50 protein-coding genes and 2 pseudogenes (2 of these 52 cut by a window edge) are annotated in these 56,673 nt (G+C 72.5%); 27 read left to right on the forward strand and 25 right to left on the reverse strand.

From position 1 onward, the window contains the following. The 6 genes from ACIA77_RS32210 to ACIA77_RS32235 all read left to right on the forward strand — a co-directional run. A protein-coding gene (locus ACIA77_RS32210) for an STAS domain-containing protein (protein WP_395889787.1) crosses the window boundary here: on the forward strand, positions 1 to 85 show its end. 347 nt of this gene lie to the left of the window's left edge; the window shows 85 of its 432 coding nt (coding positions 348–432); its start codon lies beyond the left edge, outside the window; its stop codon occupies positions 83 to 85. Positions 86 to 190: 105 nt separating this feature from the next. After that, on the forward strand, positions 191 to 1,213 hold the full coding sequence (locus ACIA77_RS32215) for a chemotaxis protein CheB (protein ID WP_395889788.1): 1,023 nt from the start codon (positions 191 to 193) through the stop codon (positions 1,211 to 1,213). Then, a complete protein-coding gene (locus ACIA77_RS32220; RefSeq protein WP_395889789.1) occupies positions 1,210 to 1,956 on the forward strand; it encodes an ATP-binding protein in 747 nt (248 codons plus the stop codon). The genes ACIA77_RS32215 and ACIA77_RS32220 overlap by 4 nt, the downstream gene beginning before the upstream one ends. 27 nt (positions 1,957 to 1,983) lie before the next feature. Continuing rightward, positions 1,984 to 3,846 (forward strand): CheR family methyltransferase, encoded by a 1,863-nt coding sequence (locus ACIA77_RS32225; protein WP_395889790.1) that lies wholly within the window; start codon positions 1,984 to 1,986, stop codon positions 3,844 to 3,846. A gap of 96 nt (positions 3,847 to 3,942) precedes the next feature. Beyond that, positions 3,943 to 4,404, forward strand: coding sequence for an SRPBCC domain-containing protein (locus ACIA77_RS32230; protein WP_395889791.1), 462 nt, complete (start codon positions 3,943 to 3,945; stop codon positions 4,402 to 4,404). After that, positions 4,401 to 4,751 (forward strand): ArsR/SmtB family transcription factor, encoded by a 351-nt coding sequence (locus ACIA77_RS32235; RefSeq protein ID WP_395889792.1) that lies wholly within the window; start codon positions 4,401 to 4,403, stop codon positions 4,749 to 4,751. The genes ACIA77_RS32230 and ACIA77_RS32235 overlap by 4 nt, the downstream gene beginning before the upstream one ends. Here the strand turns inward: ACIA77_RS32235 and sigJ are convergent, their stop codons facing one another. Continuing rightward, a complete protein-coding gene (sigJ, locus tag ACIA77_RS32240; protein WP_395889793.1) occupies positions 4,752 to 5,621 on the reverse strand; it encodes an RNA polymerase sigma factor SigJ in 870 nt (289 codons plus the stop codon). It abuts the gene before it with no gap. Between the two features lie 93 nt (positions 5,622 to 5,714). Here sigJ and ACIA77_RS32245 point away from each other — a divergent pair, with 93 nt between their 5' ends. The 3 genes and pseudogenes from ACIA77_RS32245 to ACIA77_RS32255 all read left to right on the forward strand — a co-directional run bounded on the left by ACIA77_RS32245 (position 5,715) and on the right by ACIA77_RS32255 (position 9,190). Then, positions 5,715 to 6,206 (forward strand): carboxymuconolactone decarboxylase family protein, encoded by a 492-nt coding sequence (locus ACIA77_RS32245; protein ID WP_395889794.1) that lies wholly within the window; start codon positions 5,715 to 5,717, stop codon positions 6,204 to 6,206. 147 nt (positions 6,207 to 6,353) lie between these two features. Further along, a pseudogene (locus ACIA77_RS32250) lies at positions 6,354 to 6,797 on the forward strand (MSMEG_6728 family protein); the annotation flags it as partial. A 449-nt stretch (positions 6,798 to 7,246) separates the two neighbouring features. Next, entirely contained in the window at positions 7,247 to 9,190 is a 1,944-nt protein-coding gene (locus tag ACIA77_RS32255) for a potassium transporter Kup (protein WP_395889795.1), read from the forward strand. 432 nt (positions 9,191 to 9,622) lie between these two features. On the opposite strand, the gene ACIA77_RS32260 is transcribed toward ACIA77_RS32255, so the two are convergent. Next, positions 9,623 to 9,928, reverse strand: coding sequence for an antibiotic biosynthesis monooxygenase family protein (locus ACIA77_RS32260; protein WP_395889796.1), 306 nt, complete (start codon positions 9,926 to 9,928; stop codon positions 9,623 to 9,625). Positions 9,929 to 10,141: 213 nt separating this feature from the next. Here ACIA77_RS32260 and ACIA77_RS32265 point away from each other — a divergent pair, with 213 nt between their 5' ends. Further along, entirely contained in the window at positions 10,142 to 11,017 is an 876-nt protein-coding gene (locus ACIA77_RS32265; RefSeq protein ID WP_395889797.1) for a DMT family transporter, read from the forward strand. Here the strand turns inward: ACIA77_RS32265 and ACIA77_RS32270 are convergent. Continuing rightward, a complete protein-coding gene (locus ACIA77_RS32270) occupies positions 11,007 to 11,351 on the reverse strand; it encodes a hypothetical protein (protein ID WP_395889798.1) in 345 nt (114 codons plus the stop codon). The genes ACIA77_RS32265 and ACIA77_RS32270 overlap by 11 nt on opposite strands. 260 nt (positions 11,352 to 11,611) lie before the next feature. Between ACIA77_RS32270 and ACIA77_RS32275 the strand changes: the two genes are divergently transcribed. Next, positions 11,612 to 13,360: a chloride channel protein gene (locus ACIA77_RS32275; protein ID WP_395889799.1), complete on the forward strand. Its 1,749-nt coding sequence runs from the start codon at positions 11,612 to 11,614 to the stop codon at positions 13,358 to 13,360. 8 nt (positions 13,361 to 13,368) lie between these two features. Here ACIA77_RS32275 and ACIA77_RS32280 read toward each other — a convergent pair whose 3' ends face one another. Further along, positions 13,369 to 13,857 (reverse strand): MarR family winged helix-turn-helix transcriptional regulator, encoded by a 489-nt coding sequence (locus ACIA77_RS32280; protein ID WP_395889800.1) that lies wholly within the window; start codon positions 13,855 to 13,857, stop codon positions 13,369 to 13,371. A 510-nt stretch (positions 13,858 to 14,367) separates the two neighbouring features. On the opposite strand from ACIA77_RS32280, the gene ACIA77_RS32285 reads away from it, so the two are divergent. Further along, the gene (locus ACIA77_RS32285) at positions 14,368 to 15,744 is read left to right on the forward strand and encodes an MFS transporter (protein ID WP_395889801.1); all 1,377 of its coding nucleotides are present in this window, start codon (positions 14,368 to 14,370) and stop codon (positions 15,742 to 15,744) included. Positions 15,745 to 15,788: 44 nt separating this feature from the next. Here ACIA77_RS32285 and ACIA77_RS32290 read toward each other — a convergent pair whose 3' ends face one another. Then, on the reverse strand, positions 15,789 to 18,905 hold the full coding sequence (locus tag ACIA77_RS32290; protein ID WP_395889802.1) for an NACHT domain-containing protein: 3,117 nt from the start codon (positions 18,903 to 18,905) through the stop codon (positions 15,789 to 15,791). Positions 18,906 to 18,972: 67 nt separating this feature from the next. On the opposite strand from ACIA77_RS32290, the gene ACIA77_RS32295 reads away from it, so the two are divergent. Then, positions 18,973 to 19,995 (forward strand): LLM class flavin-dependent oxidoreductase, encoded by a 1,023-nt coding sequence (locus tag ACIA77_RS32295; RefSeq protein WP_395889803.1) that lies wholly within the window; start codon positions 18,973 to 18,975, stop codon positions 19,993 to 19,995. A gap of 74 nt (positions 19,996 to 20,069) precedes the next feature. Here the strand turns inward: ACIA77_RS32295 and ACIA77_RS32300 are convergent. Continuing rightward, a pseudogene (locus ACIA77_RS32300) lies at positions 20,070 to 20,487 on the reverse strand (VIT1/CCC1 transporter family protein); the annotation flags it as partial. A gap of 244 nt (positions 20,488 to 20,731) precedes the next feature. Next, positions 20,732 to 21,265: a helix-turn-helix domain-containing protein gene (locus tag ACIA77_RS32305; protein WP_395889804.1), complete on the reverse strand. Its 534-nt coding sequence runs from the start codon at positions 21,263 to 21,265 to the stop codon at positions 20,732 to 20,734. Positions 21,266 to 21,321: 56 nt separating this feature from the next. On the opposite strand from ACIA77_RS32305, the gene ACIA77_RS32310 reads away from it, so the two are divergent. Together ACIA77_RS32310 and ACIA77_RS32315 are read left to right on the forward strand one after the other, a co-directional pair. Then, a complete protein-coding gene (locus ACIA77_RS32310) occupies positions 21,322 to 22,506 on the forward strand; it encodes a serine aminopeptidase domain-containing protein (protein WP_395889805.1) in 1,185 nt (394 codons plus the stop codon). A gap of 91 nt (positions 22,507 to 22,597) precedes the next feature. Beyond that, positions 22,598 to 22,912: a hypothetical protein gene (locus tag ACIA77_RS32315; RefSeq protein WP_395889806.1), complete on the forward strand. Its 315-nt coding sequence runs from the start codon at positions 22,598 to 22,600 to the stop codon at positions 22,910 to 22,912. A 478-nt stretch (positions 22,913 to 23,390) separates the two neighbouring features. Here ACIA77_RS32315 and ACIA77_RS32320 read toward each other — a convergent pair whose 3' ends face one another. The 4 genes from ACIA77_RS32320 to ACIA77_RS32335 all read right to left on the reverse strand — a co-directional run bounded on the left by ACIA77_RS32320 (position 23,391) and on the right by ACIA77_RS32335 (position 27,671). Continuing rightward, on the reverse strand, positions 23,391 to 23,972 hold the full coding sequence (locus tag ACIA77_RS32320) for a cadmium resistance transporter (protein WP_395889807.1): 582 nt from the start codon (positions 23,970 to 23,972) through the stop codon (positions 23,391 to 23,393). Between the two features lie 114 nt (positions 23,973 to 24,086). Then, positions 24,087 to 26,261: a xanthine dehydrogenase family protein molybdopterin-binding subunit gene (locus ACIA77_RS32325; RefSeq protein ID WP_395889808.1), complete on the reverse strand. Its 2,175-nt coding sequence runs from the start codon at positions 26,259 to 26,261 to the stop codon at positions 24,087 to 24,089. Beyond that, positions 26,258 to 27,220, reverse strand: a complete 963-nt coding sequence (locus ACIA77_RS32330; protein ID WP_395889809.1) for an FAD binding domain-containing protein — start codon at positions 27,218 to 27,220, stop codon at positions 26,258 to 26,260. Before ACIA77_RS32330 ends, ACIA77_RS32325 begins: the two co-directional genes overlap by 4 nt. Next, entirely contained in the window at positions 27,207 to 27,671 is a 465-nt protein-coding gene (locus ACIA77_RS32335; protein WP_395889810.1) for a (2Fe-2S)-binding protein, read from the reverse strand. Before ACIA77_RS32335 ends, ACIA77_RS32330 begins: the two co-directional genes overlap by 14 nt. Before the next feature lie 212 nt (positions 27,672 to 27,883). Here ACIA77_RS32335 and ACIA77_RS32340 point away from each other — a divergent pair, with 212 nt between their 5' ends. After that, on the forward strand, positions 27,884 to 28,450 hold the full coding sequence (locus tag ACIA77_RS32340) for a TetR/AcrR family transcriptional regulator (protein WP_395889812.1): 567 nt from the start codon (positions 27,884 to 27,886) through the stop codon (positions 28,448 to 28,450). Positions 28,451 to 28,502: 52 nt separating this feature from the next. Here ACIA77_RS32340 and ACIA77_RS32345 read toward each other — a convergent pair whose 3' ends face one another. The 5 genes from ACIA77_RS32345 to ACIA77_RS32365 are packed head-to-tail and all read right to left on the reverse strand — an operon-like array spanning position 28,503 to position 36,607. Continuing rightward, entirely contained in the window at positions 28,503 to 30,110 is a 1,608-nt protein-coding gene (locus ACIA77_RS32345) for an allophanate hydrolase (RefSeq protein WP_395889813.1), read from the reverse strand. After that, the gene (gene uca / locus ACIA77_RS32350) at positions 30,107 to 33,652 is read right to left on the reverse strand and encodes an urea carboxylase (RefSeq protein ID WP_395889815.1); all 3,546 of its coding nucleotides are present in this window, start codon (positions 33,650 to 33,652) and stop codon (positions 30,107 to 30,109) included. Before uca ends, ACIA77_RS32345 begins: the two co-directional genes overlap by 4 nt. Further along, a complete protein-coding gene (locus tag ACIA77_RS32355) occupies positions 33,649 to 34,269 on the reverse strand; it encodes an urea amidolyase associated protein UAAP2 (protein ID WP_395889816.1) in 621 nt (206 codons plus the stop codon). Before ACIA77_RS32355 ends, uca begins: the two co-directional genes overlap by 4 nt. Continuing rightward, positions 34,266 to 35,096 (reverse strand): urea amidolyase associated protein UAAP1, encoded by an 831-nt coding sequence (locus ACIA77_RS32360; RefSeq protein ID WP_395889817.1) that lies wholly within the window; start codon positions 35,094 to 35,096, stop codon positions 34,266 to 34,268. The genes ACIA77_RS32355 and ACIA77_RS32360 overlap by 4 nt, the downstream gene beginning before the upstream one ends. A gap of 11 nt (positions 35,097 to 35,107) precedes the next feature. Beyond that, entirely contained in the window at positions 35,108 to 36,607 is a 1,500-nt protein-coding gene (locus ACIA77_RS32365; RefSeq protein ID WP_395889818.1) for an amino acid permease, read from the reverse strand. A gap of 169 nt (positions 36,608 to 36,776) precedes the next feature. Between ACIA77_RS32365 and ACIA77_RS32370 the strand changes: the two genes are divergently transcribed. Beyond that, a complete protein-coding gene (locus tag ACIA77_RS32370; protein ID WP_395889819.1) occupies positions 36,777 to 37,424 on the forward strand; it encodes a TetR/AcrR family transcriptional regulator in 648 nt (215 codons plus the stop codon). 293 nt (positions 37,425 to 37,717) lie between these two features. On the opposite strand, the gene ACIA77_RS32375 is transcribed toward ACIA77_RS32370, so the two are convergent. Then, a complete protein-coding gene (locus ACIA77_RS32375) occupies positions 37,718 to 38,140 on the reverse strand; it encodes a very short patch repair endonuclease (RefSeq protein WP_395889903.1) in 423 nt (140 codons plus the stop codon). Between the two features lie 175 nt (positions 38,141 to 38,315). On the opposite strand from ACIA77_RS32375, the gene ACIA77_RS32380 reads away from it, so the two are divergent. Next, complete coding sequence (locus ACIA77_RS32380; protein WP_395889820.1) at positions 38,316 to 38,726, forward strand: hypothetical protein; 411 nt, start codon at positions 38,316 to 38,318, stop codon at positions 38,724 to 38,726. Positions 38,727 to 38,778: 52 nt separating this feature from the next. On the opposite strand, the gene ACIA77_RS32385 is transcribed toward ACIA77_RS32380, so the two are convergent. Beyond that, entirely contained in the window at positions 38,779 to 40,539 is a 1,761-nt protein-coding gene (locus tag ACIA77_RS32385) for a 2-isopropylmalate synthase (protein ID WP_395889821.1), read from the reverse strand. Between the two features lie 171 nt (positions 40,540 to 40,710). Here ACIA77_RS32385 and ACIA77_RS32390 point away from each other — a divergent pair, with 171 nt between their 5' ends. Further along, positions 40,711 to 41,379: a FadR/GntR family transcriptional regulator gene (locus ACIA77_RS32390; RefSeq protein WP_395889822.1), complete on the forward strand. Its 669-nt coding sequence runs from the start codon at positions 40,711 to 40,713 to the stop codon at positions 41,377 to 41,379. A 342-nt stretch (positions 41,380 to 41,721) separates the two neighbouring features. On the opposite strand, the gene ACIA77_RS32395 is transcribed toward ACIA77_RS32390, so the two are convergent. The 4 genes from ACIA77_RS32395 to ACIA77_RS32410 all read right to left on the reverse strand — a co-directional run bounded on the left by ACIA77_RS32395 (position 41,722) and on the right by ACIA77_RS32410 (position 45,056). After that, a complete protein-coding gene (locus ACIA77_RS32395; RefSeq protein ID WP_395889823.1) occupies positions 41,722 to 42,255 on the reverse strand; it encodes a hypothetical protein in 534 nt (177 codons plus the stop codon). Positions 42,256 to 42,379: 124 nt separating this feature from the next. Continuing rightward, the gene (locus tag ACIA77_RS32400; protein WP_395889824.1) at positions 42,380 to 43,741 is read right to left on the reverse strand and encodes a dihydrolipoyl dehydrogenase family protein; all 1,362 of its coding nucleotides are present in this window, start codon (positions 43,739 to 43,741) and stop codon (positions 42,380 to 42,382) included. Next, a complete protein-coding gene (locus ACIA77_RS32405; RefSeq protein WP_395889825.1) occupies positions 43,738 to 44,181 on the reverse strand; it encodes a glyoxalase in 444 nt (147 codons plus the stop codon). Before ACIA77_RS32405 ends, ACIA77_RS32400 begins: the two co-directional genes overlap by 4 nt. 83 nt (positions 44,182 to 44,264) lie before the next feature. Then, a complete protein-coding gene (locus tag ACIA77_RS32410; RefSeq protein WP_395889826.1) occupies positions 44,265 to 45,056 on the reverse strand; it encodes a nuclear transport factor 2 family protein in 792 nt (263 codons plus the stop codon). Between the two features lie 190 nt (positions 45,057 to 45,246). Here ACIA77_RS32410 and ACIA77_RS32415 point away from each other — a divergent pair, with 190 nt between their 5' ends. Together ACIA77_RS32415 and ACIA77_RS32420 are read left to right on the forward strand one after the other, a co-directional pair. Further along, positions 45,247 to 46,347 (forward strand): STAS domain-containing protein, encoded by a 1,101-nt coding sequence (locus tag ACIA77_RS32415; protein ID WP_395889827.1) that lies wholly within the window; start codon positions 45,247 to 45,249, stop codon positions 46,345 to 46,347. Positions 46,348 to 46,389: 42 nt separating this feature from the next. Next, a complete protein-coding gene (locus ACIA77_RS32420; protein ID WP_395889828.1) occupies positions 46,390 to 48,384 on the forward strand; it encodes a SpoIIE family protein phosphatase in 1,995 nt (664 codons plus the stop codon). Between the two features lie 15 nt (positions 48,385 to 48,399). On the opposite strand, the gene ACIA77_RS32425 is transcribed toward ACIA77_RS32420, so the two are convergent. Then, the gene (locus tag ACIA77_RS32425) at positions 48,400 to 49,827 is read right to left on the reverse strand and encodes a GAF domain-containing protein (protein WP_395889829.1); all 1,428 of its coding nucleotides are present in this window, start codon (positions 49,825 to 49,827) and stop codon (positions 48,400 to 48,402) included. A gap of 177 nt (positions 49,828 to 50,004) precedes the next feature. Between ACIA77_RS32425 and ACIA77_RS32430 the strand changes: the two genes are divergently transcribed. The 6 genes from ACIA77_RS32430 to ACIA77_RS32455 all read left to right on the forward strand — a co-directional run bounded on the left by ACIA77_RS32430 (position 50,005) and on the right by ACIA77_RS32455 (position 54,966). Further along, complete coding sequence (locus ACIA77_RS32430) at positions 50,005 to 51,030, forward strand: amidohydrolase family protein (protein ID WP_395889830.1); 1,026 nt, start codon at positions 50,005 to 50,007, stop codon at positions 51,028 to 51,030. After that, positions 51,030 to 51,782, forward strand: a complete 753-nt coding sequence (locus ACIA77_RS32435) for an iron-sulfur cluster assembly protein (RefSeq protein WP_395889831.1) — start codon at positions 51,030 to 51,032, stop codon at positions 51,780 to 51,782. The genes ACIA77_RS32430 and ACIA77_RS32435 overlap by 1 nt, the downstream gene beginning before the upstream one ends. Then, on the forward strand, positions 51,779 to 52,804 hold the full coding sequence (locus ACIA77_RS32440; protein ID WP_395889832.1) for an NAD(P)-dependent alcohol dehydrogenase: 1,026 nt from the start codon (positions 51,779 to 51,781) through the stop codon (positions 52,802 to 52,804). The genes ACIA77_RS32435 and ACIA77_RS32440 overlap by 4 nt, the downstream gene beginning before the upstream one ends. A gap of 70 nt (positions 52,805 to 52,874) precedes the next feature. Continuing rightward, on the forward strand, positions 52,875 to 53,198 hold the full coding sequence (locus tag ACIA77_RS32445) for a putative quinol monooxygenase (protein ID WP_395889833.1): 324 nt from the start codon (positions 52,875 to 52,877) through the stop codon (positions 53,196 to 53,198). A gap of 109 nt (positions 53,199 to 53,307) precedes the next feature. Next, a complete protein-coding gene (locus ACIA77_RS32450) occupies positions 53,308 to 54,267 on the forward strand; it encodes an LLM class flavin-dependent oxidoreductase (RefSeq protein ID WP_395889834.1) in 960 nt (319 codons plus the stop codon). 54 nt (positions 54,268 to 54,321) lie between these two features. After that, complete coding sequence (locus tag ACIA77_RS32455; RefSeq protein WP_395889835.1) at positions 54,322 to 54,966, forward strand: cyclase family protein; 645 nt, start codon at positions 54,322 to 54,324, stop codon at positions 54,964 to 54,966. A gap of 74 nt (positions 54,967 to 55,040) precedes the next feature. On the opposite strand, the gene ACIA77_RS32460 is transcribed toward ACIA77_RS32455, so the two are convergent. Continuing rightward, positions 55,041 to 56,027, reverse strand: coding sequence for an AraC family transcriptional regulator (locus ACIA77_RS32460; protein ID WP_395889836.1), 987 nt, complete (start codon positions 56,025 to 56,027; stop codon positions 55,041 to 55,043). A gap of 21 nt (positions 56,028 to 56,048) precedes the next feature. Further along, on the reverse strand, positions 56,049 to 56,673 hold the 3' portion of the coding sequence (locus tag ACIA77_RS32465; protein ID WP_395889837.1) for an LLM class flavin-dependent oxidoreductase. 479 nt of this gene lie beyond the right edge of the window; 625 of the gene's 1,104 nt are visible here — the last part of the coding sequence; the start codon falls outside the window, past its right edge — the gene reads right to left on this strand; it ends in the stop codon at positions 56,049 to 56,051.

A 56,673-nucleotide genomic window follows, 5' to 3' on the forward strand; every position in this document is an offset into this window, starting at 1 on the left:
GCCGCTCGGGTGCGAACGCCCGGGCATCGCGGCCGCTCTGACGACGCTGACGGTGCCGGAGCAGCGCGACCGCCGAGTCCGCTGAGGGCCGCGCCGGCCGGCCGGAGAGCCGGGAGGTTTGGCCGCCGGTTCGCGGGGAACCTTAAAGGTCAGCAAGTACCGTGAAGGCGGAGGCGAGGAGGTGCGCGCCGTGTCGCCCGTCCGGCGGGACCTGGTGGTCATCGGCGCATCGGCCGGTGGCATCGTAGCGCTGCGCTCGCTGGTCGCGAACCTGCCCGAGGAGTTCCCCGCGGCTGTGCTCGTGACCGTGCACCTGGGCATCGGAGCGCGTAGCGCGCTGCCCCTGATCCTCGATCGCGCCGGCCCGCTGCCGGCGAAGACGGCCGAGCACGGGGCGGACCTCGCGCCCGGCACGATCCACGTCGCGCCGCCCGACCGGCACCTCCTGACGGACGACGGGAAGATCGTCCTCAGCCGCGGGCTCACGGAGAGCGGCCACCGCCCCGCCGTCAACGCGACGTTCCGGTCCGCTGCGCTCACGGCCGGGCCTCGTGCGATCGGGGTGGTCCTGTCCGGCATGCTCGATGACGGAGCGGCCGGCTTGCGCGCGATCGTGGACCGGGGCGGGGTCGCCGTGGTCCAGGAGCCTGCCGAAGCGTTGTTCGCGGACATGCCGGCGAACGCTCTCGGCGAAGTGGCGACGGAGTACGTGCTGACCGCCGCGGAGATCGGGCTGACGCTCGGCAAGCTCGTGCGCCAGCCGGTCGACGAGCCGGTCGTCCCGCCGCCGCCGGCGGCGCTGCTGGTCGAGGACCGGATCGCGAGGGACAGCGTGGCCTTCGTCTCGGTTCGGCCGGGGGAGAACGCGCCGCCCAGCGGCTACACGTGCCCCGATTGCCAGTGCGCGCTGATCGCGATCGACGACCCGCGGGAGCGGTTCCGGTGCCGGCTCGGGCACGCCTGGTCGGCCGGGGCGTTGCTCGGCGCCCACGACAGCCAATTCGAGCACGCCGTCTCGACGGCGCTGCGGTCCCTCGACGAGAAGGCCGCGTTCGCGCGCAAGCTGGAGCGCCGCTCACGGGATCGGGGACAGCAGTCGCTCGGGCACTTCTACGCGCGATCCGGCGGTGAGGCCGCCGACGCGGCGGACACCTTGCGCCGCTTCCTCGTCGAATCCCTGCGAGGCGATACCGAGGAGGCCGCTGCGCAGTGACTGACCGACCGCTCGCGCTGTCGCGGCTCCGCCGGCACGGCTCGACGGTGGTGACCGCCGGCGGTGACCTCACCCTCGGTGCTTATCCCGAATTGCGGGACTACCTGCTGAAGTCGGCGGCCGAAGACCCGGACGGCCTTATCGCGGACATCAGCGGGCTCGCCATCCACGATCCGGCACTGGTGAGCGTGTTCACGCTGGTGGCCATGCGGATCGGGGAGTGGCCCGCGATCCCGTTCGCCGTCGTGTCCGCCCGCGCGGAACATCGGAACCTGCTGCGGCGGCGCGCCGTCGACCGGTTCGCCGCGGTTCACTCCGACGCGGGCGCCGCGGAGGCGGGGCTCGATCGGCCGGTGCGGCTCAGGGCGCGGCGGGAGTTCGCCCGCTCGCCGCACGCGGCCGCGCGGGCTCGGCAGTTCGTCACGGAGACGTGTGCTGAATGGACAGTGCCCCACGTGCGTGACGACGCGTGCGTGGTTGTGAGCGAACTGGTGGAGAACGCGATCGAACACACGACGTCGGCGCCCCGCGTGCGGCTGGACGTCCGGCGCGCGATGTTCACCGTCGCGGTCGCCGACGACAGCTCGGTGCCGGCCCGCCTGCACGAGGGCCTGGATCTTGCGGAACGGGGTCTGGGGCTGAAGGCCGTCGCGCAGCTCACGCGCGCGTGGGGGTGCAGCAGCACGTGGCCGGGCGGCAAGATCGTCTGGGCCGTACTCGCCGCACCCGCGAGACCACGATGACCTGCTCCGGCGAGTAGCGTTCAGAGCGTGACGGAACCGAAGTACGAGCCGAACGGCGAATTCGAGTCGGTCCTCGCTTACTTGAAGGAGTCGCGGGGATTCGACTTCACGGGCTACAAACGCAGCAGCTTGATTCGGCGGGTGCGGCGGCGCATGGCGCAGATCGGGATCGACACCTACAGCGACTACATCGACCAGCTGCAGGTGAACTCCGACGAGTTCGTCGCTCTGTTCAACACCATCCTGATCAACGTCACGGGGTTCTTCCGCGACCCCGAAGCCTGGGACTACCTGCGTGAGCACGTGGTGCCCGCGATCCTCGCCGAGCGCAGCCCCGAAGAGCCGATCCGCGTGTGGAGCGCGGGCTGCGCAGGCGGCCAGGAGGCCTACAGCCTCGCGATGGTCTTCGCCGACGCGATCGGCGTGGACGCGTTCCGCCAGCGGGTGAAAATCTACGCCACCGATGTCGACGACGAGGCGCTGGCGCAGGCCCGGCACGCGGCCTACACCCCGGCCGAGGCCGAGGGCCTCACCGAAGGTCAGCTGGAGGCCTACTTCGAACTGCAGGGCAACCGTTACTCGTTCCGGAAGGACCTGCGCCGCTCGGTGATCTTCGGCCGCAACGACCTCGTGCAGGACGCGCCGATCTCCCGCATCGACCTGCTCGTCTGCCGCAACACCCTGATGTACTTCAACGCCGAGACGCAGACGAAGGTCCTCGAGCGCTTCCACTTCGCCCTGGCCCGGCGCGGTCTGCTCTTCCTCGGCAAGGCGGAGATGCTCCTGTCGCACGCCCGGATCTTCGAGCCCCTCGATCTCAAGCGACGGGTGTTCCGCAAGGCCGCGAACGCCCCCGTCAGCTACAACCACTTCGTCACGCAGGGTTTCTCGCAACGGCGGGCCTGTGACCTCTCCGGCTTGGAAGAGTTGCGGGAGCACGCGTTCTCCGCGAGCCCGGTCGCGCAGATCGTGGTGACGTCGGAGGAGCTGACCGCGCTCGTGAACCAACAGGCCGAAGTCGCGTTCGGACTGTCCGAACGCGACATCGGACGGCCGCTGCGGGACCTGGACGTCTCGTACCGCCCGGTCGCGCTGCGCGCGTACGTGGAGCAGGCGCGGCTCGAGCGCCGCTCGCTGCGGATCAAGGACGTCGAATGGCACCGCGGTGGCGAGACCGTGTGGTACGAGGTGCACGTGAACCCGTTGCTGAGCAAGGAGAGGAACCTGCTCGGTGTTTCCGTCGTGTTCCACGACGTGAGCTGGGCGCGGCAGCTGCTCACGGAGCTCGAGCACACGAACCGGCAGCTGGAGTCGGCCTACGAGGAGCTCCAGTCGACCAACGAAGAGCTCGAGACGACGAACGAGGAGCTCCAGTCGACCGTCGAGGAGCTGGAGACCACCAACGAGGAACTGCAGTCCACGAACGAAGAGCTCGAGACCATGAACGAGGAGCTGCAGTCCACCAACGACGAGCTCCAGACGATCAACGACGCCCTGCGTGAACGCAGCGTCGACCTCGACGAGGTCAACGAGTTCCTGGAATCGATCCTCACGTCCATCCGGGCCGGCATCGTCGTGATCGACACCGAGATGCAGATCAAGGCGTGGAGCCGCGGTGCCCAGGACCTGTGGGGCCTGCGGCGGGAAGAGGCCGAGGGCGCGCACCTGCTGAACATCGACATCGGTCTCCCGCTGGCCGACTTGCGTCCGGCCGTGCGCGAGGCGCTGACCGACCCGGGCTTCCACACCGAGGTGACGCTGGACGCCGTCAACCGCCGCGGCCGCAAAGCCGTGGTGCGGCTGCTGTGCAGCGCGCTGCGCGGCTCGGAGGGGCAGAGCCAGGGCGCGCTGCTGGTGATGGAGGAAGTGGAGCAGGCCCCGGCGGCGTGAGCTCCGCGTCTCTCGCGGTACGTGCAACCGATGGTTGCGCACTGGGGTACGGTCGCCTAATCTGCAACCATCGGTTGCGAATTGAGGGAGAGACCCATGGAGTACGGCACCATCGAACGCGAGATCCACATCGACGCCACCCCCGAGGTCGTCTACGAGGTCATCACGAAACCGGAGTACATCGCCGCCTGGTGGGGTTTCGATCTGCAGGTCGCGGCGTCGGCGGGAGCGACCGGGCGGATGACCCGGACCCGGCGCGACGGGAGCGGCACACTGGTCGTCCCGCTGTCGGTCGTCGAAGCGGAGGCGCCGCGGCGGTTCGCGTTCCGCTGGGCGCACCCGGACGGGCAGCCGGCGACGCCGGACAACTCGTTCCTGGTCACGTTCCACCTGGCGCCCTCGGGCGAAGGCACGGTGCTGCGCCTCACCGAAGCCGGTTTCCGCGAGGTGGGCTGGGAGGCTGCGCGGCTCGAGGCCTACCACCGCGACCACAGCGCGGGCTGGGACGAGCACCTGGGCGCGCTCGGGGCGTACGCCGCCGGCCTGGTGCGGGCGTGACCACGCCGGTCGACGACGAGCTGTGGGCGGCCCTCGGCGACCCCACCCGGCGGCGGCTGCTGGACGTGCTGCTGGCCGAAGGCTGGGGCACGGCGACGGGACTGAGCGGTCGCCTGCCGGTGACGCGCCAGGCGGTCGCGAAACACCTCGGCGTGCTGGAACGCGCGGAGCTGGTCGTGCCGCGCAAGGACGGGCGCGAGGTGCGCTACGCCGTCAACGAGCCGCGGTTCGCCCGCGCGGTCGAGCAGCTGACCTCGGTCGGCGCCGCCTGGGACGCGCGGCTGCGCCGGATCAAGACGATCGCCGAGTCGATCGAAGCGGCGCGCTCGCCGGAGTCCGGTGGGTGATCAGCTCCTCGTCCACGGCTTGAGCTTCTCCGGGTTGCGCACTGCCCAGATGTGCGCGATCCGGTCGCCCGCGACGTCGAACGCCAGCACGCTCACCGTCTCGCCGTCCTGGAGCACGACGAGGCCGGGCTCGCCGTTGACGGGGCGTTCGAGGATCGTCAGCGCGGGCAGCCGGGCGGAGAGGTCGACGAGGTAGCGCACGATCCGGCGGGCGCCCTCGACCGGGCGCAGCACGGCCCGGGCGAGGCCGCCGCCGTCGGCGATGACCGATGCGGCCGGGTCGAGCAGGCCGACCAGCGCGTCGATGTCCTGCGCTTCCCAGGCCCGTTTGAAGGCGCGGACGACGTCGGCGCGCCGCGCGGGTGACGTCGCCTGCGCCTGCGTGGCGCGGATCCGCTTGCGGGCCGAGGACGCGAGCTGGCGGCAGGCGGCGGGCGTCCGGCCCACGACGGCGGCGACCTCGGCGAACGGGTAGCGGAACACGTCGTGCAGCACGAACGCGACCCGTTCCGCCGGGGTCATCGCGTCGAGCACGACGAGGAACGCCATGGACACGGACTCGTCGAGCGTGACGCGGTCGGCGGGGTCGTCGCGCCCGGTGTCCGCCGGAAGCGGTTCCGGCACCCACTCGCCGACGTAGCGCTCCCGCCGCGCCCGGGCGGACCCCAGCACGTCGAGGCAGATCCGGCCGGCAACGGTCGTGAGCCACGCGCCGGGGGAGCGGATCGCCTCCCGTTCTGGCTCCGGCAGCGCGTACCAGCGGGCGTAGGACTCCTGCACGACGTCCTCGGCTTCGGCGAGCGAGCCGAGGAGCCGGTAGGCGAGGTTGAGCAGCTGCCGCCGTTCGCCGGGGCTCGGATCGGTGGTCATGGCTCTTTGACGAACCAGCGCGCCGAAGTGTGAGGCCTGACGTTGCGGCGGCCTGGTTCGTCGGAGTTGTGCTGACGACGAAAGGACTCCACCATGACCGACCGCTCCCGCCTGCCCGACCCCGCCCGGTTCTTCCCCGACCTGGGCCCGCTGGCCGGCGCGATGACCAGGACCGTCCACAACGGCGCCCTCCCGGACGTGACGATCGCGCTGGTGCAGTTGCGCGCGGGCCAGCTCGCAGGCAGCACGTACCACACGGTCCGCCAGACGGGCCTGCTCCGCAACGCCGGCGAACCCGAAGACCGCATCACCGCGGTGTCGTCCTGGCGCGACGCCCCGTACTTCACCGACGCCGAGCGCCTCGCGCTCGAGCTGACCGAAGCGGTTCTCACGCCCAACCCCCGCGGCGAGCGCGTCCCGGACGAACTGTTCGCCCGAGCCGCCGCGGTGTACGACGACAAGGCGCTCTGGACGCTGACCGTGGCGATCGGGCAGATCGGCTTCTTCATCCCGGTGGGCCTCATCGCGAAACCGATTCCGGGCCGCCCGCTCGGGAAGAACTACAGCCCGGCCGGGGAGGGGTGAGCGGCCGGTTTTCCGGAAACTTCCGGGATCGACGCGAAGGAGGTTTCGCTTGGCGGGCAACGAGAAGGCGCTCTGCGGCCCTTTTACCGGGGCCGGGTCTCGCGCGGGACGCGTTGCGGAAGTGATCACCGCGGGTACCCCGGGAAGATGCAGACGTTCCTCCCGTACCCGGACTTCACCGCCAGTGCCCGGGCGCTCGACCGCCGCCGCCTCGGCAAGCAGCGGGTCGAGGCGCTGCAGGTGCTGCGGGCGCTGGTGGTGCCGGGCTACGGCTGGCGCCACCACCCGGCGGCGAAGATGTGGACGGGCTACGCCGAGGCGCTGACCCGGTACGGCCTGGACGTCTGCGCCGTCTGGCGCGCGACCGGCGCGGCGGACACGTGCGCCGCCAAGCTGGCCGGGCAGTTCGGCGACGCCGTCCGCACGCAGGCCGAGCTGGCGGCGGCGGGGGAGCTGCCGCCGTGGCTGGGGGACTACGCGCTGCACCGCAGCCACCGCTCGGCCCTGGTGCGCAAGGACCCGGACCACTACGCGCGCCTGTTCCCCGGCGTCCCGGCCGACCTGCCCTACGTCTGGCCGGCGTCCGACCGCGGGCCCGGCGGCGTCCAGTCCGTGCGTGGTGCCCGGCGCGGGGTTACTTCCGGGCCCGGCTGCCGGCCGGCGGACCGGACCGCGGTCGCTCGTCGAGCGGGCCGCCGGGAGCACCGGGCGGGCCCGGCGCGATCCGGCTCGCGGTCGGGTCGTCGTCGTGGCGGTCGAGCCAGCGGGCGGCGCAGTGGATCAGCAGGGTGACCAGCCCGAGGCCGCCGAGGAGGAGCAGCGGGCCGAACAGAGTGCTCACGCGCCCAGCGTGCGTCCGCACCGGCCGGCCGTGACCCGTCCTGACCGGAGCTTCACGCCGGCGCTCGGGACTTTGACGGCGCCTTGACCGCGCCGCCACTCCGACGTGCGGACGGAGGTCCCGGGCGCGTGCGGGCTGCTCGGTAGGGTTCGCGTCGGTGTCGGGCGGTCCGCGCGGCACGGCGCGGAGGAGGGGCACCGTGGGACACGGTCAGCAGGCGGCCGCGACGAGCGGCGGTCATCCGGCGCGGCGTGGTGCCGCCGGGCTGGGGATCGTCGTCGGCGCACTCGGAGTGGTGTTCGGCGACATCGGGACGAGCCCGATCTACTCCCTGCAGACCGTGTTCAGCCCGGAGGACCCGCACCCGATCCCGGTGAGCGCGAACAACGTGTTCGGGGTGGTGTCCCTGATCTTCTGGTCGGTGATGATCATCGTCACGATCACCTACGTGCTGCTCGCCATGCGCGCCGACAACGACGGCGAGGGCGGCATCATGGCCCTCATCACGCTGCTGCGCCGCTGGAGCGGCGAACGCGGCCGCAGGGCGGCGCTGTTCCTGGCCGGGCTGGGCATCTTCGGCGCGGCCCTGTTCTTCGGCGACAGCATGATCACGCCGGCCATCTCGGTGCTGTCCGCGGTCGAGGGGCTCAAGACGGTCTCGCCCGACTTCGAGGACCTGGTCGTGCCGATCACCGCGGTGATCATCGTGGTCCTGTTCCTCGTGCAGAGGCGCGGGACGGCCGCGGTCGGGCGCGTGTTCGGGCCGGTGATGATCGCGTGGTTCGTGGTCGTGGGGGTCCTCGGCGCCATCGGCATCACCCACCACCCGGGCATCCTCGCGGCGCTCTCGCCGACGTACGCGATCGGTTTCCTCGCCGGGCACTTCGGCATCGCGTTCTTCTCGCTGGCCACCGTGGTCCTCACGGTGACCGGCGCTGAGGCCCTGTACGCGGACATGGGCCACTTCGGCCGCAAACCCATCACCTGGGCCTGGGTTGCGCTGGTGCTCCCCGCGCTGACGCTCAGCTACTTCGGGCAGGGTGCGCTGATCCTGGAGAACCCCGCGAACATCAGCAGCCCGTTCTTCCTCCTCGTCCCCGGCTGGGGCCGGCTGCTCATGGTCATCTTCGCCACCGTGGCGACGGTGATCGCCTCGCAGGCCGTGATCACGGGCGCCTATTCGGTGGCGTCGCAGGCCGCGCAGCTCGGCTACCTGCCGCGGCTGCGGATCGCGCACACGTCCGAATCGCATATCGGGCAGATCTACGTGCCGTGGATCAACTGGCTGCTCATGGTTTCCGTGCTCACGCTGGTGTTCGCGTTCCGCAGCTCCGCGGCGCTGGCGTTCGCCTACGGCATGGCGGTGACCTGCACGATCACGATCACCACGCTGCTGTTCTTCTATGTCGCCCGTGCCAAGTGGGGCACCTCGCGCTGGCTGATCGGCATCGGCGGTACCGTGCTGCTGTTCGTCGACCTGCTGTTCGTCGCGGCCAACCTCACCAAGTTCGTCCACGGCGGCTGGCTGCCCCTGCTCATCGGCATCACGGCGTTCACGATCATGACGACGTGGCAGCGCGGGCGCGAGATCGTCACCGCCGAGCGCGCCCGTGCGGAAGGCTCGCTGCGCCAGTTCGTCGACAGCCTGCGCGACGGCTCGGCCGGCGCGAGCATCGTCCCCGGCACGGCGGTGTTCCTCAACCGCGGCGACGAGACGGCGCCGCTGGCCATGCGCGCCAACGCCGAGCACAACCACGTGCGCCACGCACACGCCGTGATCCTGTCCATCGAGACCGAGCCGGTGCCGCGCATCGCGCCCGAGAACCGCCTGGTCGTCAACGACCTCGGCTACTCCGACGACGGCATCACCCACGTCACCGCGAAGTTCGGCTACATGGAGACACCGGTGGTGCCCAGCGCCCTCGCCACGCTCGACCCGTCCGCCACGGAGGGCCGGCTCAACCTCGACGAAGCGTCGTACTTCCTGTCGAAGATCGAGCTGCAGCGCGGCCACGAGAAGACGATGGCGGACTGGCGCAAGCGGCTGTTCATCGCCACCTCCCACATCACCGCCGATGCCGCGGAGTACTTCGGGCTGCCGAGGGACCGGACGGTGATCATGGGCTCGCACATCGAGGTCTAGCCGGTCGAGGTCACCGTACGGCTGCGTCCACAAGCACCGGACACTGTGGACACCACGGGGGACGTGGTGGCCTAGCGGTCACTGGGCTGCTCCGAAGGCCGCCTGAACCTCCGGACGCTCTACGGCACCACGACCGCGGCGGAACTCGAAGTGCGGCGGGGCGCGGCTGCGTGTCTCCGTTCGCGGCCGGAACGTCGCTGCCCGAGCCCCCGAGGTCCCCGAACAGCCCCTCGAACACCACCTGCTCGAGCTGTGGCCCATCCCAGAACACCTCGAACCGCCGGTCGGGCGCGGGCCCGACGAGCAGGCGCGCCACCGGAGCTGACCGTCAGCCACCGGCCCGGTCGAGGTCGATGCTCCCGACCGGCCACGTCCCCTTCGCGCCCGATCCCGCCGGATTCCCGGCCGCGGTCGAGCCGTTCCTCAGTGGACTCAGTACTCGGCCACCACGTCGTACAGCGCCGGATTCGCCGTGACCGCGCTGGAGACGGTGCCCACGGAGGTCCGGAACGCCGGGTTCTCCGTCGCCGCCTGCCACGCCTCAACGCTGTCCCAGTGCGCGACGTTCACCAGCTGGAACCGCGCGTCCGCGAGTTTCGCCCGGTGCAGCCGCGTGTCGCGGAACCCGGGCGCGTCGCGCATGAGCTTCGCCCGCTCCCGCCACTGCTCGACGAACGCGTCGATCTCGTCGGCGGGGATTTCGAACGCGTTGATGAGGGTGATGCCTTTTTCATTCATGGATGAATTCTGGAACCTCGACCGCACTGGAAGTCAAGTCCCGGTGGCGTTGGCCGGCGAGTGCACCGGCCACCTCGCGAGGTGCGCACGGGGTGCCGGGGAACGTCGCATCCATCTCCTGGGGATCGTTCGTTCGCCAGGTGAAGGGGTAACCGGTGAAGCGTCCGGCGGTCTACCGGGCGACCGCCGGGTGCGAGAGGAGCGTGGTGGCGAGTGGGTTCGTGGTGGCTCGCCGTCCCGGCCGTGGTGCTGGGTGCGCTGGCGTTCGGCACGACCGGCGCCCTGCAGCACCGCGCGGCGCGCGAAACCGGGCAGCGCGGCGCGATCCGCGTCGGTATCGTGCGGTCGCTGGTCACGCAGCGGCAGTGGCTCGCCTCCCTGGGCGCGAACGGGGCCGGGGTGGTGCTGCAGTGGGTGGCGTTGAGCACCGGGCTACTCGTGCTCGTGCAGCCGGTGCTCGCGCTCGGACTGGTGTTCGCGGTGCTGGTCGACGCGGTGCTCGCCTGGCGCCGGCCCGACCGTGTGGTGCTCGGCGGCAGCGCGCTGACCGCCGGCGGGATCGCGGTGTTCGTGGCCGTGGCGCGGCCCTCGTCGGGCGCGGACCGGCTGACGCTCGGCGAAGTCGTGCCACTCGCCGCGGTGCTCGCGGGAGTGCTGGCGCTGTGCCTGGTGCTCGCGGCGCGCAAACCCGGTCAGCCCCGGGCAGTCGCGCTCGCCGTCGCGACCGGGGTACTGTTCGGCGTCACCGCTTGCCTGGCCAAACTCGCCGCCGCCGATTTCACCCGCGGTCCGCTCGCGGCGGTGACCGGCTGGCCGCTGTACGCCGTGATCGGGTGCGGTGTCGGCGGATTCCTGTTGAGCCAGAACGCCTTTCGCGCCGAGGTCGCGCTCTCGCCGGCGCTCGCGCTGATGCTCGCGCTCGACCCGGTCATCAGCGTGCTCATCGGCTGGCTGTGGCTGGGTGAACGCGTGCACCGGGGCCCCGTGGCGCTGGCCGGCGAGTGCGCCGGTCTGGGGATGCTCCTGGCCGGACTGACGGTGCTCAGCCACCGGGCGCCGCAGGCCGCGCGGGCGTCGGTCAGCGCGTGAAGGCCGACACGGCGCACAACGCCGCCCAGCCCAGCGCCGCGGCGACGACCTTCGGGCGCGCCGACCGGTCCGGCAGGCCGAGCCCGAAGACGACGGCGTCCGCCGTGTCCGACGCGACCCGCGCGCTCACTGCGGTCCGCAGCGGCGCACCGGCCGGCGCGAGCGCCATCGCGAGCCCGATCGCGGTGTCGCGCGCGCCGATCGCGGCGATGAGCGTGCGCACCGGCGTGGTCGTGGGCAGGCCGCACGGCTTCGCCAGCACGCGGGGGAAAGCGATGGTCGTCGCCCCGTACGCCGCGGTCGCGGCGCCGAGGGCGCGGGTCAGCACGGGCATGGTCACCTCCTGGTTCCCGCGCCGGGTACCCGCGGATCGGCCGCCCACGCACCGGTTTCGCATGGCGGGACCAGCACCGAACCGGACCCGAGCGTCGACACGACGCGCTGGTGCCGGACGCGTAACCACTGGCGACGGCGGGCTCCGCCGTGCGTCGGGTCACCGAAGTGCGAGCCGGGAACGGTTCCACGGGCAGTGATCGCTTCGTGTGAGGACGCCGACACCGCCATTGATGTCCACAGCAAGTGTTGCATACTACAATGGTGTCGCTCGTCAACGAAGTGCCCCGCCCCCGCGTGCCGGCCCGTCTTCCGCTCGGGCGGTGGCTGCGTGAACGCACCGCCGGCCTCGTCGCTCTCGCGCTGGTGATCGGCGCCGGGGCCGGCGTGGGCGCGGTGGTGTTCCGGTGGCTCATCACCGCGTTCACGCGGCTGTTCTCCGGCCACGCCGACTACTCGGCGGCCGGCCGCGCCGCGCACCCGTGGTTCCCCGCGCTCGGGCCGTGGTTCCTGCTGCTGGCGCCCGTCGTGGCCGGGCTGGTCTACGGGCCGCTGGTGCAGAAGTTCGCACCCGAAGCCCGCGGCCACGGTGTGCCCGAAGTGATGTTCGCCGTCGCGGAGCGGGGTGGGCGGATCCCGGCGCAGGTGAGCGCGGTGAAGGCACTGGCCTCGGCGCTGACGATCGGCTCCGGCGGGTCCGTCGGACGGGAGGGGCCGATCGTGCAGATCGGCTCGGCACTCGGGTCGACGCTCGGGCGCGTGGCGCGGCTGCCCGAACCCCGGTTGCGCGTGCTGGTCGCGTGCGGTGCGGCCGGCGGGATCGCGGCCACCTTCAACGCACCGCTCGCCGGGCCGTTCTTCGCGATGGAACTGATCCTGCGGGACTTCGCGGCCGAATCGTTCGGTGCGGTCGTGCTGGCGAGCGTCACGGCGAGCGTGGTGGGGCGGGCGGTGTTCGGGAACACCCCGTTCCTGGACCTGCCGGCGTTCAGCCTGGCCAGCCCGCTCGAGTACCTGCTGTTCGTGGTGCTCGGCCTGGTGGTCGGGGCGTGCGGGGTGGCGTTCACGCGCGTGCTGTACCTGGTCGAGGACGTGTGCGACCGGCTGTGGCGCGGGCCCGAGTGGCTGCGCCCGGCCGTCGGCGGCGTGGTCCTCGGCGGGCTGCTGCTGGTGCTGCCGCAGATGTACGGCGTCGGTTACCCGGTGCTGCAGAACGCCGTCGAAGGCCGCTACGCGCTGGCGTTCCTGCTCGTGCTGCTCGTCGGCAAGGTGCTGGCCACGAGCCTCACGATCGGGATCGGCGGGTCGGGCGGCGTGTTCGCGCCGTCGCTGTTCATCGGCGCGATGGCGGGCACGGCGTTCGGCATCGTGGTGCACGCGTGCCTGCCCTCGGTGACGGCCTCGCCGGGGGTCTACGGGCTGATCGGGATGGGCGCGGCGTTCGCGGGGGCGGCCCGGGCGCCGATCACGGCGGTGATCGTGCTGTTCGAGCTCACCGGGCAGTACACGGTGATCCTGCCGATGCTCACCGCCATCGTGATCGCGACCGCGTGCAGCCGCGCGCTGAGCCGCGACACGATCTACACGCTGAAACTGCGCCGCCGCGGGGTGGACCTGGACCGTTCACCGGCGGCGCGGCGGCTGGGCGGGCGGACCGTCGCCGGCGTCGTCGAGCCGTTGCCGCAGCCGCTCGGCGCCGCGGTGCCGCTCGCGGCGGCGGCGCACGCGCTGGCGGTGTCCGGGCACGGCGTGCTCCCGGTGACCGCGGGCGGCGAGTACCAAGGGTGTGTGACCGCGCACGCCGTCGCGGAGGCGATCGCGAGTGACCACGAGGGGACTGCCGGCGACCTGGTCGAACTGCCCCCGGAGGTGACGCGCGAGACCAGCCTGGCGGACGCGGTGCAAGCACTCGCCGACGCGCCCGGCACCGGCCTGCCGGTCCTCGGCCCCGGCCGGGAGCTGACGGGCTGGCTCACCCACCAGGCCGTCCTCACCGGTCTGTCCGAATAGGACGGTGGTCAGAACCAGGCGGCGTCGATCGAATCCTTCGCGGGCGGTTCGCCGCCCGCCTCGGCAAAAGCTGTCAGCGCCTCGACGAGGCCGTGCCGCGCGTCCTCGGGCATCTTCGCGACGATCCGCGCGATCTCACGACGCCGGCGCTCGGTGACCAGGCGGACGACGCGCTCGCCCTCACCGGTGAGCTCGACGACGATCTCGCGCCGGGACGACGGGCTGTCCTGACGCACCACCATGCCGACGGCGACCAGGCGGTCGACCATGCGGCTCGTCGTCGACGGGGTGACACCGACGAGTTCGGCCAGCGCCGCCTGGTTGAGCGTGCCGCGCGAGTGCAGGATCACGAGCACCCGGAACTGCGGCAACGTGATGAGGTCACCGGCCGCCGCGAGCGATCGCGCGGACACGGCGACGAGCAGCCGCGAAGCGGTGAGCACGGCGTCGGTGATCGCGTCGGCGGTGGCGGGCACATCGGTCGAGAGGCGGGCCATGGCTCCAGTGTGCCGCACCGGGAATCCCGGGCCGCGGTGATCAGGCGGGTGTCGGCGGCCGCACGGAGCCGGCCGCGTGATGTGCTTCCGCTCAGCCGATTTCGGGCATCGTGGACGTAGTCGGCGGAAGGCGAAGCGTCGGCGGACTTGGTGCGCGCGGGCCGGGCGGTGACTCGGGATGTCACCGCCCGGCCGGGGATCGGAGCCGCGGCCAGGTCGTGGCTTCCGGGCCCGGCTCCGCAGGTCCAGTCCACCTGGGGGCTACCCGGCTTCGACCCGCCTACACGTGTGGATGCGAAAGAGAAGATCCGCGTTCGCGTCTGACGCCCGAACAGTTCTTGATACACAACAGTTTTCCCGGCCGGCGCCTGATCAACGCGCCCAGTCCCGCTCGGGTGAGGCATCCGTCACCCGTTCACCAGGAGTGACCGCTGTGAGTCAGCGAAGTACGCGGATTCGTTGGACACTCGTACGCGGCCGCTGAACGGGTGGTGGCCGGAAGGTGGATTCATGGTCGAGGAGACGCAGGGGAACGGCGGAGTTCCTAGTGGTGACGTCCAGGTCGTCGAGCCCGCGGTCATCAAACGGGCGGTCGGCGCGGCGGCGATCGGCAACATCACCGAGTGGTACGACTTCGGCGTCTACGGCTATCTGGCGACCACGATCCAGAAGGTTTTCTTCACGGACCTGCCCACGTCGGCGGGGCAGATCGCCACGTTCGGGGTGTTCGCGGTCTCGTTCCTGATCCGGCCGTTCGGCGGGCTGATCTTCGGGCCGCTCGGCGACCGCATCGGGCGCAAGAAGGTCCTGTCGCTGACCGTGATCCTCATGGCGCTCGGCACGTTCGGCCTCGGCGTCATCCCCAGCTACGGCGCCATCGGCCTCGCGGCGCCCATGCTGGTGCTGCTCGCCCGCCTGGTCCAGGGCATCTCGACGGGTGGCGAGTACGGCAACGCCATGACGTTCATCGCCGAGTACGCGCCCGACCGCCGGCGCGGGTTCTTCGGCAGCTGGCTGGAGTTCGGCACGCTCACCGGGTACGCGTTCGGCGCGACGATCGCGACCGTGCTCAGCGCGGTGCTGTCCGACGAGCAGCTCCTGACGTGGGGCTGGCGGCTCCCGTTCCTGCTCGCGCTGCCGCTCGGTGCCGTCGGCCTCTACCTGCGGCAGCGGCTCGAGGAGTCGCCGGCGTTCGCGCAGCTGCAGGACAAGGAGAAGGCGCAGCAGCAGGTCCAGTCGTTCGGGGCGGAGCTCAAAACGGTGTTCACGAAGTACTGGCCCGCGATGGTGCTGTGCGCCGGGCTGGTGCTGACGTGGAACGTCGCGAACTACATGCTCACCAGCTACATGCCGACGTACCTGATCGAAACCCTCCCGGCCCGCCACACGGGCATCTCCAAGACGGCGTCGGAGATCCTGCAGATCGTGGTGCTCGTGCTGCTCATGGTGGTGATCACGTTCATCGGCCGGCTGTCGGACAAGGTGGGCCGCCGCCCGGTCGTCATGGTCGGCTGCGCGGGCCTCATCGTGCTCTCGCTGCCCGCCGTGCTGCTCGTGCGCACGGGCGGCAACACCGCGACGTTCTTCGGCCTGCTGATCATGGGCCTGGTCCTGGTGCTGTTCTCCGCGATCCTCCCGTCCACCCTCCCGGCGCTCTACCCGACCCACATCCGCGCCGGCGGTCTGTCGATCGCGTTCAACATCTCCGTCTCCCTCTTCGGCGGCACCACGGCGACGGTGATGAGCGCCCTGGTCTCCTCGACCGGGGACCTGAACTGGCCCGCCTGGTACCTCATGATCGCGGGCGCGATCGGCGCCGTGTGCATCTACTTCGTGCGGGAATCGGCCCGGAAACCGTTGCCGGGGTCGGCACCGCGGGAGGAGTAGGGCGGTCTGGAGGCGGTCGTCGTCGTAACGCCAAAAAGCTGGGCTCAGCGTTCGGTGGTCGTCTTCGTCGGCTCGGCCAGGTGCAGGACCAGGTCCGCTTCCGGGAGCGCTTCGCGGGCGGCTTGGTCGTCGGCTGGGGTCAGGCCGGACAGTTCGATCCGCAGGGAACCCAGCCGCCGCAAGCGGACGAGGTCGCGGATGGGCGTGGCGGACGTGAGGACCACGGTGCGCAACGACGGCAGCGAAGCCAGCTCGTCCACCTCGGCGACCGACGGGATGCCCGCCGCGGAGACCGTGGTGACGTCGGCGAGGCGGCTGATGCCGTGCAGGTTGCGCTGGTCCGGGCCCATGTCCAGCACGAGCTCGCCGACGGACAGGCCTTCGGGCAGCAACTCGAGGCCGTGGGCGAGCTTGCGGTGGCGCAGGGAAAGCCGGGGGAGCCGGACGTCGCCGAGGGTGGCCAGTGCGGTGATGGCGTCGAGGGTGCCGGCGTGCAGGCGCAGGTCGGTGACGTGCATGCGGGCCAGCGCGGACAGGTCGGTCAGCGCGCTGCTGTAGCCGGTGATCCACAGCGACCGCAGGGCGCCGCAGTCCGTCAGGCCGTCGAGGGAGTCGACGACGTCGTTGGACTTGATCTCCAGGTGGCGCAACGCGGGCAGCTCGGGCAGCGGGTGCAGGCTCCGCGCGGGGTCGTTGAGGGGGACGTCGCCGACGAGCTGGACGGCCGTGAGCGTCCGGAGGTGGCGCAGGCGGCGCAGGACGTCCCAGCGGTGGACCTCCAGCACGAAGTCGCCGAACTCCACAGTGGACAGCAGTGTGGCCGCGTACTCCTCGGAGTACTCGTTGTGCCGCCAGGCGCGCAGGAGCTCGTCGATGACCGAACCGCGGTGGGTGCGGCTGAAGGCCTGGATCTTCTCCCACGACTCCTCGCCGCCGATGAGGGCGAGGGTGCGGATGACGCGCGCGGCCACCAGGTCCGGGTCCTCGCTCGTGTGGCGGCCGATCTCGGCGGGGCCGGGCAGCAGGTCGATGACGAACGAGCCGGCCTTGGCGAGCAGTTCGGCTTCGTCGAAGCCGGCGGGCGGGATGAGGCCGCGGACGGCGGCCAGCACGTCCGTGCGCACGTGCTCGGGCTCGATCACGTCGACGTAACTCATCGCGGCCGCCGCCAGCAGGCACAGCCGGTCGGCGACCTCGCGGTTGCCGCGTCTGCGTGCGCGTTCCAGCAGCCGCGCCAGCAGATCGCCGGCTTCGCGGGCCCGGGCCTGGGCGGCGACCATGAACACGACCTCGTTGAGCGCGTCGTCGTGGGCGTGGTCGACGAGGTACCCGATCTCGCCGGACTTCACGAACTCGCCGGCCGCCAGGAAATCGCGGAACGTGCGGTGCACGAAGGAGATCCGGCGATCGACGTTGTTCTGCCGCAGCACACCGCTGCGTTCCAGCAGGTGCCGCAGCACGAGCTCGGGCTCGATGCCCTGCGACCGCAGCCCCGACATGGCCCGCTCGAAGCGCTTGCGCGCGTCGTCGGGGTGCACGAGCAGCTCCGCGCCGCGCACCATCGGCGCCGCGAACCGCTCGAGCAGGATGATCTTCTCCTTCTCCGACATCTGCAGCTCGTCCTCGACCCGCACGCCGCGCCGGGTGTCCCATTCGCCGAGCAGCAGCTTCAGCGCCTTGTCCAGCAGGTCCTTGCGGCTCTGCGGCAGGTACATGTTCTCCCGCCGGTACAACGCGCACAGCAGCGAGCACAGCAGCGGGCTCGACACCAGCCCCCGCACGTCGGGCCGGGTCGTGAGCGCCGTGCCGAGCCGTTCCTCGCAGTCCGCGAGCCAGGCGCGCTGCAGCTCGTCGGTCTCCACCGCGCGAGCGGCGCCGAACCAGTGCGCGATGAGCTCGCGCATGCCGCGCCCGCTCAGCGGCAGCAGCTCGTACGCGGGAAAGGGTTCCTCGGGGACGGGCCACTCGGGCCCGACCACGGCCGGGCGCGTGCTCACGACGTAGCGGGCCTCGGGGTAGCCGCGCAGCAGGTCGGCGAGCCAGCGGCGCACTTCTTCGCGCCGGGGCCGCAGGACCTCGTCCATGCCGTCGACCAGCAGCATCGCGCGCCCGGACCGCAGCAGCCGGCTGACCCAGCCGGTGGGCTTCTCGCCCGCCAGCGGGGGAGCGGTCACGCGCACGAGGTCTTCGGGTTCGGGCAGCCCGCGGTCGGCGAACTGGCGCAGCGGGACGAAGAACGGCACCACCCCCGACCACGGGTCGGCGTCGGCGGTCGCGGCGGTGTGCGCGAGCCATTGCAGCAGCGTCGTCTTGCCGGCCCCGGCGCCGCCGACCAGCAGCACGCGCCGTTCCGAGGCGAGCGCGACAGCGGTGTTCGTGCCGGCCCCGGTCAGCGCGGTGCCGGACCCCGTGCCGCCCTGCCGCGCCACCGAAGGGGCGGCGTAGTACTCGGAGAACGCGTGCCGCGCCGGCGCCCGGCCCGGCCCGACCTGGAACAGCTCGAAGGTGGCGTAACTGCGGGCGACGTAGTCGAGGTAGTCGTGCTCGAACGCTTCGGCGCGGTCGCGGATCCGCCGCTCCTCCTGGCCGCGCAGATCGGTGACGGCGTCGCGGATTTCGGTGATGGTGCCGGCCATCTCGGCCTGCACCGCGCGCATGACCTCTTCCACCGCCCGCGCCCGGAGGCTGATCCGGCGGCAGCACGTGTCGAGCAGGCGGTGGAAGGCGGCGGTTCCGTCGGTGCTGAGCACGGCGGTGTCGAGCGCGTGCCCGCCGGCGGTGTGGACGCGGGCGCGCAGGCGGTCCTCGTCGACGAGCAAGGACGGGTTGTCGCGGACGAGCCCGCCGACGTCGGCTGCGTCGAGCGCGATGGCCACGGCCTCGACCGCGGCCTGCCACTCGCCGTCGGGCACTCCCGCGAACTCGACGCGGCGCAGGTCGGCCAGGTCTTCCTCGGCGGCGACCAGTTGCCGGTGCGGGTCGCCCAGCGCGCGGGCGCGCCGCTGGGACGTCAGGCGATCGGCGCCGCGTTCGACGCCCCACTGGTACAGCGCGGAGAAGGTGGCGCCCAGCGCGGCCACCAACGCGGACGAGAGCGGATCGACGACGGCACCCCCAGAGTGACTCCATCCGTTCGGTGGCAGCTTAGCCGGTGCGCCCACGTGGTGCGAGCACGTGACCTCTGCCGCGCGAGGGAATCAATCGGGGGCTCTGTACGCTCTTACAGCCGTGAAGAACATTGGATTCCTCTCGTTCGGCCACTGGTCGGACAGCCCGCACTCCGAGACGCGCTCGGCGGCGGACTTCCTGCACCAGTCGATCGACCTCGCGGTCGCGGCCGAGGAGCTCGGCGTCGACGGCGCGTACTTCCGCGTGCACCACTTCGCGCGGCAGGCGGGCAGCCCGTTCCCGCTGCTCTCGGCCATCGGCGCCCGCACCTCGAAGATCGAGATCGGTACCGGCGTGATCGACATGCGGTACGAGAACCCGCTGTACATGGCGGAGGACGCGGGCGCGGCCGACCTCATCTCCGGGGGCAGGCTTCAGCTCGGCATCAGCCGCGGATCCCCCGAGCAGGTGATCGACGGCTGGCGGTACTTCGGCTTCCAGCCCGCCGAGGGCCAGGACGCGTCGGACATGGCGCGCACGCACGCCGAGGTGTTCCTCAAGGTGATCGAAGGTGAGGGCTTCGCCGAGCCGAACCCGCGGCCGATGTTCGCGAACCCGCCGGGCCTGCTGCGGGTCGAGCCGCACTCCGAGGGCCTGCGCGAGCGCATCTGGTGGGGTTCGGGCTCCAACGCCACGGGAGTCTGGGCCGCGAAGCTCGGCATGAACCTGCAGAGCTCCACGCTCAAGGACGACGAGACCGGTGAGCCGCTGCACGTCCAGCAGCGCAAGCAGATCGAGGCGTACCGCGAGGCGTGGAAGGAAGCCGGGCACGAGCGTGAGCCGCGCGTGTCGGTGAGCCGCAGCATTTTCGCGCTGACCAACGACCTCGACCGCGCGTACTTCGGCAGCGACCGCAACTCGCGCGACCAGGTCGGCATGATCGACGAGAACACGCGGGCCATCTTCGGCCGGTCCTACGCGGCCGAGCCGGACGAGCTGGCGCGGATGCTCAAGGAGGACGAGGCCATCGAGGCCGCGGACACCCTGCTGCTGACCGTCCCGAACCAGCTCGGTGTCGAGTACAACGCGCACGTGCTCGAGAGCATCGTCAAGTACGTGGCGCCGGAGCTCGGCTGGCGCTGACGCGGCGCGGTCAGCCGGCCGATGCCGTGGGTGACGGCGACGGCGAGCGCGCCGAGCAGCAGCTGCCGCACGCCGGAGTGGCCGAGCGGGCGGCCGGTGAGCTTGCCGACCGCCGCGCCGCCCGCGAGCAGCGCCACGCCCGTCACCACGAGCGAGGCGAGCAGCGTGCCCGCGCCCAGCAGGTAGGGGAGCAGCGGCAGCAGCGCGCCCAGCGAACGACGCGCCCGCCGCCGGCAGCGGTGAGGGCAGTTCGTGGGGGTCGACGCCGAGTTCCTGGCGCGTGTGCAGCCACAGCGCCCGCTCGGGATCCTTCGCGACGGCTTGGGCCGTGCGCTGCGCGGTGTCGGCATCGGCGCCGTACGAGGTGAACCGCTCGACGAGTTCGTCGTGCTCCTGCTGGGGGAAGCGCTCGTGCATCTCGGCTTCGAGCGCGACCTCCGCGTGGACGAGCTCGTTCTGGTTCGTCACCGACACGTACTCCCCGGTGTCCATCGAGAACGCCCCGGCGGCCAGTCCGGTGAGCACGATCGGGTGCGGCTCCAGCCCGCCCCCGGCCGGCGATGAGGGCCGCGTTGGTGACCAGGCCGTCGACGGCACCGAACACGGTGGGCCGCAGCCGGCCCCCGGACACGTCGCGGTGCCGGTGGCTCCAGCCGGGCGGCGGTGGTTCGCGTGTGATCATGGCGGTGAGCCTGGTCCCGGGCGGGGACTTTCGCGAGCGGCGGTCCACAAAGGATCACGGGCCGGGCGGCTCGTTCGGGAACAGGATGGGGCTGAGCAGGTACCGTGTCCGCCCGGCGCGCGCTTCGTTCGCGAGCCGGGGCGCGATGGCGGCGCGCAGGTCCCCGATGAGGGCCTCGAGTTCGGCGCCGTCGAGCCAGACCGCGTGCTGGCGGTAGCCGACGAGGTCGGCCACCGGGTCCGCGTCGCGGCCGAGGTAGGCGTCGAACTCGGCGAGGAGCGCGGCGATCGCGCTGGTGAACGCGCGGCGGTGGTCTTCGGCGGTCATGCGGCGCGCGGTGTCGAGGTCGATCGTCGCGCGGTCCTGGCGCAGCCGGTAGTGGCGCTCGACCGCGCCACGCACACGCCGTTCTTCCGCGACTTCGAGGACGCCGGCGTCGGCCAGCACGTCGACGTGGCGGTAGACGGTCGCCTTCGACACGTCGGACAGCCGGGCCGCCAGGTCGGCGGTGGTCAGGGTCCGGTCGCCGCGCAGTGCGTTCACGATCCGGACCCGGACGGGGTGGGCGAGGAGCTTCAGCGGATCCACTGTCCGACGTTCTCACATCGTGCTACCGTTCGCAAAACGTGAGAAAGGTGGGGGACGTGGAGCCGGTGGCGAACGCGGTCGTGGAGCTGCTGATCGACGAGCGGTTCAAGGAGGCGGCGGCGCGCTTCGCGCCCGACCTTCGGGCGGCGGTCTCGCCCCGGGCGTTGCGGAGTGCGTGGGGGACGGCGGTCGCGGCCCACGGCCCCGCGGTGCTCGCGGGTCCCGCGACGGTGGAGCCGGGGTCGGCCGGGCTGGTGCGCGTGAGTGTCCCGGTGGGCGGATTCCGCGTGGTGATGTCGCTGGACGAGCGCGGAACGGTGCACGGGCTCCGGCTCGCGCCCGCCGCCGATCCACTGTGGACACCACCGTCCTATGCGGACGCGTCGGCGTTCACCGAGCGGGAGATCACGCTCGGCGCGGCCGGCGCGACCGTGACGGCTCCGGTGGCCGGCTGTGGCGCCGGCGTCGTGCTGCTCGCGGGCGGCGGGCCGTTCGACCGCGACGAGAGCAGCGGGCCGAACAAGCCGCTCAAGGACCTCGCGTGGGGGCTCGCGAGCCGTGGCGTGGCGGTGGTGCGGTTCGACAAGACCACGCACGAGTACGCCGCCGGGTCCACGATGACGGACGAATACGTGCCGTTCGCGCTGGCGGCACTGGACGTGCTGCGCCGCGAACCGGGGGTGACGCGCGTGTTCGTCGCCGGCCACAGCATGGGCGGCAAGGTCGCGCCGCGCGTCGCCGAGGCGGACCCGGCGGTGGCCGGCCTGGTGATCCTCGCCGGCGACGCGCAGCCGATGCACCACGCCGCGGTGCGCGTCGCGCGCTACCTCGGGCTCGACGAGTCCATTGTGGAAAGCTTCGCCCGCCAGGCGTCGCTCGTGGACAGCCCCCGCTTGACGCCGCGCACCCCGCCGGCCGACCTCCCGTTCGGCCGGCCCGCGTCCTACTGGCTCGACCTGCGCGACTACGACCCCGTCGCCACCACCGCCCGCCTCACCACACCGATCTTCCTCGCCCAAGGCGGCCGCGACTACCAGGTCACCACCGCCGACGACCTGTCCCGCTGGCTCCACGGCCTCGCCGGCCGCCTCGGCGTCACGTCCAAGGTCTACGCCACCTTGGACCACCTGTTCATGCCCGGCCAGGGCCCTTCGACCCCGGCCGACTACGCGCGCCCGGGGCACGTGGACACGGCGGTCATCGCGGACGTCGCGGAGTGGGTGGCGCGGACGGGCGCGTAGCTGTCACGGGTGCCGGGCCTGCGCATCGACGAGGTGGCAGTGGTGGCGAAACTCCGCCTCGTGCGAGCGCACGCCCCGATGGTGTGCGGAGGTGAACCGGATCCGGGGGATTCCGCTCGCCGTGCTGGAGGCGACCGACCAGCCCACCACGGAACCAGGCGATGCCGACATGCACCTGGTGTTGCGGTTCCACCACGACGCGCGTGGGTCGGGTTGGAGCCGGGTCGATGCGGCAACGGCGTGGCACGAAGCGAACTTCGACTACCACGACCTCGTGTCGGTCTCACCCGTCACCTGCTCGCCCGGCGCAGGCGAGCTGACGGGCACGGCGCCTGTGGCCCTGGCACGGCACGGCACCGCCGCACTGAATCCCGTGGTGGGGCCGCGGGGCGTGGTGTCACGATGAGGGACGTGCTCGCCCGTCCGCCGCGCCGTGCCCCGGGACGCTGGCGGGTGCGTCGAGGTCGTGCGGGGCCTGCCGGAGTACTTCACGGCCGACGTGCCGGGGAAGTGTCCACGGAGCTGCGGAGCCGGCCGGCGTGGATGGCCGTCGTCGAGGGTGTGGTGGGGTTCGCGATCGTCGATCGGCGGAGATCACGTGGATCGGCGTGGCGGCGCGCCGGCGCGGCCGGGAGATCGGCAGCCGGCTGCTGGATCACGTGCTCCGCGGCCTCGCCGCCGAGGGCGTCGAGCTCGTTGTAGTCAAACCCTCGACGCCGCGGCGGGTTACGAGCCCTGCGACGCCACCCGAGCCTTCTGGGAACGGCACGGTTTCCGGCAGATCGACACCATCGACCCCTGCCCGGCTGGCAGCCGGGGCAACCCGGCCGCGATCTACTTCGCGGCGCTGGCGCCCACTCGCGCTCCGGAAGCACCCTGAGCCGTCACCAGCCGAAGGCGCCGCCCTCGAGGAGGATGGCCAGGCCGAGACCGAGGAGCACGAGGGGCAGGAGGACGTGGCCCCACCGGGACAGCGTGCGGGCGATCGCCGGGCGGGTGGCCAGGTGGCGTCCGGCGGCGAGCCAGACCGCGACCAGCACCAGGAAGACCGCGACGTACCCCGTCGTGCCGGCGGGGCCCGCCGTGGCGAACACCGGGACGTAGACGCCGATGTTGTCGCCGCCGTTGGCGAAGGTCACGGCGGCGACCTCGAGCACCCGCGGGCCGCCGCGCTCGGCCGGCTGCTCGTCGTCGACGGGGTGGCGCCACGCCTGCACCGCGGCGCGGACGCCGAGCGCGAGCGGCAGCAGCCCGAGATAGGGGAGCACCCCCGAGGGCAGGAAGCTCGCGCCGAACGCCGCGGCGACCGCGGCCGCCAGGATGAGCGCGAAGCCGAGGTACTGGCCCGCCACGACGGCCCACGTCGCGCGCCGGTCCGAGCCGCGGCCGAAGAACAGGGCCAGGACGAGGAGGTCGTCGACGTTGGTGACGGCGAAGAGCCCCACGGCCTGACCGGCGATCGACACCCCGCCGACTCTACGGTTCGGCGACCCGGCCCGTCCCGGTCGCGCCCGGCGCGTGAACGCGACGCGATACGGCGGCCGGGCTCAGGTGCCCGGCCGCCGTTTTTTGTACCAGCGTCAGTCGACCAGCAGGTCCTCGATCATGATCGGGATGTGGCGCACGCGGACGCCCGTCGCGTTGTAGACGGCGTTCGCGACGGCCGCGGCGACGCCCACCGTGGCGATTTCGCCGATGCCCCGCGCCCCGACGGCGTTGTGGAACGTGTCGGGGTACTGGACGAAGTGGACGCCGATCTCGGGGATGTCGGCGTTGACCGGCAGGAGGTACCCCGCGAAGTCGCCGTTGGCGAAGCGCCCGTTGGGGTCCAGCTCGAGGGCCTCGTGCAGCGCCGCGGAGACGCCCCAGATCATGCCGCCCTTGATCTGGCTGCGGGCGAGCTTGTCGTTGATGATCCGGCCGCCGTCGAAGACGCCGAGCAGCCGGGAGACGCGGGCCTCGCCGGTGAGGCGGTGCACGCGGACCTCGCAGAACTGCGCGCCGAACGAGCTGAACGAGTGTTTCGTCAGCTCTTCGCCGGGCGCGGAGGACCCCGTGGCGGTCACCGAATCCCGCCCGACCGCGCGCAGCAGCTCGCCGAAGGGCATCGTGGCGGTGTCGCCGTGCACGAGCCCGTCGGCGTAGGTCACCTCCTGGCCCTCGAACGGCGCGCCCGGCGCGGACGCGAGCGCCACCAGCGAGTCGAGCACCTCGCTCGCCGCCAGCATGATCGCCGTGCCGACACTCGCCGTCGCCGTGGAACCACCGGACATGCCGCCCGGCGGGAGCTGCGAGTCGCCCAGCTTCGGGGTGATCCGCTCGGGCGCGAGGTCGAGCGACTCCGCACCCACCGCTGACATCACGCTCAGCAGGCCGGTGCCCGGGTCGGCGCCACTGGTGGCGACCTCCGCCGTGCCGTCGGCGTGGAGCGTGATCCCGACGGTCGCCGGGAAGCGCAGCGCGGGGAACATCGCCGTCGCCATGCCGACACCGACGAGCCAGTCGCCGTCGGTGTGCCCGCCCGGCCGCCGCTGCGACCACCGGAACTCGCGCGCCCCGACGTCGAAGCACTCGTCTAGGTGCTTGCTCGACCACTGCAGGTCCTTGCCCGGAGGGGCCAGCGAGCTGTTGCGCTTGCGCAGCTCGATCGGGTCCAGGCCCAGCGCCACGGCCAGCTCGTCCATCGCGCTCTCCAGCGCGAACGAGCCCGGCGCCTCACCCGGCGCCCGCATGAACGTGGTCGGCGGGATGTTCAGCGGCACCATCTTCTGGCTGATGGACAGGTTCTTCGTGGCGTACCACTCGCGCGAGGTGCCGTGCGAGGTCGGCTCCACGAACGACCGGCTCATCGGCGTGCTCGACCACGAATCGTGGCGCAGGCCCAGGATAGTGCCATCGGGGTCAGCCCCGATCGTGATCTTCTGCAGCGTCGCCGCGCGCGTGGCCGTCGCGGTGAAGACCTGCTCGCGCGTCAGCGCCGCCTTCACCGGCCGGCCCAGCGCCTTCGCCGCCGCGGCCGCGAGGAACGCCGGCGTCGACGTGCGGCCCTTGCCGCCGAACGCGCCTCCGACGTACGGGTTGATCACGTGCACCGCGGGCACCTCGAGGTCGAGGGCGCCCGCGACCTCCGTGGCGATGAGGTTGCTGCCCTGGTTGCCCGTGTAGACGGTGAGCTCGCTGCCGTCCCACACCGCGACGGCCGAGTGCGGCTCCATCGCGGCGTGGTTCTGCGTGGCGGTCCGGTAGGTGTGGTCCACCACGACCGGCGCGGCGGCGAAAACGTCCTCAATGGACGCCACGCCGTCCGCCAGCACCTCGATCTGCGGCGGGTTGCCGCGCGACTCCGGCGCGTCCTCGGCCGAGGCGAGCCCGTCGTCGAACGAGAGCAGGGCCGGCTTCTCGTCGTAGGTGACGTCGATCAGCAGCGCCGCGTCGCGCGCCTGCTCGAACGACTCCGCGACGACGAACCCGATGGGCTGGCCGTAGTGCTCGACGTCGGTGTTGCGCAGCGGCACCCAGGTCTCGCCCATGATCGGCGAGATCGGCGGCGTGCGCAGGTCCAGCCGGTCGAACGGGGTGTAGACCGCGATCACCCCCGGTGCGTCCTTCGCCGCGGTCACGTCCATGGCCGACACCTGGCCGTGGGCCACGGTGCTGACCACGACGTAGCCGTAGGCCATGCCGTCGAAGGTGTGGTCCATCGCGTAGTTCGCGCGCCCGGTGACCTTCAGCGGCGCGTCGAGCCGGTCGGTCATCGACGGCTCCCTTCGGTCAGCTCCACCAGCGCGCGCACGACGGTGCGCTTCACCAGGGAGACCTTGAACGAGTTGAACGGCAGCGGCCGCGCGCCGTCGGCGGCCAGTGCGGCGGCCTGCTCGAACGACTCCTCGGTCGCCGGCTTGCCACGCAGTGCCTCTTCGACGGCCGTGAGCCGCCACGGCACGGTCGCCACGCCGCCGACCGCCACGCGGGCGTCCGCGATGACGCCGTCGCGCACGTCCAGCGCCACGGCGGCCGAGGCGAGCGCGAACTCGTACGACTGGCGGTCGCGGACCTTGACGTAGGTCGAGTTCTCCGCCCAGTCGAGGCGCGGCACCCGCACCTCGGTGATCAGCTCGCCGGGTCCCAGGTCGTGCTCGACCTCGGGTGTGTCGCCGGGCAGGCGGTAGAAGTCGGTGAGCTTCACGGTGCGCTTGCCGGTTTTGCCGGTCAGCTCCACCTCGGCGTCGAGCGCGACGAGCGCCACGGCGACGTCGCTGGCGTGGGTGGCCACGCACGAGTCGCTGGTGCCGAGGATCGCGTGCATGCGGTTCACGCCCGCGATCGCGGAGCAGCCGCTGCCCGGTTCGCGCCGGTTGCACGGCATGGCGACGTCGCGGAAGTACGAGCACCGCGTGCGCTGCATCAGGTTCCCGCCGATGCTCGCCATGTTCCGCAGCTGCTGTGAGGCGCTGAGCAGCAGCGCGCGGGAGATCGCCGGGTACACGCCGGCGTGGCGCGCGATGTCGCCCATGCGCTCGAGCGCGCCGAAGCGCAGCCCGTCGGCGGTGTCGATGCCGCGCAGCGGGAGGTCGTTGATGTCCTGCACGCGCTCCGGCGTGAGGACGTTGAGCTTCATCAGGTCGACCAGCGTGGTGCCGCCGGCCAGGAACGTGCCGCCCGCGTCGAGGGCGGCGTCGACGGTGGTGGGTGCGGTCAGCTCAAACGGTCGCATCGGCCTGCCTCGTCTGCTCGGCTGTCTGCTCGACGGCCGCGACGATGTTCGGGTACGCCGAACACCGGCACAGGTTGCCGGACATGAACTCGCGCACGTCCTCCACGCCGTCGCGCACCGCGGCGGCCGCGGACATCAGCTGCCCGGCCGTGCAGAACCCGCACTGCAGCGCGTCCTGGTCCACGAAGGCCTGCTGGACGGGGTGCAGGACGTCCTCAGTGGACAGTCCTTCGACCGTGGTGACGGGGCGGCGCACGGTGGCCGCCAGGGTGAGGCACGACAGGACGGGTTTGCCGTCGACGTGCACGGTGCAGGCGCCGCACTGGCCGCGATCACAGCCCTTCTTCGGGCCGGTCACGCCGAGGCGCTCGCGCAGTGCGTCGAGCAGCGTGACGCCGGGATCGATGTCGAGCCGTTCGGTGGTGCCGTTGACTTCCAACGAGATGTCCACTGGATCTCTTCCCCGCTCGGTCCGCCAAGGGACGCGTTGCGGTGTGTGGTGGTGTGGTGGAATGTTCGTACCGCGCCGAGTTGTACCGGATACCTATCCGCTTCGGTATTTCCGAGGTTAGCCAAATACAATCGGGTTGGCAACGAAGCGGGTCACCTGGAGTAACTCCATGCCCCGCCATACCGCACATCGGAGACTTCGAGGTACCGCGCATGACGGTCAGCCCGCGCCGGGCGGACACCCGCCGCAACCACGACCGGATCCTCGCCGTGGCCGCGCAGTCGCTGAGCCGCTCGGCGGACCTGTCGTTCAACGCGCTCGCCAAGGAGGCGGGCGTCGGGGTGGGCACGGTCTACCGCCACTTCCCGACGCCGGAGGCGCTGATCCTCGCGGTGTACGACCGGGAGGTGTGCCACCTCGTCGAGGTGGTCCCCGACCTGCTGGAATCCCTGCCACCGGAACAGGCTTTCCGCACCTGGGTGACCGATCACCTGACCCAGTACATGATGACCAAGCGCGGTCTCGCGGACGCCCTGCGCCTGTCGCGTCCGTCGGGTTCGGGCGAATTGCCGCGGCACGCCTACGAGCAGCTGGTGGCCGCCGTCGACCGGCTGCTGCGGGCGAACATCGCGGCCGGCACCGTCCGGCCGGACCTCACGACCGCGACCCTCCTGCGGGGGCTCGGCGGTCTGCTGTACCTGCGACCGGACGACGACTGGAAACGCCAGGCCGGCGAATTGGTGGATCTGCTGTGGGGCGGAATGCGCACCGGCGACTAGTCACATTGTGACCAGCGGTCACTGGTCACAATGTGACTAGCCGGGGTGCCATTCAGGAACGCAGGTGTGCGAGCCAGCCGCCTTTCCCGGAGATGTCCGGCGCGCCCGCGAGCGCGGCCGGTTCGCACAGAAATCCGGAGACCTCCGACCCGTCGGCGAGACGGACGCGGCCGATCGCCAGCGGGGCCGGCACCGCGGCGACGAAGGCCCCGAAACCCGACACGGGCAGGTCCCACACCTCGGCCGCGATCGCGGCGCCGCCTTCGGGCACGCGGACCAGGCCGGGTTTCGGGGGCGTGGTGGCGAGCGCGTGCAGCCGGTACTCGGGCGCGGTCGACACCGCGGCGACGAACCGGCCCCCGCGGCTCGTGAGCTCGTGGTTGAGGGGCTGGCCGCGCAGGTGGGCGCCGACGACGGCGAGCCGGACCCTCGGTTCGACGGTCCGGGCCAGGGCTGCCAGCTTCGCGTCCGCGTTTGCCGGGCCGACGAACATGACCCCGAACGGCAGGCCGCCGACGGTGCCGGCGGGGACGGCGAGCGCGCACAGGCCGAGCAGGTTGGCGAAGTTCGTGAAGCGGCCCAGCGCCGCGTTCGCGCCGATCGGGTCCGCGGCCACTTCGGCGAGTGTCGGGTGACCCGTCGTGGTGGGCAGGAGCAGCGCGTCCACTGTGGACAGCACCGCTTCGGCTTCGCTTTTCAGCGCCGCGAGCGTGGCCTGATCCGCGAAGACCCGATGTGCCGGGAGGTCGCGCGCCGCGGTGATGATGGCGGCCACGGCCGGATCGACCTCGTCCGGGTGCTTCTCGAGGAACTCGCCCACGGCGGTGTAGCGCTCGGCGACGAACGAACCCTCATACAGCAGCCGCGCCGCCGCGAGGAACGGGGACAGGTCCACCGTGGTCACGGTGGCACCGGCGGCCGCGTAGTCCGCCACGGCCGCGGCGAAGGCTTCGGCCCAGCCGTCCCGGAGCGGGCCCGTCCACGCGGGCACGCCGAGCCGGAACGGCGTGCCCGCGTCCCCGAACCCCGGGGTGGCCAGGCACCGCAGCGTCAGCTCGGCCTCGGCGACCGTCCGCGCGAAGATCGACACGCAGTCGATGCTGCGGCAGGCGGGCACGACCCCGCCGGTGGGCACCAGCCCGGGGGTCGGCTTCAGGCCGACGATCCCGTTCAGCGCCGCCGGCACCCGGCCGGATCCGGCGGTGTCGGTACCCAGGGCCACGTCGGCGATGCCGAGCGCGACGGCCACGGCCGAGCCGGAGCTCGACCCGCCCGAGATGTACGCGGGGTCGACGGCGTTGCGCACCGCGCCGTACGGGCTGCGGGTGCCGACGAGCCCCGTGGCGAACTGGTCGAGGTTCGTCGTGCCGAGGACCAGCGCCCCGGCCGCCCGCAGCCGGGCGACGACCGGCGCGTCCTCGGCGGGCCGGTACGCGTAGGCCGGGCACCCGGCGGTCGTCGGGAGGCCGGCGACGTCGATGTTGCCCTTCACCGCCGCGAGCCGGCCGTACAGCGGCAGCGGCTCTCCGGCGGCGAAGCGCGCCTGCACGGCCGCGGCCTCGGCGAGCACCTCGTCCTCCGGGCGCAGGTCGATCCAGATCTCCGGCCGGTCCACCTGCTCGATGCGGCGGTAGGCCGCGCGGACCCGTTCGCGGATCACGCCAGCACCACCAGGGGCGTGCCGGGCGCGACCTGGTCGCCGGGGGACACCAGCACCTCGAGCACCTCGCCACCGGCGGGTGCCGGGATGCGCGACTCCATCTTCATCGCCTCCAGGGTGACCAGGGACTGCGCGGACTGGACCCGCGTGCCCGCTTCGACGTCGACCCGCCAGACGGTCGCGGCGAACGGTGCCTCGACGACGTGCCCGCCGGGCGGCGCCTGCACCCGGGCCGGTGGCCGGGAGACCGGTTCGGGCTTCGGGTCGAACTCGCCCGCGGCGGCCCACGCACGGCGTTCGGCCTCGAACGCCGCGGCCTGGCCGGCGCGGAAGTCCGCGATGCTCTCGGCGTTGTCGGCGAGGAAGCGCTGGTGGTCGGCGAGGCGGAACTCGCCGTCGGTGATGTCGAGCTCCAGCTGCCCGGCCGAGCCCTGCGCCCGCAGGTCCAGCAGCTCCTCGGCGGACACCGGGTACCAGGAGATCCGGTCGAAGAACCGCAGCAGCCACGGCGAACCCGGCTCGAACGCGCCGCGCTGGTGCCAGCCGCTCCACACCTGCACCGTGCGGCCGACGAACTGGTAGCCGCCCGGCCCCTCCATGCCGTAGATGCACAGGTAGGCGCCGCCGATCCCGACCGAGTTCTCGGCGGTCCACGTCCGGGCCGGGTTGTACTTCGTCGTCACCAGGCGGTGGCGCGGGTCGAGCGGCGTGGCGACGGGCGCGCCGAGGTAGACGTCGCCGAGGCCCAGCACGAGGTACTGCGCGTCGAACACCGTGCGGTACACGTCGTCCACTGTGGCCAGTCCGTTGATCCGCCGGATGAACTCGATGTTCCACGGGCACCACGGCGCGTCGTCGCGCACTCCCGTCATGTACCGCTCGATGGCTTCTCGGGTCGCCGGGTCGTCCCACGACAGCGGGAGCCGCACCTGCCGGCTCGGCACCACGAGGTCGGCCGTGCCGGGCAGGTCGGCCTCCAGTTCGCGCACCAGGCCGAGCGCTTTGCCGACGGGCAGCGCGTCGGGATCGACGTGCACCTGCAGCGAGCGGATGCCCGGCGTGAGGTCGACGATTCCGGGCACGCCTTCGGCCGCGAGCCGTTCGGCCAGCGCGTGGACGCGCAGGCGCAGCGCTAGGTCCAGGGTCATCTCGCCGTATTCGACGAGCAGGTTGTCGTCGCCGCTGCGGCGGTAGGTCACGGCCGGTTCGCCGTCGCCGGCCGCGCGGCGGGCGAGCACCCCGCCGTCGCCGAGCGTTTCACGGGTGGCCTGCAGCGGAACCGCCGGCTTGCGCCGCAGCGCGGCCGCGTGGTCGGCGTCGATCGGCACGAACCGCACGGTGTCACCCGGGCGCAGCTGGCCGAGTTTCCAGCGCTCGCCGGTGGCCACCGTGGCGGGGCAGACGAACCCGCCGAGGCTCGGGCCGTCGGGGCCGAGCAGGATCGGCAGGTCTCCGGTGTAGTCCACGGCGCCGATCGAGTACGGCGTGTCGTGGATGTTGGACGGGTGCAGCCCGGCCTCGCCGCCGTCCTCGCGCGCCCAGGCCGGGCGCGGGCCGACGAGCCGGACACCGGTGCGCGCGGAGTTGAAGTGCACCTCCCAGCCGGTGCGGTAGAAGGTCTCGATGTCCTCCGGGGTGAAGAACTCCGGGGCCGCGTGCGGGCCTTCCAGCGCGCCGATCGTCCACTGTGCACCCAGAGCGGGTCGGTCGCCGGCGGGGACGGCGCCGGCGACCGGGTCGGCGGGTTCGGGACCGGGCGTCAGCACGTCACCGGCGGCGAGCGCGCGGCCGGCGTGGCCGCCGAACCGGCCCAGCGTGAACGTCGCGGCGCTGCCCAGGAACTCGGGCACGGCGAGGCCGCCGCGCACCAGCACGTAACTGCGCAACCCGGCGGTGCCGGTGCCGACGTCCAGGGTGGCGCCGGCGGGGACGACGATGGGCGTCCACAAGGGAGCGTCGGCACCGTCGACGGTCACGGGCGCGTCGGCCCCGGTCACGCACACGGTCGTCGGCGCGGTGAACCGCAGCGTGACGCCGTCCACGGTGCACTCGAGACCCGCGGTGCCTTCGGGGTTGCCGAGCGCGAGGTTGCCGAGGCGGAAGGACAGGTCGTCCATCGGGCCCGACGGGGGCACCCCGACGTGCCAGAACCCGGTGCGGCCGGGCCACTCCTGCACGGTGGTCGCCGTCCCGCCGCGCACGACCTCGACGCGCGGCTCGTCGTCGGTGATGCCGTCGAGCGTGGCGGTGTCGTGCCGGGCGGCGGTGAACGCCGGGGCGTCGGCGGCGGCGCGCAGCTGGCCGAGGTTGGTGCGCACCCCGTGGACCGCCGTCGCGGCGAGCGCGGTGCGCAGCGCCGCCAGCGCGGCGACGCGGTCGGTGCCGGTGCAGATCACCTTGGCCAGCAGGGGGTCGTAGTGCGTGGTGATCGTCGTGCCCGCCTCGACCCAGGTGTCCACGCGGACGTCCGGCAGCGTCACCCCGGTCACCAGGCCCGCGCTCGGCCGGTGGCCGGCGCTCGGGTCCTCGGCGTAGACGCGCGCCTCGATCGCGTGGCCGCGGGGTTCGGGGACCGCGGTGAACATGCTCTGGTCGCCTTGGGCGAGCCGCAGCATCCACTCGACCAGGTCCACGCCGTACACCGCTTCGGTCACCGGGTGCTCGACCTGAAGCCGTGTGTTGACCTCGAGGAACGCCGCCTCGCCGTGGCCGGGGTCGTAGACGAATTCGACGGTGCCGGCCGAGCGGTAGCGGACCGACTCGCACAGCGCCACGGCGGAGTCGACGAGCTGCCGGCGCACCGCGTCCGGCAGGTCCGGCGCCGGGCACTCCTCGACGACCTTCTGGTTGCGCCGCTGCAGCGAGCAGTCGCGGGTGCCGAGCGCGAGGACGCGGCCGGCGCCGTCGCCGAACACCTGCACCTCGACGTGGCGCGCGCTCGTCACCAGCCGTTCGAGGAACACGCCGGTGCTGGCGAAGCTCTTGGCCGCGAGACCGCGCACGGTTTCCCACGCGGCGCTCAGCTCGGCGGGCGTCGCGCACGCCCGCATGCCGATCCCGCCCCCGCCGCCGGTCGCCTTGAGCATCACCGGGTAGCCGATCTCCGCGGCGCGTGCGAGGGCCTCGTCGACGTCGGTGAGCAGGCCCGTGCCGGGCAGCAGCGGGACACCGGCGGCGATCGCGGCCTCGCGTGCGGTGTGCTTGCTGCCGAACACGTCCAGGTGCCTCGGCGCCGGGCCGACGAACGCGATGCCCGCCGCTTCGCACGCGCGGGCGAACGCGGTGTCCTCCGACAGGAAGCCGTATCCGGGGTGGATCGCGTCGGCGCCGGTGTCGAGGGCCGCGCGCACGATCGCGTCGGCGCGCAGGTAGCTTTCGGCCGCGGGAGCGGGCCCCAGCCGGACGGCCTCGCCGGCGAGCCGGACGTGCGGCGCGGTGCGGTCGGCGTCCGAGTATACTGCCACGGCCGGGATGCCCAGCTCGCGGGCGCTGCGCAGGATGCGGACCGCGATCTCGCCGCGATTGGCGACCAGGAGTTTCACGCCGCACGCTCCGGCTCCGTGACGACCATCCGCACGGGCGTCGGGTCGAAGCCGTTGCAGGGGTTGTTGATCTGCGGGCAGTTCGACACCAGCACGAGCACGTCGGTCTCGGCGCGCAGCCGGACTTCGAGCCCGGGCGCGGAGAGCCCGTCGACGATGCCGAGCGTGCCGTCGGCCTCGACCGGCACGTTCATGTACCAGTTGATGTTGCTGACCAGATCGCGTTTCCCGAGGCCCCAGCGGGCGCCCTCGATCAGGAAGTTCTCGACACACGCGTGCTGGAACCGGGTGTGCTGCCCGTAGCGCAGGGTGTTGGACTCCTTGCTGCAGGCGCCGCCGAGCGTGTCGTGGCGGCCGCAGGTGTCGGCGACGACGGTGAGCAGCGGTGCGCCCTCCGCGGTGCGCAGCACGCTGCCGGTGGTGAGGAAGATGCTGCGCTGAGCGGTGATCGTCGCCGGCGCGCTGTAGCGCTTCGAGGTGTCGGTCGCGTCGTAGCAGAGGAAGTCGACGGCCTGGTTCCCGCCGAGGTCGACGATGGTCAGCTCCTGGCCGCGGCTCAGCACCGTGGAGAACGGCGCCCGCGCGGGAACTTCGACGTCGAGCACGGTCGTGGTCATGCGAGCCCCCTGGCGGTGAGGTAGTCGGCGGTGTTCTCGAACGCCCGCCGGGATTCCGGCGTGTGGGTCCACTGCGGACTGTCCGGAGTGGCCGGCCGGTCGCGCCAGGCCAGGACCTGCAGCGGCGTCACGGCGTAGTCCGGGCGCGGGTCGAGCGGGTGGGCGACGTTGGCCAGCAGCACCACCGCGGGGAGCTCGAGGCGCAGCTCCACCGACCGGCCGGGGCCGGCCGAGCCGGTGAACTCGAGCTCGCCTTCGGACGTGACGCGCACGCCCTGGAAGAAGGACAGGCTCGGTGGGAGGTCACGCGGACCGAGTCCGTGCTTGGCCGCGGCCAGGGTGAACAGGGGCAGCCCGGCCGGGGAGGCGCTTTCCGGGGAGCCGGCGCCGTAGCGGACGGTGTTCCCGTCCACAGTGGAGGTTCCGCACAGCGCGTCGTGCCGGCCGCTGGAGTCGGTGACCACGGTCGCGAGCACGCGGGCCTGGTCCGACAGCAGTGTGCCGGATTCGCCGAGGTAGGCGTTCCACTGCACCTTGACGGTGTCGGCGACGTTGAGCCGTTCCCACGGCTGGTCGGCGTTGAACAGCAGCAGGTGCGCGCACGCGTCGCCGGCGGGGTCGGTGAGCCGCAGCCGGGTGCCGCGGGCCAGCACCTTGTGCGTGTACCCGCCGGGGGCGACGGTTTCGGCCCAGGTCAGCGCAGCGGGATCGACGCCGCCGGGTGGATCGGGGAAGGTGCTCGCCGGGATCGTCGGCATCGTGTCGACGACCGTGCCGGCCTGGGCGCGGGCGTGGTCGCGCGCGCCGTGGGTGGTCGCGGTGCTCATGCGGCGTCCTCTCAGACGGCGGGTTCGAGGGCGGGGGCGGCGGTGCGGCGCAGGCGCAGCCAGCAGAGCCCGCCGATCAGCAGGGCGGCGGCGACGAACTCGATCGGGAAGAGCAGCATCCAGGGCGAGCCGGAGCCGGCGAGGTCGTAGATCTCCGCGCGGGGCCAGGCGATGTTGACGATCATGACCACCCCGTAGGCGACGGCGGCGACGTTGACCGGGATCGCCCAGCGGCCCAGGGAGAACAGGCCGGGCTGCGCGGGGAAGGTCCCGCGCAGGCGGCGGACGAGCAGCGGCGCGGTGACGAGCAGGTAGGCGAGGTACACGATCACCACCGAAGTGCCGGTGATCGTGCTGAACAGCGTCGGGTTGCCGACGTTCACGCCGAGCAGGCCGATCGCGAGGGCGCCGGACAGGACGGCCGGGCCCAGGGGAGTGCCGGTGCGCGCGTTCACGCCGGAGAGCCGGGCCGACATGGGCAGGGCGCCGTCGCGGGCCATCGCGTAGATCAGCCGGATCGTGCCGGTCTGGATGGTGAGCGTGCAGACGACGACGGCGATGGCGACGTCGGCGAGGAAGATCCGGCCGAAGGTGTCGCCGAAGACCGCGGTGATCACGTACGGCAGGCCGTGGCCGGCGAGCTGCCCGTCGGTGAGGCTCGGGGCGGCCATGAGCGCGGTGAGGACCACGGCGAGCCCGCCCAGCCCGGACACCAGCACCGCGCGCAGCACGGCGCGGGGTGCGGCGCGGCGGGCGTCGCGCGTTTCCTCCGCGACGGAGGCGGCGGTGTCGAAGCCGTAGAGCACGTACGCGGCCATGAGCGCGGACGCGAGCACACCCCCGACGCCGGCCGCCGAGGTTCCGTCGCTCACCGCGACGCTGTGGAGCACGACCTGCGGCCCGCGCACGGCGAAGAGCACGAGCCCGCCGATGAGCACGACCACCCCGATCAGCTCGGCGGCCACTCCGATGTCGTTGATCCGCGCCATTACGCGGACGCCGGCGGCGTTGACGAGCGTGGTGAAGACGACCAGGAGCGTGCCGAGCAGCACGGCGTTGGTGGCGCCGGTCGGCGACGTCACCGACGGGTCGCCGCCGACGAGCTGGAACCCGCTCCACACCGACGGGAGCACGATCTGCAGCGCGATCGCGGCCGCGGCGAGCGCCACGACGCAGCCGAGCAGCATCATCCAGCCCGCGAGCCAGCCGGTGAAGCCGCGGGCGAGCTGCTTGGCCCACTGGTAGACGGAACCGGCGAGCGGGAAGCGCGCGGCGAGCTCCGCGAAGACGAGGGCGACGAGCAGCTGCCCGGCGAGCACGGCGGGCCACGACCAGAAGAACAGCGGGCCGCCGAAGGAGTAGCCGAAGCCGAAGAGCTGGAAGACGGTGGTGAGGATCGAGACGAAGGAGAAGCCGGCGGCGAAGGCGGAGAACCCGCCCAGCGTGCGGCGAAGCTCCTGGCGGTAGCCGAATTGCTGCAGTTCGTCGGTGGGGACCGGTGGCGCGGGCATGGCGGGGCTCCCGTCTGCGGGCTCAATTTCGATCGATTGACCGAAATTAAGCGGCGGCGGCGTCGTGGCCGTCTCGCGCGCGTAAGGGCGGTGTTAACGAGCCGGGCGTTGTGTTTCGGGATCGGGCGCCGCGGTGTAACACGGCGGCGGGCCTGGCAGGATCGTCCGGGTGGACGGGAAGGCGACCAGGGTGGGCCGGCCGCGCGCCAGCGGTGCGGCCGCGAGCAGGGAAGACGCGCGCGAAGCGCTGCTGGACGCCGCCGGCGAGCTCTTCACCGGCGCCGGCTACGCGGCGACCACGACCCGCGCTATCGCCGAACGCGCGGGCCTGCGCCAGGCGTCGCTCTACTACCACTTCCCGGCGAAGGAGGACATCCTCGCCGAACTGCTGGCCGCCACGGTCCGCCCGTCGCTCGTGGTGGCCGACCGGCTCGTCGCGTCCCGCGCGCCGGCCCCGGCCCGGCTGTGGGCTCTGGCGCACACGGACATCCGCCTGCTCGCCGGCGCTCGGCACAACGTCGGGGCGCTGTACCTGCTGCCCGAGGTCGCGTCCCCGAACCTGGCGAGGTTCCGCGCCGACCGGGCCGCGCTGAAGGCCGCGTACGCATCGCTGGTGGACCTCGCGGGGGTGCCGTCGGCGGCGGCCCGGACGGATCTGGTCTTCGGCTTGGTCGAGAGCACCGCGATCCTGCGACGGGATTCACCGGACCTCGACGTGGCCGCCCACGCCCGCGAAGGCGCGGACGCCGTGCTCCGCGTCGCCGGCCTCCCCGACGCGGACGACGCCCTGCGAGCCGCGGCTCTGGCGTTGGTCTAGGCGCCGCGTTACTCGGCTGTACCCTGGTGCGGCCGTCGACGTTTCCCCGTGGGCACGAACCACGGCTAGCCACTTCTCTGGCTGGACACCCTCGACGCAGCTGGCCACGACGTCGTCGGCGAGGGCGTCCGCCCGGTGCGTCGGTGCACACGCGGCCGTCCCGAGGCCGCAATTGCCATCCGGAGCTCGCCGACCTCCTTCTCGTAGCCGCGCCTCGACAATCTCTGCTCGGCGCCGGACTCGGTGATCAACTGCCCTAGGGGGACCGCTGGTCGACTCGGCTGGCATGCGCGTCATTCGGATGGCACATCGCGTCCGCCAGCTTCGGCTGCCTTGAGCAGTTTCCTCGCTCTGACCAGCGATACCAAGCGGTCAGCGATCTCGATGGGGTGGTCGTGCTCCCACACCCTGAACACGAGCCAACCGGCTTGAGCCAGCACCTGGTCGGTATCTCGGTCCCGCCTGGCGACACCCCGGAACTTCAGCCGCCACCAGCTGCGGTTCGCCCGCGGTAGGTGGCCGTGTTCGGGGCACGAATGCCAGAAGCACCCGTCGACGAACACCGCGATGCGCGCGCCTCGAAGGAGGATGTCCACACGTCGCCGCCGGTTGCCCCCGGGCACGGGGCGGTCCACCACGAATCGGAGACCTCGTCGGTGGAGGGCGCTGCGCACAGCGAGTTCGGGCCGCGTCCCCGTCCTCTGAGTGCGTCGCATCACCCGCGCGGTCGCGGTGGAAGAAGGCGGCGGAGCGAGCCCGGGGTCCAGGTGGTGGTACACGTCGGCACCATCGCACGCGGCCCCGGCAGAACACGGCCACCGAGGGCACGAGTCGGCGAGGTGGGGTGGTGATTACGCTCGGCGGCGGGGCGCCGTCGTGGAGGTGGGGTGCATGGTCGTCGCCGGGGCGATCGGGTTGGTGTGGCTGGGGATGGTGCTCGGGATTTCGTTCCTGGAGGCGCCGCTGAAGTTCCGGGCGCCCGGGGTGACGGTGGCGCTCGGGCTGGGGATCGGGCGGCTGGTGTTCGCGGCGCTGAACAAGGTCGAGGTGGTGCTGGCCCTCGGCGTGTGGGTGGCGCTGATCGTGAGCTCCGGCTCCGCCGGGACGCTGGGCGCGGCGGGCGCCGTGTCGCTGGTGCTGGTGGCGCAGCTGGCGGCCGTGCGGCCGGCGCTGAACCGGCGCTCGGACCGGGTGCTGGCGGGCGAAGAGGGGCCGCGCAGTCACGCGCACCTGTGGTACGTCGGGCTGGAAGTGCTGAAGGTGGCCGGGCTGGTGGTGCTCGGCGTGTTCGCCCTGGGGTGAACGGCCGATGTGGACCGGCCCGCGGAGGGGTGCCCCCGCGGGCCGGGGACACCTAGGAAACGCGCGCCGGCACGGTGTTCGCGGCGCGGAGCACCGCGGCGAGGCTCGCCGCGAGGACGGAGCGGTCGCGGCCCGCGGCCCAGCGGGTCGCGGCGCCGTCGCGGTACTCCAGGAGCGTCAGCGCCGTCGTGGCAGCGCCCGAGCCGGCGCTGGTCTGGTGCAGGCTCAGCACTTCGACCGGCACGCCGTGCGCCGAGAGCGCCTGGGTGAGCGCCTCGACGGGGCCGGCGCCGGTGTGCGTGCTCGTGTGCCGGACGCCGTCGATCTCCACCGTCAGCGACGTTTCCGCGTCGCCGGCGGCGTAGGCGGCCAGGGAGATCCCGGCGGGGCCCTCGACGTACGTCGCCGAGAACAGCTCCCACAGCTGCGCCGCCGTCACCTCGTGGCCGGTGGTGTCCGTGTGCTCCTGGACGTGCCGGGCGAAGTCGATCTGCAGCCGCCGCGGCAGCTCGACGCCGTACTCGGCGGCGAGCAGGTAGGCGATCCCGCCCTTGCCGGACTGGCTGTTGACTCGGATGACCGCGTCGTAGCCGCGCCCCAGGTCGGCCGGGTCGATCGGGAGGTACGGCACGCGCCACTCGGCCTCGCGCTCGGAAACGCCGAGCGCGGCGGCCCGGGCGCGGTGCTCGGCGAAGCCCTTCTTGATCGCGTCCTGGTGCGTCCCGCTGAACGCTGTGTGCACGAGGTCGCCGACGTAGGGGTGGCGGGGGTGGATCTCGAGGCGGTTGCAGTGCTCGACGGTCCGGCGGATCTCGTCGACGTCCGAGAAGTCGATCATCGGGTCCACGCCCTGCGCGTGGAGGTTCAGCGCGAGCGTGGCGAGATCGACGTTCCCCGTGCGTTCGCCGTTGCCGAACACGCAGCCTTCCACGCGCTGCGCACCCGCCAGCACAGCGAGTTCGGCGCACGCAACGCCGGTGCCGCGGTCGTTGTGCGGGTGCACCGACAGGATCACGGCTTCGCGGCGGGCGAGGTTCTTGTGCATGTACTCGATCTGGTCGGCGTAGACGTTGGGCGTCGCGACCTCGACCGTGGCGGGCAGGTTGAGGATCACCGGGCGCTGCGGCGTCGCGGCCCACAGGCCGGTCATCGCGTCGCAGAGTTCCAGCACGTAATCGGGTTCGGTGAGGGTGAAGACCTCCGGGGAGAACTCGAACCGCGTCGACGGCCGGTCTCCGGCGAACTCGAGCACGGCGCGGCCGCCGGCGAGGATCAGCTCCTTCAGCGCCGCGCGGTCGTGGCCGAGGACGACGTCGCGCCAGGTCGGGGCCGTCGCCGTGTAGAGGTGGATCACCACCGGGTTGGTGATGCCGCGGATCGACTCGACGGTCCGCTCGATGAGGTCGCGGCGCGCGGGGGTGAACACGGCGATCGTCACGTCGTCCGGCGCGAGATCGGTCTCCGCGAGCAGGCGGACGAAGTCGTAGTCGGTCTGCGACGCGGACGGGTACCCGACCTCGATCTCCTTGTAGCCCATCGCGACGAGCAGCTCGAAGAACCGGCGTTTGCGGGCCGGGTCCATCGGCTCGGCCAGTGCCTGGTTGCCGTCGCGCAGGTCGACGGGCACCCACAGCGGCGCCCGCGTCAGCCGGCGGGCGGGCCAGTCGCGGTCGGTGAGGGGGACGTCGACGCGCGAGTGGACGTCGCGGTAGCGGTAGGAGGGCAGCTGCGAGTGGCGCTGGCGGTTCCAGGCGGGGGAGTCCGCGGGGATCGGGCCGGCGGGGGTGCTGAGGCGCGGGAACGCGCTGGTCATGGGAATCCTTCCCGGGTTTCGGACGATGACCGGCGCGCGTCGCTGCCCCACGTCGGGGAGCCGGTCCGGTCAGGCCCCGCCGTGGCGGCGAAGGAGGAGGAGTCCGAAGGGGAGCACGCGCTAGACTCTAGCCCAACTCCTCAGACAAGTAGAGGAGGGGGAGGAGAGGTCATGGTCCAGGTCCGCCGCGAACCGCTCGCCGACAAGGCCGCCGAACTGCTGCTGGCGCGCATCCGGTCGGGGGAGTGGACGCTGGGTGCGAAACTGCCCGGCGAGACGACGCTGGCCCCGCAGCTGGGTGTCGGCCGCTCGACGGTGCGCGAGGCGATCCGCCAGCTCGCCGGCCGGGGGGTGCTGGCGTCGCGCCAGGGCGCCGGTGTGTTCGTGACCGCGCTCGACGTCCCCGAGGACTGGGACGCGGTGCTGCGCCGGGCCGACATCGTGTCGGTGCTCGAAGCGCGCATCGCGATCGAGACGGAGGCCGCGGGCCTCGCCGCCGAGCGGCGCACGCCGGCCGAACTGCGGGCCCTGCGCCGGGCTCTCGCCGATCGCGCGGCGCGCCGCTCAGGCCTCGAAGATCACGTCGACGCCGACACGGCCTTCCACCGCGCCATCGTCGTGGCCGCGCACAACCCGATCCTCACCGAACTCTTCGACGGCTTCGTCCCCCGCAGCCGCGAAGCGATGATCTCGATGCTGCGCCTGCGCGGTACCTTCGGCAGCGACGCCGACCACGACACCCACGCCGGTCTGCTCGACGCCGTCGCCGCCGGCGACGCGCGATCGGCGGCCGAACGCAGCCGGACGCACCTGGCCGAGCTGAAAGCCCGGCTCAGCTGACGAACCCGAAGACAATTCCCATCCGGGAACGGCGAAAAGAATTCCTCCGGCTGCGGCGGCCGGAGGAATTCGCCCGAGGCGGCAACCGGTCGTCCCGGTGCCGGACCCTCACACGGGCAGTGCGGGCGTGCTTTCGGCGCACAAGCAGCTGAAACACGCTCCCGTGGCGGCGAATCCGGCGACGACCAGACCGGCGATTCGGCGAAGGTGAAACATTTCCGATTCCTCCCTGTCGCTTCCGGCCACGCGGCCCTCGAAATCGAAGCTAACAGGAATTCCGGCGAAGTCAGCTCGAACATGATCTTGTGCACCGATCGTGCGCGGATGTCACCGCCGTGGGGGTCAGGCTCCGTCGCGGACCGTCACGACCGGGCGTTCGGCGGCGGGACGCCGGACGCGGCCCCACGGCTTGAACACCGACAGCACGAACGAGAACAGCAGCAGGCTCGGCGCCACGACCACCGGCGGCAGCAGGCCGCTCGCACGCGTGGCGGACGCCGTCCCGGCCGCGATCTCGCGGCCGTACACCGCCGCCTCGTCGAGCCCCAGCCGCAGGGAGAAGTAGATCAGCACGACCATCAGCACGGTCGCCGCCAGCTTCGCCGTGACCCACCAGTAGCGGACCACGCCGTACTTGCTGCCCAGGCCCAGCACCACGCCGGTCACGAGCGTCAGCAGGGCGGCGGACAGCATCGGCCACACCGCGAACAGCCGCAGCGCCTGGAGCGCGGTCGACGCGACGGCGGTGCTGTCGGTGATCAGCGCCGTGCACACGAGCACGCCCAGCGCCAGGTCCATGCCGAACCACGCCGACGAGAACACGATGTGGGCGAACAAGGACCACTTGCGCGTGCGGGCCGTCGGGTGCCACCTCATGCCGTCTCCTCGCCGATGTCCGGTTTCACCCGTTCATCGTCGGGAAAAGCTCGCGCGAGGGCGTCCGCTCAGCTGCGGCACTTGCGCGTACCGCACCGTGCGTACGTGCCGTCCTCGCGGGGGATCACCCCGTTCGTCCGGCGGCCGGGACCTTCGCCGCGGCGATCTGCTCGTGCAGCGATTTGAGCGCCGCCACGTAGATCTCGGAGAACGTCGGGAACGGCTGGATCGTGTCGCGCAGGACGTCGAGCGGCACGCGGGCGCGGACGGCGAGCGTGGCCTGCTGGAGCCACTCCCCGGCCTCGGGGCCGAGGGCGTACGCGCCGGTGAGGCGGTGCCCGTCGGACACGAGCGTGAGGAAACCGCGGGATTCGGCGTAGGCGTGGGTGTACGTCGCGGTTTTGGCCACTTCGGACACTCGCGCGGTGGCGGTGAACTCGCCCTCGCCGGCGCCGACCGTGGCCGCCTGCGGATCGGTGTACACGACGTCGGGGACGGCGTCGTAGTTCGCCGGGCGCGGCTCGCCCAGGAGGTTGGCCGCGACGACCTCGCCCTGGTACTTGCCGACGTGCGTGAGCAGGCGGATGCCGGTGACGTCGCCGATGGCCCACAGCCGCTCGCCGGCGCGCAGGTGGTCGTCGACCGCGATGCCGCGGGGGTCGGGCGTGACACCGACGGTCTCCAGCCCCAGCCCGTCGACGCGCGGGCGCCGCCCGGTGCAGACGAGGAGGTGGTCACCGCGCAGCCCGCGGCCGTTGTCGAGCGTCAGCAGGAACTCCTCGCCGTCGTGGCGGGCGCCGGTCGCGTGCACGCCGACGAGCACTTCGACGCCGTCGGCGCGAAGGACCTCGCCGAGCGCGTCGCCGAGGGGAGCGGGTTCGCGGGCGAGCACGTGCTCCGCGCCTTCGACGAGCACGACCTCACCGCCGAAGCGCCGCACGGCTTGCGCCATCTCGGTACCGACGGGCCCGCCACCGAGGATGAGCAGCCGGCGGGGCACGGTTTTCATCGCGGTGACCTCGCGGTTGGTCCACACCCCCGCCAGCCCGCGCAGCCCCGGGACGGGCGGGATGAAGGGGTCGGAGCCGGTCGCGAGGACGACGTCGCGCGCGGTGTGGCGGACGCCGCCGCCCTCGACGACACCCGGCCCGGCGAGCCGTCCGGTGCCGCGCAGCAGGGTGATGCCCTTGCTCGCGAGCCACGTCTCCTGCCCGCCGTCGGTGTGGTCGGACACCATGAAATCGCGCCAGGCCAGCGCGGCCGCGACGTCGACCTCCGCGGTGGCTGCGGCCTCGCGAGCGCCCTGGACGGCTTCACCCGGGCGCAGCAGCGACTTCGAGGGGATGCACGCCCAGTAGGAGCACTCGCCGCCGACGAGTTCCCGTTCGACCAGCGCCACGCGCAGGCCGCCGTCGGCCAGTTCGCCGGCGCAGTGCTCACCCGGTGAGCCGGCGCCGACGACGATGACGTCGAAGTCCTCGTTCATCGGCCCGGCAACCGCTGGGTGATTTCCTGCAGCAGCCGGCCGTTGCCGTCGGGATCGGCTAACGCGGCGAACGAGCCGTAGCTCTGGCGGCCGGGCGCGGGTCCGGCGACGCGACCCTCGGTGCCGCCGTGGTGGAACACGCCGCCGGCGTCGTGGAAGACCTCGCTGACGGCGGTACCGGTGGCGGCGAGCTCGGCGCGGGCCGCGTCGAGCTCGGTGACCACGAGGTGCAGGCCCTGTGCCGAGCCGGGTTCCGCCGTGGTGAGCCCCGTGCCGAAGATGACGGAGCAGGGGGAGCCGGGCGGAGTCATCTGGATGACCCGGAAATCGGGGCTCGGGGCGAAGTCGGCGTCCTCGCGCCGGCCGAGTCCTTTGTAGAACGTCTTGGCGCGGTCGACGTCTCCGACGGGGAGCACCACGACTTCGAGCTTCCTGTCCACTGGGGGACTCCTTCCGGGGCGCACACGGGGCCGACCAGCATCCGCGTCCGGTTGCGCGTGCACCTCCCCCGGGAAGAGTGAGTTCAGGTGGGCAGGTCGACGTCGTCGTACACGCGCACCGCGGAGAACAACCCGCTTCCGGTGCGGTCGAACACGCAGATCCCGGCCTGGGCCGCCACGTCATGGCCACCGAAGCGGTCGCACGTGTACTCGAGCGCGCACCGGTCGCCGCCGTCGGTGATTGCACACGGCTCCAGCCGCACCGCGCCGATCCCCGTGTAGAACTCACGAAGTTCGGCGGCGCCGGTGTGTTTCGCGCCATCGGGCTCCTGCACGTACCCGTCCGGCGCGAACCCGCGCACGAGCGCTTCGGTGTCGCCGGTGGCGAGTGCCGCCTGGTAGCGGCCGACGTCGGCGGGCAGGCCCGCGCGTGTATCGAGGATGGCCGGCCGCAGGTGGTGGCGTCCGTCGAGTGGCCGCTGGCTGCAATAGGTGCGGAACACCACCGACTCGTCCCCGGACGCCTCCGCCACCACGGTCACCGGCCAGGGATCCGCGTCGTCCAGGTACGCCACCAGTTCCACCACGGCGCGTTCACCGGAGCGCGTGCTCGCGACCGTCTTGATCCGCGCGTGGCGCCGGGCCTGCCACTCCTGGTTGGAGTGCACGAACTTCCGCAGCTCCCGCCGGCTGCGCACCACCCCGGCGCGCGGGTCGTACACCACGACCTCACCGGGCCAGGCGGTTTCGAGCGCTTGCGCGTCACCGGCGTTGAGCGCCGTGAAAAAGTGCGCGACGGGATCGGCCCGCCCCTCGGCGCGGGTCTGCTTGCGCGCCAGCTCCACCGCACTCACGAAATCCGGAAACCACGGCATCGACCCACGCTCCTTCACCGAGCGGACATCCCGGGTGCACAGCCTGCCGGTTCGGCCGCGTCCGCGACAGTCCCGGGACAGGCCCGGGGAGGGGAACGCACCCCTCGGGTGTATAACGCCCTTTACTGCTTTCCAGGAGTCGACGGCCCATACTGGGTCCTTGCGGTCGATCCGGTTCGGGGAGCACGCCATGACGACGGAACTGCAGCTCGCTTCACGGTCGACGAAGCGAGCGCTGGTACTGCGGCTCCGGGGTGAGCTGGTGGCCGGCCACTCCGACGACACCGTGGTGCGGCAGGCGGTTGCGGAGGCGCCGCCCCCGGCGCTCGTGGTGTTCGACCTGCGTGACGTCGAACTGCTGTCGGCCGCCGGGATCCGCCTGCTGATCGGCGTGCTCGAGACGCTGCGGTCGCGGGCCGCCCGGTGCCGGCTCGTGGTGCCGGCCGACAGCGCGCCGGAGAAGGTGCTGCGCGCGGTGACGCTGCCGGCGGGGTCGGCGGTGTTCGCGACCCTCGAGCAGGCGCTGGCGGAACCGGTCCGCTACGACGAGCCGAACCACGACCCGGCGGAACCGGATCCGGGTGAGCCGGAGGAACGGCTGGCGTCGTTGACTCGCCTGCTCGCCGCCGAGCCCACGGTCGGCGGGGTGCTGCGGCGGGTGGTGTCGGCGACTCAGGTCGTGGTGCCGGGAGCGGATCTGGTGAGCGTGACGCTGCGGGATCCGGCGCGCGGGTTCTTCACCCCCGTGGAGACCGCCGCGGAAGCGACCGAACTGGACCTCGTGCAGTACCGCATCGGCGAAGGGCCGTGTTTCGACGCCGCACGGCCCGGCGGCCCGGGTTTCGTGGTCAGCGCCGACCTGGCCGTCGAGACGAGGTGGCCGCGGTTCGCCGCGGTGGCCACCTACCACGGGCTCACCGCCGTGCTCGCGACCGACCTGCTCCCGGCCGCGGGACCGGAGAGCCTGGGCGGCGCGCTGAACGTCTACAGCCGCTGGATGCGCGGGTGGCGCGCCGCCGACCGGCAGGCCGTCGCGTTGCTGTCGGCGTACGCGAGCCTCGCCCTCGACGGGATCAGGGCCACCAACGCGGTCGATCTGACTGCGCTGGACGTCTCCCGGCCGATCGCGGCACGTGACGTGCTCGGCCGGGCCCAGGACTTCCTGACGAGCCGGCAGGGCATGGACGCCGAGCGGGCCGCCACCGTGCTGCGCCGCGCCGCAGGCAACCTCGATCTGAAGCTCGTCGCCCTGGCCCGGACCCTGGTGGAGCGACCCGGCGATCCCGGTTGACCCCGAGCGGGCGCCCGATCCACTCGGACGGAGGCGGCGGTGATGCCCCGGGACGCGAACGACGACCTCGACGCACGGGTGGGTCCGGCCGAGGCGGTCCGGGAGAGCTACGAATCCATGCCGGTCATGCTGATGGGCCTCGGCGGTGCGGAGCACCGGGTTCTCGCGGTGAACTCGGTCTTCCGCGCGGTGGTGAGCCGCGAGCGGATGGTCGGCCGGACGCTGCGGGAAATCTTTCCCGAGGTGGTCGGGCAGAACCTGTTCGAGATGACTGATCGCGTGTACGAGACCGGTGTCGCGCAGGTGGCGCGGGGCTGGCGGGTCCAGCTCGAGCGCGAACCCGGTTCCGGCCGGCTCGACGAGCTGTACGTCGACTTCACGATGGCGCCGCGTTTCGGACCGGACGGCGCCATCACCGGCCTGAACTTCTTCGGGATCGACGCGACCGAGCGCGTGCTCGAACAGCGCCGCGCCCGGCGCGAGACCGCCGAGGCGGTGCGGCGCTACGAAGAAGCGCGCGAAGTCATCACCGCGTTGCAGCGGCGGCTGCTGCCACCCGGCCTGCCCGTGCTGCCGTCCGTGCGCATCGCCGGCAGTTACCTGCTCGCCGACGCCGAGGACGCGGCGGGCGGGGACTGGTTCGACGCCGTCCCGCTCGCCGGGGGCCGGGTCGCGCTCGTCGTGGGTGACGTGGTGGGCCACGGCGTGGCCGCCTCGGCGGCGATGGGACAGCTGCGCGCGGTGCTGCAGGACCGGCTCGACGAGACCGGCGATCCGGTGGCCGCTCTCGCGGCGGCGGACCGCATGGCGGCCCGGGTGGCGGAGGCGCGCGCGGCGACGGTGTGCGTCGTGGTGCTCGACGCCGCCGCCGGCGCGCTCACGTTCTGCTCCGCCGGGCACGAGCCTCCGCTGGTGGTGACGGACGACTCCGCCCGGTACCTCCCGCCGTCGGGCGCGGGACCCCTGGGCACCGGAGCGACCTACACCGCGGCGAACGCCCGGCTCGAACCGGGCGAGGTGGTGCTGCTCTACACCGACGGGATCATCGAACGGCCCGGCCGTGACCCGGCCGCGGCGCGGGCGGAACTCGCGCGGGCCGCGAGCGACACGCTGGCCGAACGGGGGTTGCGCGGGACGGGCTTGCCGGCGGTCGACCGCGTGTGCACGCTGAGCCTCGAGCTGCTGGTGCGCCAGAGCGGGCACACCGACGACATCACGCTGCTCGCCGCCCAGCGCGTCGCCGCGCCGGAGCCGCTGCACCTGCGCATGGCGGCCGGCGTCGACGCGGTCCCGGCCACCCGCGTCGCGACGAACCGGTGGCTGCGCGAGCACGGCGCGGGCGAGCGGGACGTGAACGCGCTCGCGCACGCCCTCGGCGAATTGGTGACCAACGCCGTCGAACACAGCCACCCCGACGCGGCGGAAGGCACCGTCACGGTGACCGCCGAGCTGGGCCCGGACGGGTGCGCGCGGGTCCGGGTGGCCGACGACGGCCACTGGCGCGACCGCGCCCGCCCCGGCGACGAGGACTTCCGCGCCGACCACGGGCTCGGGCTCGCCGTGGCCACGCGGCTCGTGGACGAGCTGGAGGTGGACCGCGGCGAGCACGGCACCACCGCCACGGCGCGCCTGCGCCTCTCGCACCCGGCCCGGCTGCTCATCGCCGACGAGGTGGACCACGGCACGGTCCCGAGAGCCGCTGAGGAACGGCCCGAGCTGATGCTCATGCTCGACCAGCCCGAGGCGTCCGGTTCGCGGGTGGCCGTGCACGGTGCGCTGGACGTGAGCAACGCCGGCCGGTTCGCCCACGAGCTCGACCGGCTCACGCTCGGCGGCACCCACGAGCTCACCGTGGACCTCACCGCCGTCACGCTGCTGGCGAGCGCCGCGGTCGCGGTTCTGTTGCGCGCCAACGCGTCCGACGGTGACGGCCACCGGCCGCTGCGCCTCTACGCCCCGGCCGGCAGCGTCGCCGACCAGGTGCTCACGCTCGTCGACCTCGCCCACACCACCGAGGACCCCGACGGTGGTGGGTGAGTCCGGGGTGGACGGTCAGGACCGCAGCTGCCGGTTCTTGATCCCGTACTGGGCCATTTTGCGGTAGATCGTCGCGCGGCCCATGCCGAGCTCGGCGGCCGCGGCGACGACCGTGGCGCCCGGCTGGGAGAGGCAGCGGACGATTTCGTCGCGTTCCAGCGCCTGCAGGCGGCTCAGGCGCGGGCCGCTGGTGGTGAAGACCTCCGGCGAGAGGTGGTGGGCGTCGACGGTGTCCGCGCGGGCCGCGGCCTCGGCGACGACGCGGCGCAGCTGCTTGGCGTTCTCGGGCCAGTCGTAGGTCGTCAGCGCGCGGGTGGCGGCGGGGGTGAAGGTGACGGCGCGGCCGCGGGCGCGGTGGGCGAAGTGGTGGGCCAGCGGCATGACGTCGTCGGGCCGCAGGCGCAGCGGCGGCAGCTCGACGACGGTCTCGGCGAGCGGCAGCAGCGGGGCCGGGATCGCCGCGGAATCCGGTGCGGTGAGGACGAAACCCGTGCGGTGCGCGGTGAACCGGGCCGCCAGCTCGCTCGCGGCCCAGGCGGGCAAGGCGTCGACTCCCGAGACGATCACGCACGTGCTGTCCTTGCCGACTTCCGGCGCCCACATCGCGAGCCACGCGTCGACGTCATCCGGCGCCGGTGGGCGGGCGTTGAGCACGCGTTCGCGCGGGTGGAGTTCGCGGCGGGCCAGCGCGGCCAGCGCCGTCTTCCCGGCGCCCGGCTCGCCGACCACCGCGAGCGTGCGGCCGCGGCCCATCGCGTCCATCGCCTCGAGCAGGGTGTGCCGCCACGCGGCGGACAGCTCCGGCGGGTCGATGCGGTCGGCGTACACGCGGTACACCTCGCCGCGCGGGGCGGGCCGGGCACGGCGGCCGGAGGCGCGCGCCAGCATCAGCGCGCTCGTGTGCCCGGCCGCCGTCTGCGCGAGCGCGAGCAGCAGGTCCGACGACTGGTCGGACCACGTCGTGAAGTTGACGCTGCCGGCGAGCGCGCCGGTGATCGGGTCGAGCACGGGCACGGCCGCGCAGGTGTAACCACGCAGGCTGGTGCAGTAGTGCTCGTCGGCGCGCACGAGCGACGGCGTGCGATCGGCGAGGGCGAGACCCAGGCCGTTGGTGCCGGCGTTGCTCTCCGCGTACGAGAACCCCGGCGCGAGGTGCACCCGATCCAGTGACCGCGTGATGGCGGGGTCGCCGCACACGCGGCTGAGCACGAGGCCTTCGCTGTCGGTCAGCATGAGGCTGATGGGCTCGTTCGCGAGCGTCGCGTGCAGGCCCTGGAGCACCTCGCTGCCGCATTCGTACAGCAGCGAACCGGTGTCGACCGACGCCGTGAACACGGGTTTCACCTCGTCACCGGGCACGCCGTAGTTCGCGCTGCGCTGCCACGAGGCCCGCAGCCTCGGGGCCGCACCGCCGCGGGCCTCGAGCCCCTCGCCGCGTGTCATGCCACCTCCCGGAAGACGCCGCTCTGCGTCCGGCTCGGTCAGGCTAGAAGCCCCAGCATAGGCGCAGGGGCCTCAGGATGTCTCATATCGAGACAGCACCCCCATCGCTGACCAGCCAAGATCGTCCTACGGTCCGTGCCTGACGTGCCGATGCGGTCACGAATGCGGAGGAAGATCATGTACACCAAGGACGGCGAGAAGTACTTCATCCTCGACGCGCACATCGCGCTCTGGGACGCCCGGCCGGAGAACCAGCGCAACATCCACGGCAAGCAGTTCATCGACTGCTTCTACGACTACCACCGCAACCTCAGCCCCGAGTCCGAGGTGTGGCCGTACGAGGACTACCTCTACTACGGCGGCGACCGGCTGATGAAGGACCTGTTCGAAGACGGTTACGTCGACCACGCGATCTTCCAGCCCGCGGCCCTGCCCGCCTTCTACACCAACAACTTCGGCCAGACCGACGAGGCGTTCGCCCTGGCGCAGAAGCACCCGGACAAGCTGACCTACAACCACTGCTGGGACCCGCGCTTCGGCGAGGACGGCCTCAAGCAGCTGCGCGAGGACGCGAAGCGGTTCAACCTCAAGGGCGTCAAGCTCTACACCGCCGAGTGGTTCGGCGACTCGCGCGGCTGGAAGCTCGACGACAAGTGGAGCTACCGCTACCTGGAGGCCGCGCAGGAGCTGGGGATCAAGAACATCCACATCCACAAGGGCCCGACGATCCGCCCGCTCGACCGCGACGCGTTCGACGTCGCCGACGTGGACAAGGTCGCCACGGACTTCACGGACCTCAACTTCGTGATCGAGCACTGCGGCCTGCCGCGCCTGGAGGACTTCTGCTGGATCGCCACGCAGGAGCCGAACGTGCACGCGGGCCTGGCCGTCGCGATGCCGTTCATCCACACCCGGCCGCGCTACTTCGCGCAGATCGTCGGCGAGCTGCTGTACTGGCTCGACGAGAACCGCATCCAGTTCTCCAGCGACTACGCGATCTGGACGCCGAAGTGGCTCGTCGAGAAGTTCGTGGACTTCCAGATCCCCGAGGACATGACGGAGTACGCGCCGCTGACCACCGACGTCAAGAAGAAGATCCTCGGCCTCAACGCCGCCGCGATGTACGACATCCCGGTGCCCGCGGAGCTGCAGGTGAAGAACCCGCCCGCGGACGCGAAGACCGAAGCCGCGGCGGTCGCCTGATGCCGGATCTCGAACGACTGGCGCGCGGAGCGCTCGAGCAGGTGTACGACCCGGAACTGGACGAACCGATCACCGATCTCGGGTTCGTCCGGTCCGTGGCGGCCCGCGAGGGTGAGCTGACCGTGCACCTGCGGCTGCCGACGTCGTTCTGCTCACCCAACTTCGCGTACCTCATGGCTTCGGACGCGAAGGACGTGCTCACCGCCCTGCCGGGCGCGCGGCGCGTGGTGGTGCGGCTCGACGACCACCACGACTCCGACCTCATCAACCGCGGCCTCGCCGCCGACGCCGGTTACCGCGGGACGTTCGGCTCCGAGGCCGAGAAGGACCTCGACGAGCTGCGCCTGACGTTCCGCCGCAAGGCGCACACCGCCGCGATGGAACGGGCCCTGACCGGGCTGCTGCGCGCGGACAAGTCGCTGGCGGAAGAGGAACTGCACGACGTGGCGCTCGGCGACCTGCCGCCGGGGCGGACCACCGACGCGCTGCTGCGCCGGCGGGCGGCCCTCGGGCTGAGCGTCGAACCGGGCGAACCGGTGCTCGTCGACGAGCACGGCGCGCCCTACCCGCGTGAGGAGGTGCCGCTGCGGCTGCGCTTCGCCCGCTCGATCCGGATCTCGATCGACGGCAACGCGCACTTCTGCCGTGGTCTGCTCCGCACGCGTTACCCCGGGTCCGAGGCCGACCAGACGGCCCGGCCCCACGACCCGTCCGTTTCGGCCGTCGCCGGCGAGGAGGCACGAGCATCGTGAAGGCAGTCCAGGTTGTCGGGTACGGCGAAAACCTGCGGATGACCGACGTCCCCGAGCCGGAGGTCACCGGGCCGCACGACGTGATCGTGCGCATCGGCGGCGCCGGCGTGTGCCGCACCGACCTCCACATCCTCGAGGGGCAGTGGGCGGAGAAGTCCGGCGTCGCGCTGCCTTACACGATCGGGCACGAGAACGCGGGCTGGGTGCACGCGGTCGGCAGCGCGGTCACCAACGTCGCCGAGGGCGACAAGGTGATCGTGCACCCGCTGATCACGTGCGGGCTGTGCCCCGCGTGCCGCCGCGGCGACGACGTGCACTGCGAGAACAGCCAGTTCCCCGGCATCGACACCGCCGGCGGGTACGCGCAACTGCTCAAGACGTCGGCCCGCAGCGTGGTGAAGCTCGACGATTCGCTGGAGCCCGCGGATGTCGCGGCGCTGGCGGACGCGGGGCTGACGGCCTACCACGCGGCGGCGAAGGCCGCGCGCCGGTTGCGGCCGGGGAACAAGTGCGTGGTGATCGGGGCCGGCGGGCTGGGGCACATCGGCATCCAGGTGCTCAAGGCGATGACGGCGGCGGAGCTGATCGTGGTCGACCGCAACCCGGAGGCGGTGAAGCTCGCGCAGTCGATCGGTGCGGACCACGGTGTGGTCGCCGACGGCGCTCACGTGGCCGCGGTGCAGGACCTGACCGGCGGCAACGGCGCGGAGGTCGTGGTCGACTTCGTCGGCGAAGGCGGTGCGACGGCCGACGGCGTGGCGATGCTGCGCCGCGCGGGCGACTACCACGTGGTGGGCTACGGCGAGAACATCAACGTGCCGACGATCGACGTGATCTCCACCGAGATCAACTTCATCGGCAACCTCGTGGGTTCCTACACCGACCTGTGCGAGCTGATGGTGCTGGCGGCGCAGGACAAGGTGAAGCTGCACACCTCGAAGTACGCACTGGCCGACTTCCAGCAGGCGCTCGACGACCTCGACGCCGGCCGGATCCGCGGGCGGGCGATCCTGGTTCCGTGAGGGGGTGCGTCCACAGCGGACGCACCCGGGGCGGCGATACGCTGCTGACGGCACGAAGGAGGAGGAGCAGATGATCTTCATCACCGTGAAGTGGCAGATCAAGCCGGAGTACGCGGACCAGTGGCCGGAGCTCTCGCGGGCGTTCACCGAGGCCACGCGCGCGGAGCCGGGCAACAAGTGGTTCGACTGGTCCCGCAGCCTCGAGAACCCCGACGAGTACGTGCTCGTGGAGGCGTTCGAGGACGACGCCGCGGAAGCGCACGTCACGGCCGACCACTTCAAGAAGGCCCAGGCCGACTTCCCGCAGTACCTGCAGAAGACCCCCGACATCATCAACACCACCCTCGACCAGGACGGCTGGTCGGAGCTGGGCGAGATGAAGGTCGGGAAGTGAAGTAGGCCCAGGCCCGCGAACACGGCGGTGTGCCCTTGCCGGGGTGCGCCGCCGTTTTCGTGGGCCCGGCTACCAGGCCGTGCACCGGCGTCCGTGGTAGAGAGGTCGGGTGCGCGTCTCGGTGCTCGACACGTCCCCGATCGTCCGGGGTGCCACGGCGCGGCAGGCGCTTCAGCGGTCGGTGGACCTGGCCGTGCTCGCGGACGAGCTGGGGTTCCACCGGTACTGGGTGCCCGAACACCACTCGATGCGCGGCGTCGCGAGTGCCGCGCCCGCGGTCGTGGCCGGCCGGCTCGCGGCGGCGACCCGCCGGATCCGCGTGGGCGCCGGGGGAGTGCTGCTGCCCAACCACGCGCCGCTCGTGGTGGCGGAGCAGTTCGGCACGCTCGAAGCCTTCTTCCCGGGACGGATCGACCTCGGGCTGGGCCGCGCGCTCGGCGGGCCCGCGTACGTCGCGGACGCGGTGCGCCGCGCCGGTGAGGACTTTCCCGGGCAGGTCGACGAGCTGCTCGCGTACTTCGCCGAAGGGGACGGGAGGATCCGGGCCGTGCCCGCAGCCGGCCACCGGCCCGAGGTGTGGCTCCTCGGCTCGGGGACGGGCAGCGCCAGGGTGGCTCGCGAGCGCAACCTCCCGTACGCGTTCGCGCACCACCTCAACGCCGATGGCGCCGAAGAAGCGCTCGGCGCCTACGGGAACGCGGGCGCAGCACTGCTGAGCGTCGCCGTGATCGTCGCCGACACCGACGAACGGGCCGAATGGCTCGCGGGACCGGCCCGGCTCAAGGTCCTCAGCCGGCTGCGCGGACAGCGGATTCTGCTGCCGGACCCGGGAACCGCGGCGGAATATCCGTACACAGAGGACGATCGAGCCGAAATCGCGGCCCGCTGCGCCCACCTGGTCGTGGGCTCACCCGACACGGCCGGCGCGAAGCTGCGGGACTTGCTGGACCGCACCGGCGCGGGCGAGCTGATGGTGACCACCCCGGTGTTCGACCACGCCGACCGGCGCCGTTCCTATGAACTCCTGGCCTCGATCGCGCAGCGGACAGGCGGCTCGCACAGCGGATAGGCGCGGCTCGCCCGGCTGTCTGACATCGCTGCCGACCGGCCGCGCGGAGTCTCGGTGACCGTGCTGTCCGCCCGGCTCGCCGCGACCTGCTCCGGGGTCCGCGTCGTCGACCTGACCACGCCGCTGCGCGAGGAGACGCCGATCCGGCAGCCGCCCGAACCGTTCGCGAACACCAGCCGCTTCCGGCTCGAGGAGCTGTCGCGCTACGACGGCAAGGGCCACCTCGGCGCGCCCGTGCACTGGATCACCGGCCGCGACGGGCTCGACGTGGCCCGGGCGCCACTGTCCACTGTGGTCACACCCGCCGTCGTGCTCGACCGGACGGTGGACGCGGGCGCCGATCCCGATTTCCTGCTGCGGGATCGAGCACGTGCGGGCGTGGGAGCCGAGGACGGAGCGCTGGCCGACGCCGGCTGGCTGCTCCACCGCACCGGCCGGGCCGCCCGCGGTGCCGACGCCGCCGCGTTCGCCAACGCCGACATCGGCTCGCGCACCCCCGGTGTCGACCCCGAGTGTGCGCGGTGGCAGGCCCGGGAGACACCGATCGCGGGGTTCGGCGTCGAGACCGTCGGCGCCGACGCGGGCCCGGCACCCGCGCCGGAGCCGGCGTTCCCGTGCCGCAGCGAGCTGATGGGGGCGGGCAAGCCGGGGCTGACCAGCCTGCGCAGCCTCGGTGAGCTGCCGCCGGGGCCGTGCTGATCGTGCGCCCGCTGCCGATCGTCGGCGGTTCGGGCAGCCCCGCGCGTGTGCCGGCCCTGGTCGAGGACTGAGCGTCAGCGACGGCGAGCTGTCTGCGAGGGCAGCTCGCCGAACCGCGCGCGGTACTCCTGCGCGAACCGGCTCAGGTGCGTGAACCCGCACGAATACGCGATTTCCGCGACGGTTTCGCCGCCGCCGGCGGTCAGCAGCGCCTGGTGCGCGCGGCCGAGCCGGATGTCCCGCAGCACCGCGGTCGGCGTGGTGTCGAGCTTGCGCCGGAACTGCGCCTGCAGCTGCCGGGGCCCGAGCCCGCTCGCGCGGGCGACGTCGGCGACGGTCACCGGTTCGGCGTGGTGCTCTTCCAGCCACTGCCGCGCCTGCTCGACGACGTCGGCGGGGTCACCCGGGCCGCCCACGAGCAGTTCGGTGCTCGACGTGTGCGGCAGGCCGAGCAGCACCGCGGTCAGCAGCTGGTCCTCGAGCGCACGCAGGACGGTCGGCCCGAGCGGGGTGCGCGCGCCGGCGAGGGCGAGGCACGCACCGCGCCAGGCCGCGTCGAGCAGCGCGACGGGGGCGGCGGACGGCGCGCCCGGCGGCAGGAACCGCAGCGCGGTCCGCGGCGGGCGCCCGAGCAGCGTGCCGAGGTGCTCTTCGACGCGGGTCATCTTCGTGGAGATCACCAGCGCACCCGCGTACGGGTCCGGGCGCATCACGGTGTGGGCGTCGCCGGCGAGCGCGAACCCCGTCGTCAGCAGCTCGCCGGTGACCTCGGGGGCGAACACCCGCATCGGACCGAGCGGCACGGTGAGCGCGAACCGGTTGCGCGTGGGGAACGCGTCGACCGTGACCTGGGCGCCGTAGCGGACGACGACCAGGTTCAGGTCGCCGAGCCCGGCCACGGCGACCGTGCCGTCCGGCCGGCCGTGCCGGACCCCGATCTCGTGCACCACCGTCGCGTCCTGGACCCGGTCGCGCAGGTCGGCCAGCCGGGTGGACCGCGGGGACGGCGCGAGCAGTGTCCCCTGGTCAGAGCGTTCCGTGCACCCGGTCGTCGCGGTCACCGGCGGCTCCCTTCGCTGTCCTCAGCCGGCGGGGGCCCGGATTCCGCGGGCCTCGAGGCGCGGCAGCACTTCCTGGGCAAAGTAGCCAAGCTCGCCCGAGTAGTCCACGAACGACAGCGTCATCCCGGCGAACCCGGCCTCGTGGAACGCGGCGATCCGGTCGGCGACGTCGTCCGGCGTGCCGATGAGGGGGCAGCTGCCGTGCCCGGCGGCGAACCGCGCGCGGAACGTCTCGAGCATCTCCCGCGTGAACGACTGCGCGTGCAGGCCCTGCAGGCGCATGAGGTTGTCGACGGCGGCCCAGTCGGCGTTCTCGTCGGCGTAGTAGCGCAGGTACTCCTCGGCCTCGCCGCGCGTCGGCCGGCACACGACGTGCCCGAGCGTGAACACCCCGACGTGGCGCCGGTGCTCGCGTTCGGCCTCGGCCCGGATCGCCTCGACGATCCCGGCGCCGTCCTGTGGGCCGCCGACGATGGTGAACGCGACGTCGGCGTTGCGCGCGGCGAAGCCCCGGCCCTGCTTCGACGACCCGGCGTTGAGCACCGGCAGCGGTCCGTCGTGCGGTTTCGGCATGCCTTCCACGCCTTCGAGCTTGAAGAAGCGGCCGTCGTGGTCGAACCTGCCCTCTTCGGCCCAGATCCGGCGG

Origin of the sequence: Amycolatopsis sp. NPDC051903, from assembly GCF_044452505.1 — a bacterium.
In the GTDB taxonomy this organism is placed as follows: domain Bacteria; phylum Actinomycetota; class Actinomycetes; order Mycobacteriales; family Pseudonocardiaceae; genus Amycolatopsis.

What these genes read in the sequence shown, in the direction of transcription:
- ACIA77_RS32230 (WP_395889791.1), top strand. Translation starts at nt 3,943, where the DNA reads ATGGAGTACGGCACCATCGAACGCGAGATCCACATCGACGCCACCCCC.
- sigJ (WP_395889793.1), bottom strand. Translation starts at nt 5,621, where the DNA reads ATGACCACCGATCCGAGCCCCGGCGAACGGCGGCAGCTGCTCAACCTC.
- ACIA77_RS32245 (WP_395889794.1), top strand. Translation starts at nt 5,715, where the DNA reads ATGACCGACCGCTCCCGCCTGCCCGACCCCGCCCGGTTCTTCCCCGAC.
- ACIA77_RS32260 (WP_395889796.1), bottom strand. Translation starts at nt 9,928, where the DNA reads ATGAATGAAAAAGGCATCACCCTCATCAACGCGTTCGAAATCCCCGCC.
- ACIA77_RS32270 (WP_395889798.1), bottom strand. Translation starts at nt 11,351, where the DNA reads ATGCCCGTGCTGACCCGCGCCCTCGGCGCCGCGACCGCGGCGTACGGG.
- ACIA77_RS32275 (WP_395889799.1), top strand. Translation starts at nt 11,612, where the DNA reads ATGGTGTCGCTCGTCAACGAAGTGCCCCGCCCCCGCGTGCCGGCCCGT.
- ACIA77_RS32280 (WP_395889800.1), bottom strand. Translation starts at nt 13,857, where the DNA reads ATGGCCCGCCTCTCGACCGATGTGCCCGCCACCGCCGACGCGATCACC.
- ACIA77_RS32285 (WP_395889801.1), top strand. Translation starts at nt 14,368, where the DNA reads ATGGTCGAGGAGACGCAGGGGAACGGCGGAGTTCCTAGTGGTGACGTC.
- ACIA77_RS32325 (WP_395889808.1), bottom strand. Translation starts at nt 26,261, where the DNA reads ATGACCGACCGGCTCGACGCGCCGCTGAAGGTCACCGGGCGCGCGAAC.
- ACIA77_RS32330 (WP_395889809.1), bottom strand. Translation starts at nt 27,220, where the DNA reads ATGCGACCGTTTGAGCTGACCGCACCCACCACCGTCGACGCCGCCCTC.
- ACIA77_RS32340 (WP_395889812.1), top strand. Translation starts at nt 27,884, where the DNA reads ATGACGGTCAGCCCGCGCCGGGCGGACACCCGCCGCAACCACGACCGG.
- ACIA77_RS32355 (WP_395889816.1), bottom strand. Translation starts at nt 34,269, where the DNA reads ATGACCACGACCGTGCTCGACGTCGAAGTTCCCGCGCGGGCGCCGTTC.
- ACIA77_RS32360 (WP_395889817.1), bottom strand. Translation starts at nt 35,096, where the DNA reads ATGAGCACCGCGACCACCCACGGCGCGCGCGACCACGCCCGCGCCCAG.
- ACIA77_RS32365 (WP_395889818.1), bottom strand. Translation starts at nt 36,607, where the DNA reads ATGCCCGCGCCACCGGTCCCCACCGACGAACTGCAGCAATTCGGCTAC.
- ACIA77_RS32375 (WP_395889903.1), bottom strand. Translation starts at nt 38,140, where the DNA reads ATGCGACGCACTCAGAGGACGGGGACGCGGCCCGAACTCGCTGTGCGC.
- ACIA77_RS32380 (WP_395889820.1), top strand. Translation starts at nt 38,316, where the DNA reads ATGGTCGTCGCCGGGGCGATCGGGTTGGTGTGGCTGGGGATGGTGCTC.
- ACIA77_RS32385 (WP_395889821.1), bottom strand. Translation starts at nt 40,539, where the DNA reads ATGACCAGCGCGTTCCCGCGCCTCAGCACCCCCGCCGGCCCGATCCCC.
- ACIA77_RS32390 (WP_395889822.1), top strand. Translation starts at nt 40,711, where the DNA reads ATGGTCCAGGTCCGCCGCGAACCGCTCGCCGACAAGGCCGCCGAACTG.
- ACIA77_RS32395 (WP_395889823.1), bottom strand. Translation starts at nt 42,255, where the DNA reads ATGAGGTGGCACCCGACGGCCCGCACGCGCAAGTGGTCCTTGTTCGCC.
- ACIA77_RS32400 (WP_395889824.1), bottom strand. Translation starts at nt 43,741, where the DNA reads ATGAACGAGGACTTCGACGTCATCGTCGTCGGCGCCGGCTCACCGGGT.
- ACIA77_RS32410 (WP_395889826.1), bottom strand. Translation starts at nt 45,056, where the DNA reads ATGCCGTGGTTTCCGGATTTCGTGAGTGCGGTGGAGCTGGCGCGCAAG.
- ACIA77_RS32415 (WP_395889827.1), top strand. Translation starts at nt 45,247, where the DNA reads ATGACGACGGAACTGCAGCTCGCTTCACGGTCGACGAAGCGAGCGCTG.
- ACIA77_RS32420 (WP_395889828.1), top strand. Translation starts at nt 46,390, where the DNA reads ATGCCCCGGGACGCGAACGACGACCTCGACGCACGGGTGGGTCCGGCC.
- ACIA77_RS32425 (WP_395889829.1), bottom strand. Translation starts at nt 49,827, where the DNA reads ATGACACGCGGCGAGGGGCTCGAGGCCCGCGGCGGTGCGGCCCCGAGG.
- ACIA77_RS32430 (WP_395889830.1), top strand. Translation starts at nt 50,005, where the DNA reads ATGTACACCAAGGACGGCGAGAAGTACTTCATCCTCGACGCGCACATC.
- ACIA77_RS32435 (WP_395889831.1), top strand. Translation starts at nt 51,030, where the DNA reads ATGCCGGATCTCGAACGACTGGCGCGCGGAGCGCTCGAGCAGGTGTAC.
- ACIA77_RS32445 (WP_395889833.1), top strand. Translation starts at nt 52,875, where the DNA reads ATGATCTTCATCACCGTGAAGTGGCAGATCAAGCCGGAGTACGCGGAC.